This is a genomic window from Arthrobacter sp. MDT1-49-2 (assembly GCF_059090185.1).
The window spans coordinates 1-44,920 of record NZ_JBNHFK010000014.1 but is presented as its reverse complement, the minus strand read 5'-3'; the positions used below and the strand labels follow the sequence as shown (position 1 = coordinate 44,920).

At 66.9% G+C, this 44,920-nt stretch carries 40 protein-coding genes; 27 read left to right on the top strand and 13 right to left on the bottom strand.

Annotated elements, in window-relative coordinates:
- Positions 1–106: 106 nt before the first annotated feature.
- The 4 genes from AC5RTS_RS16070 to AC5RTS_RS16055 all read right to left on the bottom strand — a co-directional run bounded on the left by AC5RTS_RS16070 (position 107) and on the right by AC5RTS_RS16055 (position 3,609).
- Positions 107–1,087: a DUF2332 domain-containing protein gene (locus AC5RTS_RS16070; protein ID WP_493993015.1), complete on the bottom strand. Its 981-nt coding sequence runs from the start codon at positions 1,085–1,087 to the stop codon at positions 107–109.
- Position 1,088: 1 nt separating this feature from the next.
- Positions 1,089–1,574, bottom strand: coding sequence for a type II 3-dehydroquinate dehydratase (gene aroQ / locus AC5RTS_RS16065; protein WP_493993014.1), 486 nt, complete (start codon positions 1,572–1,574; stop codon positions 1,089–1,091).
- 7 nt (positions 1,575–1,581) lie between these two features.
- A complete protein-coding gene (locus AC5RTS_RS16060; RefSeq protein WP_493993013.1) occupies positions 1,582–2,922 on the bottom strand; it encodes an MFS transporter in 1,341 nt (446 codons plus the stop codon).
- A 90-nt stretch (positions 2,923–3,012) separates the two neighbouring features.
- A complete protein-coding gene (locus AC5RTS_RS16055) occupies positions 3,013–3,609 on the bottom strand; it encodes a TetR/AcrR family transcriptional regulator (protein WP_493993012.1) in 597 nt (198 codons plus the stop codon).
- Positions 3,610–3,724: 115 nt separating this feature from the next.
- Between AC5RTS_RS16055 and AC5RTS_RS16050 the strand changes: the two genes are divergently transcribed.
- Positions 3,725–4,147, top strand: coding sequence for an organic hydroperoxide resistance protein (locus tag AC5RTS_RS16050; RefSeq protein WP_493993011.1), 423 nt, complete (start codon positions 3,725–3,727; stop codon positions 4,145–4,147).
- Between the two features lie 78 nt (positions 4,148–4,225).
- On the opposite strand, the gene acs is transcribed toward AC5RTS_RS16050, so the two are convergent.
- A complete protein-coding gene (gene acs, locus AC5RTS_RS16045; RefSeq protein ID WP_493993010.1) occupies positions 4,226–6,211 on the bottom strand; it encodes an acetate--CoA ligase in 1,986 nt (661 codons plus the stop codon).
- 299 nt (positions 6,212–6,510) lie between these two features.
- On the opposite strand from acs, the gene AC5RTS_RS16040 reads away from it, so the two are divergent.
- The 4 genes from AC5RTS_RS16040 to AC5RTS_RS16025 all read left to right on the top strand — a co-directional run bounded on the left by AC5RTS_RS16040 (position 6,511) and on the right by AC5RTS_RS16025 (position 11,624).
- Positions 6,511–7,788, top strand: coding sequence for a hypothetical protein (locus AC5RTS_RS16040; protein WP_493993009.1), 1,278 nt, complete (start codon positions 6,511–6,513; stop codon positions 7,786–7,788).
- 81 nt (positions 7,789–7,869) lie between these two features.
- The gene (gene nth / locus AC5RTS_RS16035; protein WP_493993008.1) at positions 7,870–8,667 is read left to right on the top strand and encodes an endonuclease III; all 798 of its coding nucleotides are present in this window, start codon (positions 7,870–7,872) and stop codon (positions 8,665–8,667) included.
- Positions 8,664–9,347: an NUDIX hydrolase gene (locus AC5RTS_RS16030; RefSeq protein WP_493993007.1), complete on the top strand. Its 684-nt coding sequence runs from the start codon at positions 8,664–8,666 to the stop codon at positions 9,345–9,347. Before nth ends, AC5RTS_RS16030 begins: the two co-directional genes overlap by 4 nt.
- Positions 9,348–9,500: 153 nt before the next feature.
- Positions 9,501–11,624 (top strand): acyltransferase family protein, encoded by a 2,124-nt coding sequence (locus AC5RTS_RS16025; RefSeq protein WP_493993006.1) that lies wholly within the window; start codon positions 9,501–9,503, stop codon positions 11,622–11,624.
- 6 nt (positions 11,625–11,630) lie between these two features.
- Here the strand turns inward: AC5RTS_RS16025 and AC5RTS_RS16020 are convergent, their stop codons facing one another.
- Positions 11,631–13,349 carry a bifunctional 3'-5' exonuclease/DNA polymerase gene (locus AC5RTS_RS16020; RefSeq protein ID WP_493993005.1) on the bottom strand — a complete coding sequence of 573 codons (1,719 nt, stop codon included), beginning with the start codon at positions 13,347–13,349 and terminating at the stop codon, positions 11,631–11,633.
- 119 nt (positions 13,350–13,468) lie between these two features.
- Here AC5RTS_RS16020 and AC5RTS_RS16015 point away from each other — a divergent pair, with 119 nt between their 5' ends.
- Complete coding sequence (locus tag AC5RTS_RS16015) at positions 13,469–13,729, top strand: hypothetical protein (protein WP_493993004.1); 261 nt, start codon at positions 13,469–13,471, stop codon at positions 13,727–13,729.
- Between the two features lie 134 nt (positions 13,730–13,863).
- On the opposite strand, the gene AC5RTS_RS16010 is transcribed toward AC5RTS_RS16015, so the two are convergent.
- Positions 13,864–16,302 (bottom strand): alpha/beta fold hydrolase, encoded by a 2,439-nt coding sequence (locus AC5RTS_RS16010; protein WP_493993003.1) that lies wholly within the window; start codon positions 16,300–16,302, stop codon positions 13,864–13,866.
- Positions 16,303–16,678: 376 nt separating this feature from the next.
- On the opposite strand from AC5RTS_RS16010, the gene ssd reads away from it, so the two are divergent.
- The 7 genes from ssd to AC5RTS_RS15975 all read left to right on the top strand — a co-directional run bounded on the left by ssd (position 16,679) and on the right by AC5RTS_RS15975 (position 21,879).
- Positions 16,679–17,767 (top strand): septum site-determining protein Ssd, encoded by a 1,089-nt coding sequence (gene ssd / locus AC5RTS_RS16005; protein WP_493993002.1) that lies wholly within the window; start codon positions 16,679–16,681, stop codon positions 17,765–17,767.
- Positions 17,764–19,020: a TadA family conjugal transfer-associated ATPase gene (locus tag AC5RTS_RS16000; RefSeq protein WP_493993001.1), complete on the top strand. Its 1,257-nt coding sequence runs from the start codon at positions 17,764–17,766 to the stop codon at positions 19,018–19,020. The genes ssd and AC5RTS_RS16000 overlap by 4 nt, the downstream gene beginning before the upstream one ends.
- Positions 19,008–19,751, top strand: coding sequence for a hypothetical protein (locus AC5RTS_RS15995; RefSeq protein WP_493993000.1), 744 nt, complete (start codon positions 19,008–19,010; stop codon positions 19,749–19,751). Before AC5RTS_RS16000 ends, AC5RTS_RS15995 begins: the two co-directional genes overlap by 13 nt.
- Positions 19,748–20,437 (top strand): hypothetical protein, encoded by a 690-nt coding sequence (locus AC5RTS_RS15990; protein ID WP_493992999.1) that lies wholly within the window; start codon positions 19,748–19,750, stop codon positions 20,435–20,437. The genes AC5RTS_RS15995 and AC5RTS_RS15990 overlap by 4 nt, the downstream gene beginning before the upstream one ends.
- A 145-nt stretch (positions 20,438–20,582) precedes the next feature.
- Positions 20,583–20,924 carry a DUF4244 domain-containing protein gene (locus AC5RTS_RS15985; RefSeq protein ID WP_493992998.1) on the top strand — a complete coding sequence of 114 codons (342 nt, stop codon included), beginning with the start codon at positions 20,583–20,585 and terminating at the stop codon, positions 20,922–20,924.
- 78 nt (positions 20,925–21,002) lie between these two features.
- Positions 21,003–21,347, top strand: coding sequence for a TadE family type IV pilus minor pilin (locus tag AC5RTS_RS15980; protein WP_493992997.1), 345 nt, complete (start codon positions 21,003–21,005; stop codon positions 21,345–21,347).
- 97 nt (positions 21,348–21,444) lie between these two features.
- A complete protein-coding gene (locus tag AC5RTS_RS15975; protein WP_493992996.1) occupies positions 21,445–21,879 on the top strand; it encodes a hypothetical protein in 435 nt (144 codons plus the stop codon).
- Positions 21,880–21,916: 37 nt separating this feature from the next.
- Here the strand turns inward: AC5RTS_RS15975 and AC5RTS_RS15970 are convergent, their stop codons facing one another.
- Positions 21,917–24,265, bottom strand: a complete 2,349-nt coding sequence (locus AC5RTS_RS15970) for a DEAD/DEAH box helicase (protein WP_493992995.1) — start codon at positions 24,263–24,265, stop codon at positions 21,917–21,919.
- 82 nt (positions 24,266–24,347) lie between these two features.
- Positions 24,348–25,001: a GNAT family N-acetyltransferase gene (locus tag AC5RTS_RS15965; RefSeq protein ID WP_493992994.1), complete on the bottom strand. Its 654-nt coding sequence runs from the start codon at positions 24,999–25,001 to the stop codon at positions 24,348–24,350.
- Positions 25,002–25,085: 84 nt separating this feature from the next.
- Between AC5RTS_RS15965 and trhO the strand changes: the two genes are divergently transcribed.
- From trhO to proC, 7 genes are all read left to right on the top strand, one after another.
- Positions 25,086–25,979, top strand: coding sequence for an oxygen-dependent tRNA uridine(34) hydroxylase TrhO (gene trhO, locus AC5RTS_RS15960; RefSeq protein WP_493992993.1), 894 nt, complete (start codon positions 25,086–25,088; stop codon positions 25,977–25,979).
- A 163-nt stretch (positions 25,980–26,142) separates the two neighbouring features.
- A complete protein-coding gene (locus AC5RTS_RS15955) occupies positions 26,143–27,987 on the top strand; it encodes an FAD-binding protein (protein WP_493992992.1) in 1,845 nt (614 codons plus the stop codon).
- 39 nt (positions 27,988–28,026) lie between these two features.
- A complete protein-coding gene (locus AC5RTS_RS15950) occupies positions 28,027–29,649 on the top strand; it encodes a DUF7059 domain-containing protein (RefSeq protein ID WP_493992991.1) in 1,623 nt (540 codons plus the stop codon).
- Positions 29,650–29,827: 178 nt separating this feature from the next.
- Positions 29,828–32,563, top strand: a complete 2,736-nt coding sequence (topA, locus tag AC5RTS_RS15945; RefSeq protein WP_493992990.1) for a type I DNA topoisomerase — start codon at positions 29,828–29,830, stop codon at positions 32,561–32,563.
- A 27-nt stretch (positions 32,564–32,590) separates the two neighbouring features.
- Positions 32,591–33,628, top strand: coding sequence for a Ppx/GppA phosphatase family protein (locus AC5RTS_RS15940; protein WP_493992989.1), 1,038 nt, complete (start codon positions 32,591–32,593; stop codon positions 33,626–33,628).
- Positions 33,629–34,456, top strand: coding sequence for a sugar phosphate isomerase/epimerase family protein (locus tag AC5RTS_RS15935; RefSeq protein WP_493992988.1), 828 nt, complete (start codon positions 33,629–33,631; stop codon positions 34,454–34,456).
- Positions 34,457–34,506: 50 nt separating this feature from the next.
- Positions 34,507–35,352 carry a pyrroline-5-carboxylate reductase gene (proC, locus tag AC5RTS_RS15930; RefSeq protein WP_493992987.1) on the top strand — a complete coding sequence of 282 codons (846 nt, stop codon included), beginning with the start codon at positions 34,507–34,509 and terminating at the stop codon, positions 35,350–35,352.
- Between the two features lie 37 nt (positions 35,353–35,389).
- Here the strand turns inward: proC and AC5RTS_RS15925 are convergent, their stop codons facing one another.
- The gene (locus tag AC5RTS_RS15925; RefSeq protein WP_227902487.1) at positions 35,390–36,058 is read right to left on the bottom strand and encodes a potassium channel family protein; all 669 of its coding nucleotides are present in this window, start codon (positions 36,056–36,058) and stop codon (positions 35,390–35,392) included.
- Positions 36,051–37,460: a TrkH family potassium uptake protein gene (locus tag AC5RTS_RS15920; RefSeq protein ID WP_493992986.1), complete on the bottom strand. Its 1,410-nt coding sequence runs from the start codon at positions 37,458–37,460 to the stop codon at positions 36,051–36,053. The genes AC5RTS_RS15925 and AC5RTS_RS15920 overlap by 8 nt, the downstream gene beginning before the upstream one ends.
- Positions 37,461–37,612: 152 nt before the next feature.
- Here AC5RTS_RS15920 and AC5RTS_RS15915 point away from each other — a divergent pair, with 152 nt between their 5' ends.
- From AC5RTS_RS15915 to AC5RTS_RS15895, 5 genes are all read left to right on the top strand, one after another.
- Positions 37,613–38,821: an acetoin utilization protein AcuC gene (locus AC5RTS_RS15915; RefSeq protein WP_493992985.1), complete on the top strand. Its 1,209-nt coding sequence runs from the start codon at positions 37,613–37,615 to the stop codon at positions 38,819–38,821.
- Positions 38,822–38,874: 53 nt separating this feature from the next.
- Positions 38,875–39,357 (top strand): ArsR/SmtB family transcription factor, encoded by a 483-nt coding sequence (locus tag AC5RTS_RS15910; protein ID WP_493992984.1) that lies wholly within the window; start codon positions 38,875–38,877, stop codon positions 39,355–39,357.
- A 118-nt stretch (positions 39,358–39,475) separates the two neighbouring features.
- Positions 39,476–40,816: an NADP-specific glutamate dehydrogenase gene (gene gdhA, locus AC5RTS_RS15905; RefSeq protein ID WP_493992983.1), complete on the top strand. Its 1,341-nt coding sequence runs from the start codon at positions 39,476–39,478 to the stop codon at positions 40,814–40,816.
- Between the two features lie 207 nt (positions 40,817–41,023).
- On the top strand, positions 41,024–41,236 hold the full coding sequence (locus AC5RTS_RS15900; RefSeq protein ID WP_227902479.1) for a helix-turn-helix domain-containing protein: 213 nt from the start codon (positions 41,024–41,026) through the stop codon (positions 41,234–41,236).
- 181 nt (positions 41,237–41,417) lie between these two features.
- Complete coding sequence (locus AC5RTS_RS15895) at positions 41,418–41,516, top strand: 30S ribosomal protein bS22 (RefSeq protein WP_003792170.1); 99 nt, start codon at positions 41,418–41,420, stop codon at positions 41,514–41,516.
- A gap of 212 nt (positions 41,517–41,728) precedes the next feature.
- On the opposite strand, the gene AC5RTS_RS15890 is transcribed toward AC5RTS_RS15895, so the two are convergent.
- A complete protein-coding gene (locus tag AC5RTS_RS15890; protein ID WP_493992982.1) occupies positions 41,729–42,541 on the bottom strand; it encodes an HAD family hydrolase in 813 nt (270 codons plus the stop codon).
- Positions 42,542–42,607: 66 nt separating this feature from the next.
- On the opposite strand from AC5RTS_RS15890, the gene AC5RTS_RS15885 reads away from it, so the two are divergent.
- Both AC5RTS_RS15885 and AC5RTS_RS15880 read left to right on the top strand, forming a co-directional pair.
- Positions 42,608–42,859, top strand: coding sequence for a glutaredoxin family protein (locus AC5RTS_RS15885; protein ID WP_493992981.1), 252 nt, complete (start codon positions 42,608–42,610; stop codon positions 42,857–42,859).
- On the top strand, positions 42,859–43,647 hold the full coding sequence (locus AC5RTS_RS15880) for a redox-sensing transcriptional repressor Rex (RefSeq protein ID WP_493993016.1): 789 nt from the start codon (positions 42,859–42,861) through the stop codon (positions 43,645–43,647). The genes AC5RTS_RS15885 and AC5RTS_RS15880 overlap by 1 nt, the downstream gene beginning before the upstream one ends.
- Here the strand turns inward: AC5RTS_RS15880 and AC5RTS_RS15875 are convergent.
- Positions 43,644–44,920 (bottom strand): hypothetical protein (locus AC5RTS_RS15875; RefSeq protein ID WP_493992980.1); only part of this gene is annotated, 1,277 nt, incomplete at its 5' end. The two genes, AC5RTS_RS15880 and AC5RTS_RS15875, sit on opposite strands and share 4 nt — an antisense overlap.

Genomic DNA, 44,920 nt, shown 5'->3' with positions numbered 1-44,920 from the left:
GATGCCTGGCTTCATCACTACAATCATCACCGAGCCCATACCGGGATCGGGGGCCTCTCACCTATCGAACGCGTTCACAACGTCCGTAAGAGTTACAGCTAGCCGGCTAGAGCCAGTCCAGGGACTGTCCGTGCGGCCCCGTCAGGCCCACGGCTTTCCCATTATGGTGCAGCGCGAACAACGCCGGATCGGGCGTGCCGGGGACTTCCTCCAAACCCGGCACAACCCCTTGTCCCTCGTTGGAAATCCAGTGCACAGGACGCTCGGGGATACCAATGCGGGCGGTGAGGGTGTCCCGGAACGTTTCCCTCTCCGCCGGCGGCAGATAGGCGAGTACCGCGGTGTGGAACACCACGACGGCGGCGTCAGACGGGGCGGCGTCAATCAGTCCGGGGGTCAGGTCGTTCAGGTCCCCCGGGAACACCGGTGCGGGGGAGCGGGCCGCCGCCCCGGCTGCGGCATGCAGCCGGTCCCGGCGGTCTTCCATGCCGGGCCAGATCAGGGCCTGAAGCCAGGCCAGGTCCCCGGGGTCGGAGGGATCCAGCGGATTCAGGTCCACCCCGGCACGGTGGATGATCTCCGGACAGGCCTGCGGCAGCGGGGGATTGCCGGTGGTCCGGCAGTCCATCACCAGGTCGCTCCGGCCGGGATTGTTGATGACGGTACCGCCGTTGTACCGGTAGCCGTACCGGTCCGGATACAGGCACAGCCCGGCGGACGCTCCGGCTTCGATTAGTGCGAGCGGGCGTTCCTCGGCGGCGGCGATGTGTGCCAGAAGCGGGAGCAGGACGGCGCACCGGCGCGGTTCGTTGGTCTGGGTGCTGCGGTGCAGGACAACGTCCCTGATGCCGTCCCAGTCCCGCAGGAGGAAAGCCCGGAACCGGGCGTATGCTCCCGCTTCGGCCCCGCGGCTGCGGGCGGCGGCCGGAACAAGGTTGGGCTGGCGCTTGTTGTCAGGCAGCCCGTCGAGCAGTTCCAGCACTGCAGGATCCCGGCTGATTTCCGCCGCCCACTGCTCATATACGGCGGAGGAGCCTCGTGCCTCACGCCGGGCGAAGTCCGCATACCGCTTCGCCGTGGAAGCCATGTCAGGCCCCGTCTGCACCGACGGACGGCGGTTCGGCGGGCGAGAGGGTCTCAATCAGGTAGTCCACGCCCATCCGGTACCCGCTGATCCCGGCGCCGCAGATAACCACGCGGGCCACAGCGGAGACGAACGAATGGTGCCGGAACTCCTCGCGCCGGTGGATGTTGCTCAGGTGCACCTCCACCACGGGCAGCTCCACCCCGGACAGGGCATCGGCGATGGCGACCGATGTGTGGCTGTACCCCGCCGGGTTGATGACGATGCCGTCCGCCGTGCCGCGGGCGGCGTGGATGGCGTCGATCAGGTCGCCTTCGTGGTTGGACTGCACGCAGTCCACTGTCCAGCCGTGGGCGGAGGCGGCGGCCAGTGCCGCCGCCTCGACGTCCTCCAGCGAGTCGCTGCCGTAGATGGCCGGCTCACGGGTGCCCAGCAGGTTCAGGTTGGGTCCGTTGATGATGAGGAGGTTGCGGGTCTGTGCTGTAGTCATGGCTTAACTATGCCGGAGCGGATACCTGTGAAGACGGCAGATCGGCCGTGTTACGCGGTGTCATCCGCCGCGAAACGAGGGCGCCGGCAATGGTGACCAGGGACATCAGGGCCAGTACGACGCCGGGATGCCACCACGCTCCGCCGGTTTCCTGCCCGAACCACGCCGTGATGGAGGGGGTGAACCCGGAGAGGATGCCGGCAAAGCTGTAGGCCAGGGACATGGCGGTGAATCCGGTGCGGGCAGGGAACAGATCGGCCATCAGCCCGCCCAGGGCAGCCCACGCCGCCGTCGGGGCAATGCCGCCGATCAGGATGGTGAGGATGTACACCGGTTCGGTGGCTTTGCTGATGATGAAGTACAGCGGGAAGGAAATCAGCAAGGTGGCAACCGCCCCGGCCAGCACCATCCGCGCCGAACCGATCCGGTTGGCAAGGAAGCCGAAGGCCGGGATGGTGGCGAGTTGCAGGACCGAGCCCACCAAAGCCGCGTTCAGGACCGTGGATTGGGACAGTCCAAGCACCGTGATCCCGTAGGACTGGGTGTAGGTGGTCATCAGGAAGTAGGAGCCGATGCCGAGCAGGGCGGCGGAGGCGGCTACCAGTACGGCCAGCCACTGGGTGCGCAGCACTTCCAGGACAGGAACGCGGGTTACCTGGTGTGCCTTGGCGACGCCCTTGAAAACGGGGGTCTCGTCAATGGCCAGGCGCATGTACAGGGCAATGCCCATAAACGGGAATGCCAGCAGGAACGGGATGCGCCAAACGCCCGCCTCCATGGCTTCGTCGGAGACCTGGGCCAGCAGCAGGAAAATGCCGGTGACCATGATGGTGCCTACCGGGGACCCGATCTGCGGGATGGCGGCATACAGCGCACGCTTCCTGGGTGCTGCATGCTCGGTGGCAATCAGGATGGATCCGCCCCATTCACCGCCCACGGCCAGGCCCTGCAGCAGGCGGAGCAGGACCAGCAGCAGCGGGGCCCACACGCCGATGGTGTTGTAGTCCGGGAGCAGGCCGACCGCCCCGGTGGCTACACCCATCAGGACGATGGTGCCGATGAGGGAGGATTTACGGCCCACCCGGTCACCGATATGGCCGAACAGAATTGCCCCCAGCGGACGGGCCACGAAACCCATGCCCAGTGTCAGGAAGGACAGCAGTGTGCCGGTGAGCGGATCCACGTCGGGGAAGAAAATGCGGTTCAGTATCAGTGCTGCGGCAGTGCCGAAAACATAGAAGTCATAGGACTCCAGTGCGGTGCCCAGGAAGGATGCCCCGGCTACCTTGCGGGCCATCTTGGCTGACGAGGGTGATGCCGGTGTGGCCGGCGTGAGTGAAGTAGACACGGAAAGGAATTGTCCTATCCGCCGCCCCTTTCACCAAGCTCCTGAGTCCAAGGTCACATATGCGCCGTCATGCCGGACGGACGCTGCCTGCTACTCCCCGGGGATCGGGGCGTCCGTGGTAGGAACCTTCGGTGCGCTGGCAAGGATCAGGGCGCGGCCTGCAGCCACCAATGCCGGGCCCACGGCCGCTGCGTCCTGCACGTAACCGTGCACCATGGCGCCGTCGCGGAGCATCAGCAGCTGATCTGCCAGCTGCTCCGGGTTTTTGACCTCCAGCTGTGCGAGGCGGCCGGCAACCAGGCCGTGCAGCCAGCGGCGATGCTCGGAAACCACGCCACGGACCGGATGCTCGGGATCCGGATATTCGGCGGCGGCATTGATAAAGGGGCATCCGCGGAAATCCGGGGTGCAGGCTTCTGTGCCCATGGCTTCTGCAAGCTGGCGCAGGCCGGTGCAGGGATCCGGATCCAGCTCCTCGGCACGCCGGCGCATGCCCGCGGACTGCTCCTGCAGGTAGGCGACGACGAGATCATCCTTGGAACGGAAATGGCGGTAGAAGGTGACCTTGGTGGTCCCGGCAGCGGCAATGATTTTGTCCGCGCTGACGGCACGTACACCCTCGGTGTAGAAAAGGCTGGAGGCCCTGCGGAGAATGCGTTCGCGCACCTCCGACGGTTTGGCTGGCATTTCCCGTTCCCCCTGCTTCCGCTGCTGTTCCCACCTGTCGCGTCCCGCCTGTTGCGGTAGACGTACTAGTTAGTCTACCTTGAGGGGAACCGAGTTTTCCAACGAAGGAGTTCCCATGAGCGCTTTGTACACCGCAGCTGCCACCGCCACCGGAGACGGACGCAACGGCGAAGCCCGCACCAGCGACGGCAAGCTTGAGGTCAACCTTTCCACTCCTACCGAAATGGGCGGCTCCGGCGAGGGCACCAACCCCGAGCAGCTTTTCGCCACCGGTTATGCGGCCTGCTTCCTCTCGGCCCTGAAGATGGTTGCCCGGATGGAGAAGGCAGCCATCGCCGACGCCGCGGTGACCGCGGATGTCAGCATCTACAAGCAGGACGAGGGCGGCTTCAAGCTCGGCGTGGCCCTGCATGTGGAGATGTCCGGCGTGGATGAGGCAACGGCGGACAAGCTGGTCCAGGCCGCCCACCAGGTCTGCCCTTACTCCAACGCCACCCGCGGCAACATCGAGGTGGACCTGGACGTCACCGTCGGCTGATCTCCGGAAACCCTCACATACGCCACAGGCGCACTCCCCGGTCCGGGGGAGGGCGCCTGTGCTGTTTTCCGGGCGGTGCTACTTGCGCAGCGATTCCGCGATCTGCTGCATCACCGTGTTGTCGGCCAGGGTGCTCGAGTCCCCGGCTTCGCGTCCTTCCGCCACGTCCTTGAGGAGGCGGCGCATGATCTTTCCGCTGCGGGTCTTGGGCAGTTCGGGAACCACCAGGATGTGCCGCGGCTTGGCGATGGGACCGATCTCCTTGCCCACGTGGTTGCGCAGGGTGGTGACAATATCGTCGTCGTCCTTGGCGCTGCCGCGCAGGATCACGAACGCGACAACGGCCTCGCCGGTGGTGTCGTCCGCAGCGCCGACGACGGCGGCCTCGGCCACCGAGGGGTGGCTCACCAGAGCGGACTCGATCTCCGTGGTGGAGAGGCGGTGCCCGGACACGTTCATCACGTCATCTACGCGTCCCAGCAGCCAGATGTCACCGTCCTCATCCTTCTTGGCGCCGTCGCCGGCGAAGTACATGTTGTCGAACCGGGACCAGTAGGTCTCCTTGAACCGCTCCGGGTCTCCCCAGATGCCGCGCAGCATGGACGGCCAGGGTTCCTTGACCACCAGGAAGCCGCCGGAGCCGTTCGGAACCGGCTCGCCCATTTCGTCGACCACGTCCACCGAGATGCCCGGCACAGCCACCTGTGCGGACCCGGGCTTGGTGGCCGTGACGCCCGGCATGGGGGCGATCATGTGCGCACCGGTTTCGGTCTGCCACCAGGTATCCACTATGGGTGCGGGGTTTTCCTTCTTCCCGCCGTTCGCGCCGATGACGTTCCGGTACCACATCCAGGCCTCCGGGTTGATGGGTTCGCCCACCGTTCCCAGCACCCGGATGGAATCCAGGTTGAACTTCTGTGGAATGTCCCGGCCCCACTTCATGCAGGTGCGGATGGCCGTGGGTGCGGTGTACAGGATGGAGACCTTGTATTTTTCCACCAGCTCCCACCAGCGGCCCTGGTGCGGGGTGTCCGGCGTCCCCTCGTACATGAGCTGGGTGGCTCCGTTGATGAGCGGTGCGTAGGCAACGTAGCTGTGGCCGGTGACCCAGCCAATGTCGGCGGTGCACCAGTACACGTCCGTCTCCGGCTGCAGGTCAAAGGTGTTCCGGTGGGTGAACGCCGTCTGGGTCAGGAAACCGCCGGTGGTGTGCAGGATGCCCTTGGGCTTGCCGGTGGTGCCGGAGGTGTAGAGGATGAACAGCGGATGTTCCGAGTCGTGTCCGACGGCGGTGTGTTCGGTGTCCGCGGTGTCCACGACGTCGTGCCACCAGCGGTCCAGTCCCTCGGTCCACTCCACGGGCTCCCCGTTGCGCCGGACTACCAGCACGTTGTCCACCGTGTGGCCGGGCTCGGCGAGGGCGGCATCAACAGCGGGTTTGAGGGCGCTGGGCTTGCCGCGGCGGTAGGAGCCGTCGGCGGTGACCACAAGCTTAGCCTCCGCGTCATCGATCCGGCTGCGCAGGGCGTCAGCGGAGAAGCCGCCGAACACCACCGAATGGACTGCGCCTATCCGGGCGCAGGCCAGCATGGTGATCACGGCTTCGGGAATCATCGGCAGGTAGACCGCGACCCGGTCGCCCTTGGCCACACCGAGCGATTCGAAGGCGTTGGCTGCCTTCTTCACCTCTTCGGTGAGCGCCGCGTAGGTGTAGGTGCGGGTATCGCCGGGTTCGCCCTCGAAGTAGATGGCCACCCGGTCCCCGCGGCCCTCTTCCACATGGCGGTCCAGGGCGTTGTAGGCGGCGTTGAGTTTCCCGCCCACGAACCACTTGGCAAACGGGGCATCGGACCAGTCCAGGGCCTGGTCGAAATCCCGGTCCCAGGTGAGAATGCTGCGGGCCTGCCCGGCCCAGAACTCCGGGCCGTCCGCCGCGTCCGCGTAGAGGGACGGCTGCGCTACCGCAGCGGCTGCGAACTCGGCACTGGGCGGGAAACTCCGGCTTTCGTGCAGCAGGTTCTCGAAGGCGTCTCCGTGCTTCTTTGCAGGGGACTGATCAGACATAGTTGAACCCTTTCACTTCGCGTCAATCCATCACATGGCGATGGTGCATGGCTGGCAACCACACTAACGCCGGTTTTCCGCCATTGTGGCAGCCGTCACACAAAGAGTTACAAAACGGCCTGATTATGCGGTGAGCGGTATGTCACTGCCACGGGGCGCGCCGTCGCCCGGCTAGTCTGCCTCGCCGTCGTTGATTTAGGCTGTCTGAAGGAAGTAACCGCTTTTGTGCCGTATATGCGCACCTCCCGTTATCCGCAGGCCCGCTGGGTCCGGCGCGGAGGTCGTGAATGGAGATCAGTATGAATAACCCACCTGTTGAGAACGAGGCCAGCAGTACCGCCGGCTCTTCGGAAACCGGCGGCCATCCCTCCGCATCGGCACCCGGATCCGTGGCACAGCCGCAGGACGGGACCGCGGGCCACAGTGCACGCGAAGCCCTCGCCGGACCGTTCGGCCTCCGCGACATTGTGGTGGGCGCCTCCGCGCTCGTGATGCTCGTTGGCAGCGTGCTGCCGTTCATTACCGTTTTCAACCTGGGCATGGTGCGGGACCTGAACCTCTGGAACGGGTTCTCGCTGTTCTTCGTGGGTATCGGCATCCTGCTGCCGCTGCTGGTGGCCGGCCTGTTCGCCGCGCGCCGGCTGGCTCCGGGGACGAAGTTGCGCGTGGGATCCCTTTCCCTCGACCAGTTCGCCTCGGTCTCGGCAGTCCTGGCGCTCGCCTTCTTCTTCATTCAGACGGTAACGGACTTCTCGGTCGGGCCGATGATTGCCCTCATCGGGTCCCTGGGCCTGGTGGTTGCAACCACGCTGGCCCCGCACCTTCCGTTCTTCGCCGGCGAATTCAAGGAACGTCCCGAGGTTCCAGCCGTTCCGGCGGCACGCGAAACGCTGCCGCTGCGCCAGCGCCCGCCCCGGCCCAAGACCGAATCCGCTAATGCCTCGTCCGCGGCGCCGCGCCGCTTCGAGAACCCCATGCGCCGTCTCAGCGGACCGCGCCCTGCGGTACCGGCAACCGACCGTGGCGCTGATGCTTCGGCCGCCGCAGCCTCCGCCGGCGGGGCGGCTGGCTCCGCCGCGGGGACCGCCGTCGTCGGTACCGCAGGCGCCACGAAGGCGCAGGGCAGCCAGCCGCAGCCTACCCAGCCGGGCACTGTCGCGGCGCCGGGCACGTCCCAGCCCGTGGCCGGTCCGGCCACCCAGGCCCAGGACGTCCAGGCACCCGCTGCGTCTTCCGGCGGAGGCAATGCGGAGCCCCTGGCGGCGACAACCGTCAATCCGGTGGTGAGCAGGTCCGAGACCGCGGTCCCGGCAGCCGACGAAAGCGATGCCGAACCCATCACCGCCACCCGGGACGAGTCCGAGGCCGTCGTGGAGGCCTTCTGGTTCGCTGTCGGAACACCGCGGCAGATTGTCGATGAGCGGACCGGGCTGCCGCTGTTTATGTTCCACCCCGGAGACTGGGAACTGGGACTGGAAGACCGCGGTGACGAATTCCTGGTCCAGGACAAGCGCACCGGCCGCATCGGCGTGCTGCGGGACCTCAGCAACATCGAGCGCGTAGACACCGACCAGTAGCAACTGGCGCATGCCGGCACCCGTCATCAGCAACCAACGCGCTGCCAGCAGCGCACGATCGAACGCAGAAGGACAGCAGCATTGGCTAAGGCAACCGGTAATGATCCGTCCCTCCTCGCGCTGAAGCGAAGGGCCCGGCGGATCAACCGGATGCTGGGTGAGGTCTACCCGTATGCCGTGGCGGAACTGGACTTCGGGAACGCGTTTGAACTGCTCGTCGCTACGGTGCTGTCGGCACAGACCACGGACATCCGGGTGAATGCCGTGACGCCGATCCTGTTCGCCCGGTACCCGGATGCCCGGGCACTCTCCGAGGCAGACGACGAGACGCTCCAGGAGATCATCCGGCCCACCGGATTCTTCCGGGCGAAGGCCGCGAGCATCAAGGCGCTGTCCGCCCGGCTGGTGGATGAGTACGACGGCGAGGTGCCGAACCGGCTGGAAGATCTGGTGACCCTGCCAGGCGTCGGCCGGAAAACCGCCAATGTGGTGCTGGGCAACGCCTTTGGCGTCCCGGGGATTACGGTGGACACCCACTTCGGACGTCTGGCACGCCGGTTTGGCTGGACCACATCCAAAGACCCGGTCAAGGTGGAGGAGGATGTGGCGGCGCTGTTCGAACCCAAGGACTGGACGCCGCTGTCCAACCGGATCGTCTTCCACGGACGCCGCGTCTGCCACGCCAAAAAACCAGCCTGCGGTGCCTGCGCCGTCGCCCAGCTGTGCCCCTCCTACGGGGAGGGCGAAACCGACCCCGAGAAGGCACGGAAGCTGCTTAAGTACGAGCTGGCACCGGGCCGCGAAGAACTGCATGCCCGGATGATGGCAGCCGAAACCCGTGCCCAGCTGCGTGCCGCCGGATACGGACTGGAAGCATGAGCGCCGTCACGGATCTGGAAGCACTGGCCGCAGCTGTCGCCGCGGGCACAACGTCCTTCAACGCCAACATCAACCTGCTGCGCCGCAGCGTGGACCCTGCCACCGCGCGTCCGGCCGCCGTCCTGATCCTCTTCGGCGTGCTGGATGACCGGCCGGCGGACTTTTCCGCCGACGCAGTGCCGGCCGACGTCGACGTGCTGCTGATCGAGCGCGCCGCCACCCTGAACGATCACCCCGGCCAGGTGGCGTTCCCCGGCGGCTCCGTGGACGCCGAGGACGCCAGCGTGGTTGACGCCGCCCTCCGTGAGGCACGCGAGGAAACCGGCCTGGACCCGGCCGGCGTCAGGGTCCTCGGTTCCCTGCCCCAAATCGGACTGCCGTTCAGCAACTTCCTGGTGACCCCGGTGCTGGGCTGGTGGGACAAACCCACCCCCGTGGACGTGGTGGACTACGGCGAATCGGCAGCGGTTTTCCGGGTTCCCGTGGCGGACCTGATCAATCCCGAAAACCGCCGGACCGCGGTCCTCCCGGGCCAGGGCCGTTCGATGGGCACCCCGGCCTTCCTGGTCAATGATGTCCTCGTCTGGGGCTTTACCGGCATCATCCTCTCCAGCGTTCTGGATGAGCTTGGCTGGGCGCAGCCCTGGGATGAGGCCCGGGAGATTATCCCGGCCCTGTAGCTTTCCTCCGGTTCCGGCCCTGAGCCCCCGGCTGGGCGGGGCAAAGACTGGGCCCCGGCAGCGCTATTCTTTATATGCCCGAAAAATCGGGCGTCAGAAACGACCCATCCCGTCCAGGGAATGCCGTCCGGCTAGCAGGGGGAATCTATGGCCGTGGCGGCCACTACGCGCGCGCGGCACCGAGCCGCACCGGTACCCGCGGCGGGCACCCGGTTCCGCACCGATATCCAGGCCATGCGGGCCCTTGCCGTGGGCCTGGTGGTACTGAACCACCTCTGGCCCCTGCGGCTCCCCGGCGGCTATGTCGGCGTCGACGTGTTCTTCGTGATCTCCGGGTTCCTGATTTCGTCCCACCTGGTACGCGAGATCGAGGCCACCGGCAGGGTGCGGCTGTCTGCGTTCTACGCCCGGAGGGCCCGGCGGCTCTTCCCTGCCGCGTTCCTGGTGCTGGCAGCGTCCATGGTGCTGGCGCTGCTGGTGCTGCCGTACCCGCGCTGGGCCGCGACTGCACAGGAAGTGCTGGCCAGCGTTTTTTATGCCGAGAACTGGCTGCTCGCAGCCAAGAGTGTGGACTATTCCGCCATGACCGAGTCGGCCTCGGCAGTGCAGCACTATTGGTCGCTTTCGGTGGAGGAACAGTTCTATCTCCTCTGGCCGCTGACGCTGATCCTCTTCGCGGCTCTGGCCCGACGGTACGGGATCCCGGTGCGGCGGCTGCTGACGGCAGTGGTGCCGGCGGTCGCTCTGCTGTTCCTGGCCTACAGCATCTATGTCACGGGAAGCTCTCCCGAACAGGCCTATTTCGTCACCCCGGCACGGGTCTGGGAATTTGCCGTCGGTGCAGCGGTAGGGCTGGCCGCCGTGGAGCTGAAATCACTCGTGCTGCGGAACGTCCTGGCCATTGGCGGCTTTGGCCTGATCATCTTCAGCGCCCTCACCTTTGATGCCTCGACACCTTTCCCCGGTTCGGCCGCCCTGGTTCCGGTGATCGGCTCCGCGCTCGTGATCCTGGCCGGTACCGGTGTCCGCCGGCTGGGTCATGAGGTTCTCACGGGACTGGCCCCGGTGCAGTTCCTGGGCAAAATCTCCTACTCGCTGTATCTCTGGCACTGGCCGCTGATTGTTGCTGCCCCGTATGTCCTGCGCACCGTGCCGACTGCCCCTTACAAACTGGCCATCCTCGCCGTCGCCGTCGTGCTGGCCTGGGCCACTAAACGGTGGGTCGAAGATACCTGGATCAAACCGGGGTCCGGGCGGATGCGCCGGCACGTGGGGCGTCACACTGCAAGAATCCCGGGTTTCCGGGCCCCGGTCGCCGGTATGGCGGCGGTGGCTGCCTTGGCGGTGATACTGGGATCGGCTGGAGTCGTGAAGGAGAACCAGTCAGCGGAACTGGCTGCCGCGGGCGCCGAAGGCCCGTGCTATGGCCCGGCGGCGGTCGGCAACCGCGACTGCGGAGACCCTTTTGCCATCCCGGTTGCCCAGCCGCATATGGATCAGCACAACGCCTACGCCATAACGCCGGAGGAATGCGTTCTGGCGGGGGAAGGTGAGCTCGCGCTATACAACGCCCCGGTGATCTGCGATTACTCAGGCGGCAACCCGCAGGCGGAAACCGTGTGGCTGGTCGGTGATTCACATGGCCAGCACTGGCAGCAGGCCATCCTGAAGCTGGGGCAGGAACGGGGATGGCAGGTCAAGCTCAGCTTCCTTGGCGGCTGCCCCCTGCTGGATGCACCCGTCCGCTCGTTTTACGGGGCTGAAGTTGGGGCAACCGCGGTCGAAAACTGTGCACGGTGGAACCGGCTCGTTGCCGAAGCCATTGAGGCAGACACACCGGAACGGGTGTTCGTCAGCTCGTTTGTCGCCGAAGAGACCATCGATGACGGCACAGGCGCACCCCAGGAGGTTCAATACGCGAATGCACTGAGCCGAACCTGGCAACGCTGGGTGGATGCAGGAATTACCGTGGTGCCCCTAGCCGATCTGCCCTTAAACGGTTCGGTGCGGGATGAAGAATGCCTTGCCTTCAACGCATCCACCCCCGCCGACTGTGCGGTGGATCGCGAACTCGCACTGGGTCCGGATCCCTTTGTCGAGGCAGCCAAGGGATTCACCGAAGACGAGGTGAAACCGGTGGATATGACCGAGTTCTTCTGTGACCTGCACAAGTGTTACTCCGCTGTGGGCGGAGTGGCGGTGTATTACGACGCCAACCACATGAACGGAGTGTATGCCCGGCAGTTGGCCCCGTACCTGGGTGCCCGGCTGGACTGACCCCGATTATTTGGCGTCGGCGTAGGAATCCACGGAAGTGACCAGTACCGGAAACTCCAACGGAATGGGACCGAAGAGCAGCCTGGTGGCTGCGGCAGCGGCATCGGACACCAAGGCGCTGACCTCCTCCACCCGGCCCGCCGGCACGTGAAGCATCACTTCGTCATGCAGGAAAAAGACCAGCTGCCCCGCGGGAGAGCTGGAAGAGGCCAGGCGCAGTCGCCGCCGGATCTCCGCCAGCCAGCACAACGCCCACTCCGCGGCGCTGGCCTGGACCACGAAGTTGCGGGTGAACCGTCCCCGGGAGCGGGCCAGGGACTCCGCCCGGCGCTGTTCCTCGGCACTGGCGCTGCGCTGGGACTGCAGCCACCGGTCCGACGCCGGCGGACAGCTGCGGCCAAGATGGCTGCTGACCACCCGCCCGGCCTCCCCGGCACGGGCGCCGCGCTCCACCACGCCAATTGCCTGCGGATAGGCGCGGGTCAGCACCGGCATCAGGCGTCCGGATTCCCCGCTCGTGGCACCGTACATGGCACCCAGCATCGCCATCTTGGCCTTGGCCCGGTCGCCGTCGAAATTGAGGTCCGCGATGCCCTGATAGAGGTCCTTGCCGCGGGCGGCCGCTGCCAGCGCTGAATCCTGTCCCAGGGCAGCAAGCACCCGGGGTTCCAACTGGGCGGCGTCGGCCACGACAAACCGGTATCCGGGATCGGGACGGACAGCATCGCGAACGGTTTTGGGGATCTGGAGGGCACCGCCGCCGCGGGAGGCCCACCGGCCCGACACCACACCGCCCACCACGTACTCGGTGCGGAAACGGCCGCCTTCCACCCAGGCATCCAGCCAGGTCCATCCATTGGCGGTGAGCAGCCTGGAAAGTTTCTTGTATTCCAGCAGGGGTCCGATGGCCGGATGGTTGTGCTGCTGCAGTTCCCAGGAGCGGGTGCTGCGCACCTCGATACCTGCCCGGTGCAGTGCCCGCAGAAGCTCCTGCGGGGAATCCGGGTTGAATCCGGGGTTGCCCAGAAGTCGGCGCAGCTCATCTGCCAGCTGCTCAAGTTTCTCCGGGCGCCGTCCTTCCGGCGGGCGCGGCCCCAGTGCTTCGGTGAGCATGGCCTCGTGCAGGTCACGCCGCCAGGGGATGCCGGCATGCTCCATTTCCACCGCGATCATGCCGCCGGTGGACTCAGCGACCGTCAGCAGGTTCAGTTTCGCCGGGGCCTCGGACCGGGCTACGGCATCCAGCTGGTCGGCCAGCTCTGCCGTGAGCTCGGCAATGCTGCTCCGGCGCGGACCCGCCGGCACGCCGGCCGGGGCATCCAAGGTATCGAAAATGGATGTCTGATCCGGGGATGTGCTGAGCGGCGGCAGCTGCCGGGGTGCCAGATCCGGCTCGACATCAGGTGCCTCGGCCCGGAGTTTTTCAATGTACGGACTCGGCGGAGCGGACTCGGCGAAGCGGAGGATGCCGCGGACCAGGTCCAGGTCATGGCAGCGCTCGACGGTGATCCCGGTGGCCAGCAGCGGGGCATAGGTGCTGCGGGCCGATTCCCACACCCAGCGGACGGGGCGCTGTTCGTAGTGCCGGACGGCGTCGGACAGGTCCCGTGCCGGCACCGTGACCACCGGTGCGGACGGGGACCCGGCGTCGTCCGTTTCCTGCAACGTCCAGGGATCGTCCGGCAGCCGGGCCGACGCCGGACCGGGAGCGAGGACGATATACATGCCTCTATTCTTACCCGGAACGCGGCAGCGCCGGTTACCGGGGAGAGTGGGAGGGCGGTGCTCCGGCGGGCCTGCAATAGGGGAGACTGGTAACTCACCAACTCTCAGGCGGAAACCACGTGATCACTCTTACGCAGGACAATGACGGCTTCATCCGGATGGAGCGGCACTTTCCCCTGTCTGCGTCCATCCGGATCCGTTTCAACGACGGAAGCACCGGCCTGTTCACAGGTGCCCGGGTGAACCGGGCGTACGACGACGCCGTGGCAGTGTTCCGTGCGAAGAACCACCTGGATGCCAAGGGCTTCTCACGGACGCCCAAGCTACCCCGGAACTCCAAGATCAATGCAGTGCCGGTTTCCCCGGACATGGGTGCTTAGGAGTCCCGGGACCCCGGGACCACCGGGACGGACCTGTGGCCCACTGGGGGGGGCATCCGGGACCTGTGGCCCACTGAGGCATCCGGGACCCCGTGGTTGCCGGGCTAAACGGGCTCAGCCGGGAGGAAACGGGCTCAGCGGGACGGAGCCGCCGAAGCGTCGGCGCCCAGATGCCCGCGGACATGCCGCAGCAGATCGGGCACCACTGCCGGATGGAAGTAATGCCCCATGCCCGGGATCGTCAGTGCGCGTGCACCCGGGATGGCCGCGGCGGTTGCGGCACCCCCGCTTGGATGCACAATCGGGTCCTTGTCGCCGTGGATTACCAGCGTAGGAGCCGTGATCCCGGCGAGATCGGCGGTGCGGTCCGCTGAGGCGTTGATCGCACCAAGCTGCCGCGCGCGGGCCGCTCCGCCGTCCGGGTAGGCGCCGCGGTCCCAGGCCTGGCCTGCCAACTCGGCTTCGGTAACCGGGTCCGCCGGATTGGCCTGCCCGGACAGGTGGCGCATCATTGACACCCGGGACCGGATGAACTCCTCCCGGGTGCGCGGCGGGCGGGCGGCGAACCGGCGTTTGGTGGAGAACGCCGCGGCTCCGACGTTCCTGGCACCGGTTGTGGAAATCAGCGAGGTCAGGGTCAGCACCCGGTCCGGATGGTGGGCGGCAACCGACTGGGCGATCATCCCGCCCAGCGACATTCCCACCACATGGGCCCGTTTCACCTGCAGATGGTCCAGCAGGCCGATGACGTCGTCGGCCATATCCTCGATCCGGTAGGCGCCGGGCATCGGCCGGGCCAGTGCCTGGTGCAGCACGGTGGGGGTGGCGGTGTCCATCCGGTCCGAACGCCCGGCGTCGCGGTTGTCCAGGCGGATGACGAGGTAGCCGGCGGCGGTAAGGCCCTCCACGAACGGAGCGGGCCACGCAGCCAGGTCCAGCCCCAGACCGGACAGCAGAACTACCGGCTGACCACCCTCGGGACCTTCCACGCGGTAGCAGAGGCGCAGCCCCGACTCCAGCGTGACAAAACGGTCGGTGCCGTCAGGCACGGTGCCGGCCACCGTGCCCTGCGGACCGGTGAACTGCAGGTACTTGTCCACCAACGCACCTTTTTGCAGGTCCCGGCGGTCCGCCAGGAAGTTCATCGTCATCAGCCAGGGAGCCGCCATGCCCTGCCGGGGGAGGTTCGCCAGGCTGCGCTGGACGTAGCCGGCACCGAAATCCAGCAGCGGCCTGGTGGGCATGCCCGGAGGCGCCACGGGTACCGCCGCCGTGTGGGCCTGCCGGTCCATCGCCGTGAGCAGGCGGGAGAACCACCTCGTCACCAGGCCGATCTTCAACGTCCACGAGGCGTTGGTATAACCGATGGCAAACGCCATATTCGGAATGCCGCTGAGCATCACTCCACGGTAGGCAACGTGGTCGGTCAGGTCCACCGGAGCCCCGTCCAGGCGAAGTTCCATGCCGCCGAATACCTGGACCGTGAATCCGGTGGCGGTCACGACGACGTCGGCTTCCACTTCCGCTCCGGAGGCCAGACGGAGTCCGTGTTCGGTGAATCCGGTGGTCTGTCCGGTGACCATGGTCGCTTTGCCGCTGCGCAGCGCGGCAAAGAAATCGCCGTCCGGAACGGCACACAGACGCTGGTCCCACGGCTGATACGGGGGATTCAGGTGCAGGTCCCGCTCGAAACCCTCCGGGACGGCACGGGACTGGATACCGCTGATCACCTTACGTGCCAGCTTCGGCCAGCGCCGGCAGAAGGACCAGATGGCCAGCTGGCGGCGGGCGCTGACCTCGGCCATGATCCGGCCGGTGCGTTCAGGGCCGACGATGCCGCGCAGCCGCCGGGCCACCGGGTCCGTCGCGGGGACGGGAAGGATATAAGTGGGGGTGCGCTGGACCATCGTGACCTGAGCATCCAGTTCCGCCAGCGCCGGAACCAGCGTGATGGCGGTGGCTCCGCTGCCGATGACGGCGATCCGCCTGCCGGCGACGTCGAGATCTGCGGGCCAGTGCTGCGGATGCACCACCTGGCCGGCGAACTGTTCCCTGCCCGGCAGCTCTGGGGCGTATCCCTGGTCATAGCGGTAATAGCCGGCGGCGTTGAAGATCCAGTTGGCTGTCAGGTGCAGGATCTCTCCGCTTCCCACGGGCTCGGCGGCGGCACCGTCCGGTCCGGCGTCCGGCGTGCTGGTGCGCTCAACGGTGACGGTCCAGCGCGCGTCCCTGCTGGACCAGTCGGCGGAAAGCACCTTGTGGTGGTAGCGGATCAGTGCGTCCACACCGTACTCTGCAGCAGTGCCTTTCAGGTACTCGAGGATGCTGGCGCCGTCGGCGATGGCCTTCTCCTCCCGCCAGGGCCGGAAGTCGTAGCCGAAGGTATACAGGTCTGAATCGGAACGGACTCCGGGGTAGCGGAAAAGATCCCAGGTGCCGCCGGGGCGGCCCCGGGTTTCCAGAAGAGCAACGGAACGGCCCGGATGATCTTCACGCAGCCGGCAGGCCACCCCAATGCCGCTGAGCCCGGCGCCGATGATCAGCACGTCCAGATGTTCCACGCCCGAATCCATGACTCCCCGTTTCCTCTGCGGGCACGCCTTTATGCCCGGTTACCGCGACCCTATCGGACTCCTCCCACATTCCGGTCCCATGATGCCGGATCGGTTCAACGTTTCACCCGGCTGTTCCAGTTGCTTTTCCATGCCGCCAGGCATTCATGCTGGCGGGCTAGGCCGGGCAGTGCCCGGCTCTTTCCCTCCACACCGCGTCGCCGGCACCGGGTTTTCCGCATTCCCTCCCCGGCCGTGGGCCGCCGCGGATGTGGCCTGACACGGTGGGCCGATGAACCTAAAACATCATGCTGCGGATACGGAGCTGTCGGGAGGCCGTCCTGCGGGCGCTGAACCCGTTTCCGGTTTGTCCGTTGGAAGGCAGGGCCGGCGAACGGTGCAGGGCGACGGCGGCCGGGCAGCAGCGGTCACGGTCCTGGTATCCGCCGACCAGGCGGTTCAGGACGAAGTGGCTCGGGTGGGCGCAGCGGCGGGCGTGGACATCTCGCTGGCGGCGAATGTCGGCGCCGCCATGGCGATGCGGCCTGAGGTGCTGCTGCTGGACAGCGGCGGGCTCCGTCTCCTGACCGGCCGCCCGGGCGGCAGGGTTCATGGCATGGCCGGAAGCGGCGTGAAGCCGCCTGACATCATAGTCGTTGGGCTGGCCGGGGACGCTGATGTCTGGGAGATCGCCGCCTACAGCTCCGCGGCGCGGGTTGCCGTCCTTCCCGCTGCCGCGGGCTGGCTTGCCGGCTATCTTGGCCGCCGCCGCAGCCGTTCGGGAGGGACGGTGCTTGGTGTGCTGGGCAGCGGTGGTTCCGGCACGTCCACCACCGCCTGTTGGCTGGCTGCCGGCGCCGTGGAATCGGGTGCAACGGTCATGCTGCTGGAAGCAGACCCCCGGGGCGCAGGGCTCGAGTGGGCCCTGGATGCTGCTGACCTCCACGGCATTCGCTGGCCGGATCTGGAAGGAATCAGCGGCAGCCTGAACCCCGTGCAGTTGGCCGCCGGCCTGCCGGCCCTGGGCGGTTTCTCACTGCTTGCACGCGGACCCGGATTGCTTTCCGCGGGCGACGCGGTGACCGGGACTGTCCTTGATGCGGCGCGCAGCGGATTCAGCCTGACCATAGTGGACCTCGGGTGCAACGCCGGGACCGAGACGCTGCTGCACCTCTGTGATGAGCTGCTCCTGGTGGTGCCCGGCCGGGTCAGCGGCCTCCTTAGCGCCCGGTCCCTGCTGCCGGGGCTTGGCAGCACAAAACCGTACGCGGTGGTGCGGGGGCCGCTCGGGGATGGATTGGACGAGCTTTTAGTGGCCAATACCCTGGGGCTTCCGTTGGCAGGGTACCTTCCCTTCCTGCGCGGCGCGGACCGTGCGGACAGGTCCGGAAGGGTGCTGTCCGACGCCGGCCGTCCGCGGGTTCGGCGGGCCGCGCAGCGGATCCTGGCACAAGTGCTGCCGGAACCGGCCGGGGCGGTGACATGAGCGCGGGAAGAAGCGGTGGTCCGCCTCGCCGCCGGGCGGAGCAGGTTCCGGGGCCCGACCCCCTCCTGGCCCGGGTCCGGGACCGAATGCTGGCCCACCCAGAGCCGGTGACGGGGGCACGGCTGGCCGCCGCGGTGCAGTCCAGCGGACACCTGCTCGGGTCCGAAGGAACCCTCCAAGCAGTGGACCGGATGCGGGCCGAGCTGCAAGGGCTTGGTCCCCTGCAGCCCCTGGCCCTGCTCCCGGGGGTGAGCGACATCCTCGTCAACGGCCCGGACCGGGTCTGGGTGGACAGCGGCCACGGGCTGGAACTGACCGGCATCCGGTTTGCCGGGGACGCGGAAGTACAGGCACTGGCTACCCGCCTGATCGCCGCCGGGGGCAGGCGCCTGGATGACTCCTGCCCCTGTGTCGATGTTCAGCTGCCCGGATATCGCGTGCATGCCGTGCTGCGTCCCGTGTCCGCCGGCTCCACGCTCCTGTCCATCCGGATTCACCGGACCAGGACCTTCACCCTTGCCGAGCTGACCCGGACTGGAACACTGGATGCTGAGTGCGAACGGGTGCTCCGGGCAATCATCAGGCACCGCCTCAACTTTATGATCAGCGGTGCAACGGGCACCGGTAAAACCACGCTCCTCTCCACCCTGCTGTCGCTGAGCGGACCGCAAGAACGGCTGGTGCTGGTGGAGGACGCCGCGGAACTGGAACCGGACCACCCCCACGTAGTGGGCCTGCAGACCCGGCATGGAAACGTGGAAGGCACCGGAGTGCTGGATCAAACCGAGCTGGTCCGGCAGGCTCTGCGGATGCGCCCTGACCGGCTGGTGGTGGGGGAGTGCCGGGGAACTGAAGTCCGTGAACTGCTGGCGGCCCTGAATACCGGGCACGACGGAGCGGGCGGAACCATCCACGCCAACTCGGCATCAGGTGTCCCGGCAAGGCTTGCAGCGCTGGGAGCGCTCGCGGGAATGAGTGCGGAAGCAGTGGCATTGCAGGCCGCGGCAGCACTGGATGTTGTAATCCATCTGCACCGGGCCGGCGGCGTCCGGGTCATCTCCGAAATTGCCGTCCTGGTGCTTTCCTCCAAGGGTCAGCTGACTGCTGTGCCTGCCCTCCTGCGCAAGGGAACGAACTACCGCCGGGACAACGGCTGGCCGGAACTCGAACGCCGGCTTGAGCTGCGCGGAACGGTGGAAGCCGTCGACGGACCGGCATCGGAGGGACCTCGCGTGACGGCATGGCAGGCCTGACCGTCGCAATGCTGCTCGCCGCGGCGGCAGTACTGATGCTCGGTAGGGGAACGGCCCTGCGTGCCGGCCAGAGGGCAAGCTCAAAGGGGCCCTTCGCGGCTCTGTCCCTGCGGCCCAAGGAGAGGTTGGATGCCGATGCGCCGGCCCTGCTGGTCCGCGAACTGGCGGGGCTGCTGGCGGCCGGCCGTCCGGCTTACCGGATATGGGCCGACGCAGCGACGCTCTATTCCGCCGGGCCGCCGTCGAACGCGTCCAGCCATCCGTTTGCCGGTGTGCTGCGGGCGGCGGCAGCGTCGGCTGCCTTGGGGCTCAGTCCCGTTCCAGTGCTGGCGGCCGCGGGCCGAACGGGTGGCGGTGCGCCCGATCCCTCGTTGCAGGAGCTCTGGGCGGGCCTGTCCGTCTGTGTCCGGGTGTCCGAACGCAGCGGTGCCCCGTTGTCCCGGGTACTCACCCGCTATGCGGGCCAGTTGGAAGCCGCCCGCGACGCAGCATCGGATCGCGTGACAGCATTGGCGGGACCGCGGGCGACCATGCGCCTGCTGTCATGGCTGCCAGGCGGTGGAATTCTCCTCGGGTACCTGCTGGGCGGCAATCCGCTGCACATCCTGACAGCGACGCCGCTGGGCTGGGCTGCCGGCGCGGCCGGAGGCGGGTTCTGGCTGGCAGGCCGCGTCTGGTCAGGGCGGTTGGTCAAGGAGGCAGAGACGCCGTCCGGGGAGGCGCCGGAATGACGGGATTATTGGTGTTCGGGTTGCTCTCCGCTGCTGCCCTGGTACTGGGCGGAGCCGGTAGGAATCCTCCGTGGCGGGATTCCCGTCCGCGGAGCGAACCGCAGGAAGAGGGAACAGTCGGAGATCCGGCACTGATGCTGGATCTGGTTGCCGCAATGCTTGAGGCGGGGCAGCCGCTGGCTTCCGCGCTGGGGATACTCCGTGAGGGGGTGGATCCGGCTACCGCCCGTGGTCTCGAGCGGCTGCTGCGGGCATTGGAACTGGGGATGCCCTGGGACGCTGCCTGGCAATTATCCACCGATGCCGGTCCCGGAGGTGCCTCATCTCGTCGCCGCTCGCGGCGGCTCCGTCAGCCCCGCCCGTATCCTCAGTCCCAGGATTCGCCGGGCGACGAGACACCGGACGGTCCACCGGCGTCGGACGTGGCTGGTCCTGGCGTGCCTGCTGCGGCATTCGGGGCGCTGGGCCCGGCACTGCGGTTCACCGCTCTGACCGGTGCCCCATCGGCTGCGGTGCTGCATTCCCAGGCAGATGCACTCCGCCGGCGCCGGCAGACCGCAGCAAGGCGCCGGGCTGCCGCCCTCGGGGTCCGTCTGGTGGTGCCGCTGGGGCTGTGCTCCCTTCCGGCATTTGTGGCGCTGACCGTCATTCCGCTGTTGATGTCCCTGTCGCCGGGATGGTTCTGAGCAGCCCGTGCCGTGCTTGCACCTGGTCCTCCCTCCACAGGCTCCTGGCCGGCCGGTCCTGTCCCCGGCAGGTGTTCTCGCCGGACCTGCTGCGGGCACGCCGGGACAGGATCATGTTCCGGTCCGATTCTGTAGGAGGAAGTCCATGCACGTTGATACCAAGCTGCACGTAGATACCAAGCTCGACAAGAAGCGCCCCGACTCACGCCGTTCCGAAAACCACCGTTCCGGCGGCTCCTGCCCGAACCCGGAATCGGACGGTACCCACGGCCTGCACGCTCTGACTGCACCTGCCCGCGTGACCCGTCTGCCCCTGCAGGAGCCCTGCCCCGCATTCGACAGGGAAGCAGGCATGGCGACCGCCGAATACGCCATTGCTACTTTGGCCGCCGTTGCGTTTGCGGGATTGCTGGCAGTTATCCTCGGCGGCGACGAAGTCCGCGGCATGTTGCTCTCGCTGATTCGTTCCGCCCTGACCTTGGGATAGGGCGCCAGGGTGGACAGGCAGCGAGCACGGGGTCGCCGAACCGGCCGAGAGCGCGGGGAAAGCCGGGAGAGGGGTGCGGTGACGGCCGAGTTTGCTACGGCGTTACCGGCCATCGCTTTGGTGCTGGTGTTCGGGCTGACCGGTATTTCCGCAGGGGTTACCCAGCTCCGGTTGGAAGAAGCGGCTCGCGCCGCGGCCCGGGAGGTTATGCGGGCCGACAACACGGCGGCGGAGGCCGCTGTACGTCGGCTGGCAGGCGGCTCGGCCCAGTTGGTCCTGACGCCGGAAGGAGACTGGACGGCGGTGGAGGTCCGCAGTTCCCTGTCGCTGCCGGTCCTGAGCTTATTGCCGCTGGAACTGACCGCGAACGCCGTGGCTTTCCCGGGGGACGGAGGTTATCCCGTTGGCACGCCGGCCCGGTGACGTCCCCGCTGAGGCAGGGAAAGGGGAACCTGAGCATGAGGCGTATGCCGGGCCGGACAAGGACGTAAACGAGAGGGGAGCAGGAACAATAGCGGCGATGGGGATCTGCCTGGTGCTGCTGGGTTTCTCCATGGTCGCCCTTGTCCTGGTCCAAGCCTCCGTCGCTGCCGTGCGTGCCGCCACCGCCGCCGATCTGGCAGCGCTCGCAGGTGCGGACGCACTGCGCGGATTGGGGCCGGCCGGTGGCGCGCCGCTCCCGGCACCGAACCTGCTCACGGGAACGCCGCTGCTCGGGATTCCGCCCGGCGGGGATCGGTATACGGACACTGACGCCCTGCCCGGTTCCCGGAACGGCGCTATAGGTGGCGATGCGTGCGGTGTGGCCCGTCAGATAGCCCAGCGGAACGGCGGTGTGGTCAGCGCCTGTGCCGCTGATGCCTCCACCGGCATTCTCAGTATTGAAACGGAGGTGCCCATCCCCGCCCTGCCGGTGCCGGCCACCGGCAAGGCACGGGCCGGCCCGCCCGGTTGAGCCAGGTCCGGGACAGCCTGGCTGCGCGGCCCCGTACCTATCTGGTCAGCACCAGGGCATCCGGCGCGTCCGACGCATGCTCCAGCAGAACGTTGAGCAGCGTGACGGCGCCCTTCTTGTCCAGCGGATTGTTCTTGTTGCCGCATTTGGGGGACTGGACGCAGGAAGGACAGCCGCCGTCGCATTCGCAGGCACGGATGGCGTCCCGGGTCGCGGCCAGCCAGGTCCGGGCGGCCTCGTAGCCTCGCTCGGCGAAACCGGCCCCGCCGGGGTGCCCGTCGTACACAAAAATGGTCGGCTTCTCGGTGTCGGCATGCAGGGCCGTGGATACCCCGCCGATGTCCCAGCGGTCGCTGGTGGCCACCAGGGGCAGCATGCCGATGGAAGCGTGTTCGGCCGCGTGCAGGGAACCGGGGAAATCCGCCGGGGCCAGTCCGGCCGAGACGAGGAACTTCTCGTCGATGACAAACCAGACGGCCTTGGTGAACAGTTCCTTGGCCTCCAGCTCCAGTGGCTCTTCCCCGAGGATTTCGTTGGAGATGAGAGCCTTGCGCTGGTAGGAAACCACCTGGGTGGTGACTTTCACCGTGCCGAAACAGGCCTGGATCCCGTTCCACTCCTCGGTGCGCTCGGTTTCCAGGACCGCCACCTGGGTGATGTCCCTGGCCTGCGTGTAGAACTCCGGGTTGGTGCGGGTCACCATGGCGCAGTGGTCGGCTTCGTTGAGCTCATCCACCAGGTAGGTGGTGCCCTGATGGACGTAGATGGCCCCGGTGTGGGCCTGGTACTGGGCCTGAGGGGAGTCCATGGTGCCCAGCAGGGTGCCCGTTTCGGATTCCACAATGTTGATCGGCCCGCCGCCTGCGGCCCGCAGGTTGACCATGGATGCGGCGCTTTCCGGATGCGTCCAGAACCAGCCGGACGGCCGTTTACGGAGGTAGCCCTGAGCGACCAGCTGGTCCAGCAGCCCGGCCGCAGTGGGGCCGAACAGCTCACGTTCGTCGGGGGTCACCGGCAGCTCAGCGGCGGCGGCACACAGATGCGGACCCAGGACATAGGGATTGGACGGGTCAAATACCGTCGCTTCCACGGAAATGTCGAAGATCGCCTCGGGATGGTGCACGAGGTAGGTGTCCAGCGGGTCGTCACTGGCCACAAACGCCGCCAGCGCATCCTGGCCGGACCGCCCCGCCCGTCCGATCTGCTGGAACAGGGATGCCCGGGTTCCGGGCCAGCCGGCCACCAGCACCGCGTCCAGCCCGGAGATATCAATGCCCAGTTCCAGTGCGGAGGTGCTCGCAATGCCCAGCAGCTCACCGCTGCGCAGCCGGCGCTCCAACTCGCGCCGTTCCTCCGGCAGGTAACCCGACCGGTAGGCGGCCACCCGGCCGGGCAGCGAAGGATGAACCTCGTCCAGCAGCCGGCGGGTAATGGTGGAAATGGTTTCGGCACCGCGGCGGGACTTAATGAAGGCGATGGTGCGCACCTGGGCCGCCACCAGATTCGCCAGCAGGTCCGAGGTCTCGGCCACCACGGTGCGCCGGGACCGGGCTCCGTTCTCGCCCTTGAGATCGGTCAGTTGCGGTTCCCACAGGGCCACGGTGGTGGAACCGTGCGGCGACCTGTCCTCGGTCACGGCCGTCACGGGGGCGCCGATCAGCCGGCTGAAGGACTGTTCCGGATCCGCGGAGGTGGCGGAAGCGCCGATGAACACCGGGTCAGACCCGTAGTACCGGCAGATCCGGCGCAGCCGGCGCATGAGGTTGGCGACGTTCGAGCCGAACACCCCGCGGTAGCTGTGCGCCTCGTCGATGATGACGTACTTCAGCCGGCGGAAGAAGCGGGCCCACCAGGTGTGGTTGGGCAGCACGCCGAAGTGCAGCATGTCCGGGTTGGCCAGCACCAGATTGGCGTGGTCCCGGATCCAGCGCCGCGCCCCGGTGTCCGTGTCGCCGTCGTACGTTTCGGCCCGGACCGTGGGCAGCTTCAGCGACTTGACGGCCGCCAGCTGATCCGCGGCCAGCGCCTTGGTGGGGGCGAGATAAAGCGCCACGGCGCCGCTGGGCTCCAGCGTCGCCCGGTCATCCAGGGACGTCCGGTGGATGGCGTCCAGTACCGGCAGCTGGTAGGCGAGCGACTTTCCGGATGCGGTGCCGGTGGCGATGATCGTGTGCCTGCCGCTGTGCGCGGCTTCGGCTGCCTCCATCTGGTGCGCCCAGGGCTCCTGGATGCCCAGGTTCCGGTAGGCGGCAACGACGTCGGGGTGCGCCCACTGGGGCCACGGCGCCGTCACGGCGCGGCGGGCAGGGATCTGATGGACGTGCATCAGCTGCTCCGGCTCGGCGCCGCCGCCCAGCAGCGGGATCAGGGAATCATGTAGGGCCACGTGCCCATTCTCCCACCGGCAAAACGGCCACAGGCCATGTTCACTGCGGGGGGAAACCCTGCGGAAACGCTCCGGAAAAAGATCACATTCGCGGCTCGAACATCACCACGCTGGCCAGTGATTCCCACCCCAGGTATCGGTACAGCTCCTGGCCGTCCACCGAGGCGATGAGCAGCCCGGCGTCCGCGTCGTCCTCCAAGGCCACCGCGGTCAGGGCACGCATCACGTAACTGCCAAGGCCACGCCGGCGGAAGGCAGGCTCCGTGACAATCCGGTCAAAGACGGCGTAGCCGTTGACCACCGCCACGCTGCCCTGGGCAATCGGCCGGCCCTCGGAGAGAACGGTCACAGACCCGATGCTGTCCGTGTGGGTGGTCTCGGTGGAGAACTCGTCCCACGGCTGGATGGGGGCCTCCACATCCTGGCCGGACATGTCGGCAACCATCAACACCTCGTCGGTGGAACGGATCTGGAGCCCGTAGACAGTGGCGGCGCCGTAAATCTCGTCGGCACGCGTGGTCACAATGGTGAACAGCCGGGTCGGGCTGTGCCGGGCGGAGGAGGCCAGGGCAGCGAACTCGTCGTGCGAGGGTTCGAGGGCGAAATACTCCCAGTCATTCGTCCGGTCATGCAGCAGGGCTGCCGGGAAACGTCCCTCACGCCGCGTCCGGTAGCCACGTGCCTGTGCCCAGCCGGAGACCCAGGTCTCCAGCAGATCATCGTCCAGCGCTGTCATAGATGAACCCTAGCGGTGCCTCCCGGGGTAAAGGTATGGATGCCCGGTGAAATGCACGTCTCCGCGCCGGTCTACCCTAGACATGTGGCACTGAACCGAATTGCACTGTATTACGCTTTCACCCCCCTCTCCGATCCCGACGCCGTCCGGCTCTGGCAGCGCACCCTGTGCGAGAAGCTGGGCCTGCGCGGGCGGATCCTGATCTCCCGGGACGGCATCAACGGGACCGTGGGCGGCACCCTGGACGCGGTGAAGGCCTACGTGAAGGCGACGCGGGAATACCCCGCCTTCAAGAAGATGGATGTGAAGTACTCCGAAGGCTCCGCCGAGGACTTCCCCCGCCTCAGCGTGAAGGTCCGCGAGGAAATCGTGAGCTTCGGTGCGCCCGGGGAATTGAAGGTGGACGAAAACGGCGTGGTGGGCGGCGGCACCCACCTGCGGCCGGAGGAACTCCACGAACTCGTTGAGCAGAAGGAGAAGGCGGGGGAGGAAGTGGTCTTCTTCGACGGCCGCAACGCCTTCGAAGCGCAGATCGGCAAGTTCAAGGGCGCGGTGGTTCCGGACGTGTCCACCACTCATGACTTCATCAGCGAGCTGGAATCCGGGAAGTATGACGATCTCAAGGACAAGCCGGTGGTCACCTACTGCACCGGCGGCATCCGCTGCGAGGTGCTGTCCAGCCTGATGGTGAACCGCGGGTTCAAAGAGGTTTACCAGATGAAGGGCGGCATTGTCCGGTACGGGGAAACCTACGGCGACAAGGGCCTGTGGGAGGGCTCCCTGTACGTCTTCGACAAGCGGATGCACACCGAGTTCACCGACGACGCCGTGACCATCGGCCGCTGCGTGCGCTGCGAGGCGCCTACCAGCAAGTTCGAAAACTGCTCCAATCCGTCCTGCCGCAAGCTCACGCTTTACTGCGCCGCCTGCGCCTCCGATCCGTCCACCCTGCGCTGCCCGGACGGCTGCGAGGACTAGCCGCCGCACTTACTTAGCCGCCGCCTAAGAAAACTGTGTACTTCCGCAGAACCCGCTGCTAGTCTCCCGCACACGGGCTGACGGCCCGCGACAGGCCCGAACGGTCCCGGCTTCCGCCGGGCGAGCCGGGAACGGGCGCGGCACGAGGCGGGGATGTGTAGAAGTGGCAGAAGCAGCGGCAAGCGAAGGCAACGGAAGCAACGGCAACGGGCAGGCGGCAACGAAGCCGTCAGCCCCCGCAAGCCGGACACGGTCAGCGCCGGCACAGCAGGACTGGGACCGGATAGTCGATGTCCTGGTGGTGGGAACCGGCGCCGCAGCCCTGACAGCGGCAATCACGGCCGCCGACGAGGGGCAGGACGTCCTGGTGGTGGAAAGCACCAAACTCTGGGGCGGCACCACGTCCATTTCCGGCGGAGGGCTCTGGATGCCCAACAACCCGCTGATGAAAAAGGCAGGCGTGCAGGACAGCCGGGAGAACGCGCTCACCTATATGGAAGAGGTGATTGACGACGTCGGGCCGGTTTCCTCCCGTGAACGCAAACTGGCGTTCCTGGACACCATCCCCGAGGTGGTGACGTTCCTGGGGGACCTGGGGGTGCAGTGGATGCGGTCCAAGGACTATCCGGATTACTACCCGGACCGGCCCGGCGGCATGGTGGGACGTTCCCTCGAGGTGAAGGCCTTTGACACCAAGCTGCTGGGCCCCTGGTTCAAGCAGTCCCGGCCGGCCGCCTCGGGGATCCCGGCGCCGCTGGCCACCGACGATGTCTGGGAACTCTCCCGGGCCTGGTCCACGCCCAGCGGCTTTATCCGCGGCGCCCGGTTTGTCTTCCGCACCCTCGGCGGGCTGCTTCGCGGCAAGCGGCTCTACGGGCTGGGCGGTGCACTGGCTTCCTCGCTGATGTACATCGTGCGCAACCAGCAGACCCCCGTCTGGCTGTCGGCGCCGCTGGTGGACCTGGTCCAGGACGACGACGGCGCTGTGATCGGGGCGGTGATCCGCCGTCAGGGACGGGAGATCCGCATCCGGACCCGCCGGGGCGTGGTGCTGGGGGCCGGAGGCTTCGCCCGGAACGCCGAATGGCGCGGAAAGTACCAAGGTTTGGAAAAGGAGTACTCGTCAGCGCCGGACGGCGACCTGGGCCAGGCCATCGACATTGTGGCCGCCCGCGGGGGAGCCCTGGCCCTGATGGATGACGCGTGGTGGGGGCCGAGCACGGTGGGACCCAAGGGTGCGGTCACCTTCACCCTGGCCGAACGGTCCATGCCCTTTTCCCTGGTGGTGGATGCTTCGGGCAAACGCTTCCTGAACGAGTCCGAATCCTATGTGGACTTCGGCCACCACATGCTCGAAAACAACCGGAAGGTCCCCGGGGATCCGGCATGGCTGGTTTTCGATGCCCGGCACTCCCGCCGGTACCTCTTTAACGCCCTGCTGCAGGGCCGCAAGGAATGGAAGCGCCAGGGCCTGCTGCTGCAGGATGAATCGCTGGCCGGGCTGGCCGAAAAAATGGGGATCCCGCCGGCCGCCCTGCAGGCCACGGTGGAACGGTTCAACGGCTTCGCGAAGACCGGGATTGATGAGGACTTCCACCGCGGCGACACCGTGTACGACACCTACTACAGCGATCCGCGGGTGAAGCCCAACCCGAACCTCGGTCCGTTGGAAAAGGGGCCGTTCTCGGCTGTCCGTCTCTATCCGGGGGATCTGGGCACCAAGGGCGGGCTGGTCACTGACGCTGACGCACGGGTCCTGCGGGAGGACGGCAGCGCGATCCCCGGGCTTTACGCCGCCGGCAACACTACGGCGTCGGTGATGGGCCGCACCTATCCGGGGGCCGGGGCCACCATCGCCCCCGCCGTCGTCTTCGGCTACCGGGCGGCCCGGCACGCTGCAGGCAGGTCCGATGAGTCCGGGAGCGCCGGGACAGCCGGTGCCGGCGCCACCGCGCCCGCGCCGTCGGCCGCGGGCACGGGGGAGCCGCTGGAGCCCGCCGCGGGCTAGGCGGGCGGGAGGGTCTGCGGCACGTCCTAGACTGGGCTGGTGAGCGATTTCTCTTTTGTGCCCTCCGCGCCCCGCAGCCGGGATACCTGGCTGCTGAAAGCGCTTGCCGCCGATCTCGGGGAGGCCGGCTACACCGTTGACGGCGTAGCCGGTTTCCTTGGCGATGACGCATCGGCTGCGCTGCAGCGGGACCAGCTGGTGCCTGCGCTGCTCGCCTGCCGCGCCGAAGCGGAAGCGGAGCACCCGCGGCGGCTGGCCCTGCCGGTCCTGCTCTGGCTGCTGGGTGAGACCGTGGAGCGTGCGCAGCTGGATGCAGCGCTGCCCCGCACCGGCACGGAAGGACTGCTGGAACTGGGGCTGATTGAACGCGGACGCATCTTCGGCACCTTCCGTGCCGCCGTGGACCTGCGGCCGTACGCTGGCGACGACGGCGGAGCCGGCACGGCGGAGAATCCCGGGGGCGATCTTTGGGTGGCCAGCGATCTGGGCAGCCACCAGCGTCCGGGGGTGCTGCGGCGTGATCACGTGCTGGGCATCGGGCAGGCATCGCTGAGCCTGGCGCAGCTCACGGTGCGGACTCCGGTGGACCGCGCGTTGGACCTGGGCACCGGCTGCGGCATCCAGACCTTCCATCTCCTGCGGCACGCGCGGCACGTCACGGCCACGGATATCTCCGAGCGTGCCCTCGCGTTCGCCCGGTTCAACCTGCTGCTCAACGCATCCCAGCTGGGCATCGATCCGGAACAGCCCGATGAGCGCTTCTCGTTGCGTCTGGGCAGCCTGCTCGAACCCGTCGACGGGGAATCGTTCGACCTGGTGGTTTCCAATCCGCCCTTCGTCATCACTCCGCGCAGCGGAACCGAAACGGACGCGGACCGGTTTACCTACCGCGACGGCGGCCTGGCCGGGGACGGCATTGTGGCTGCCCTGGTCTCGGGCCTCGAAACGGTCCTGACTCCCGGCGGCACCGCGCAGATGCTCGGCAACTGGGAGATCCCAGCGGGCCGCGAGGATCAATGGTCCGAACGGCTGGAGCAGTGGCTGCCGGAGGGGACGGATGCGTGGGTGATCCAGCGGGAGAGCCTCACCCCGCCGGAATACGCCGAAATGTGGCTCCGCGATGCAGCCCAGGGCCGGGACCGGGAGGACTACGTGAACGCCTATGCCGGCTACCTCGCGGACTTCGCCTCCCGGAACGTGGGTTCCGTGGGCTTCGGTTCAGTGTGGCTACGCCGTCGGCAGAACCCCGGCGCCGAAGCGCTGCGGCGTTTCGAGGAGATCACCCACCCCATTGAACAGCCGGTGGGCCCCCACCTGCAGGCCGCCGTCGAACGCTTCGAATGGCTTGCCGGCAGCCCCGATCTGGCACCGGCCCACCTTCTGGTGGCCGAGGACGTGACGGAGGAACGCCACCAGCGGCCCGGCGCCGAGCACCCCGGCGTGATCCTGCTCCGGCAAGGCGCAGGGCTGCGGCGGACCAATCTGATGAGCACGGAACTCACCGGGTTTGTCTCGGCCTGTGACGGCGAACTCTCGGCCGGCCAGATAGCATCGGCGCTTGCAGCGCTCCTGGACCGGACGGATGCCGACTTTGCGTCAGACCTGATGCAGGAAGTGCGTAACCTTGTCTTGGACGGCTTCCTCATTCCCGTACCCGGATAAGCGGTGCACCGGATAGCGCCGGGACGTACCTTCCGTGCTTTCCGGTTACCCTAGTGCTGGGGCATCGCGCATACTGTCTGTGGATGAGCCGGACTCGATGCCCGAATCGGAGATGCGCCGGACACCCGGGAACGAAGCAGCCCCGCCCATTTGAACCACCCCGTTACGTAGGAGAACAGTGCCAGTTAAGGCTACGGACAAGAAGACCGGCAAGAAGAAGCTTGTAATTGTCGAGTCTCCGGCCAAGGGCAAGACCATCGCCGGGTACCTCGGTGAAGGTTTCGAGGTGACGGCGTCCATGGGACATATCCGTGACCTTCCCCAGCCCTCCGACCTGCCTGCCGAGCTGAAAAAGACGGCTGTGGGCAAGTTCGCCGTGGACCTGGATAAGGACTTTGAGCCGTATTACGTGGTGTCCGCGGACAAAAAGAAGAAGGTGGCCGAGCTCAAGGCAGCCCTCAAGGACGCCGACGAACTTTACCTCGCAACTGACGGTGACCGTGAAGGCGAGGCCATTGCCTGGCACCTCCTGCAGGTCCTCAAGCCCAAGGTTCCGGTCCACCGCCTGACGTTCCCCGAAATCACCCGCGAGGCAATCCAGCGCGCGCTGCTGGAGATGCGCGACGTCGACGTCGCAATGGTGGATGCCCAGGAAACCCGCCGCATCCTGGACCGTCTCTACGGTTACGAGATTTCCCCCGTGCTCTGGCGCAAGGTTGCCCGCGGACTGTCCGCCGGCCGTGTGCAGTCCGTTGCCACCCGGCTGGTGGTTGAGCGTGAGCGCGAACGCATGGCGTTCCGCGCGGCGTCGTACTGGGACCTGATCGGCACCTTCGCCACCGAGGCGGCGGAGAAGTTCAAGGCCCGCCTGGTGTCCGTTGACGGTGCCCGCGTGGCCACCGGCAAGGATTTCACCGACCGTGGCGAGCTGAAGTCCAAGACCGCTGTCCACCTGGACGAGGCCTCGGCCGTCTCGCTGGCCGCCGGACTGGAATCGGCGGCGTTCACTGTCCGCTCGGTGGACACCAAGCCCTACACCCGCCGTCCCGCGGCGCCGTTCACCACCTCCACCCTGCAGCAGGAGGCCGGCCGCAAGCTGCGCTTCTCCTCACGGGTAACCATGCAGGTGGCGCAGCGGCTGTATGAAAACGGCTACATCACCTATATGCGTACCGATTCCCCGGCCCTGTCGGACCAGGCCATCAACGCGGCCCGCCGGCAGGCCTCGGAACTGTACGGACCCGAATACGTTCCCGATGCCAAGCGCATCTACAAGGGCAAGTCCAAGAACGCGCAGGAAGCCCACGAGGCCATCCGCCCCGCCGGTGACTCCTTCCGGACCCCGGCCCAGGTGGCGTCCTCGCTGCGCGGTGACGAGTTCCGGCTCTACGAGCTGATCTGGAAGCGCACCGTCGCTTCGCAGATGGCCGATGCCAAGGGATCCACCGCTTCCGTGCGCCTCGGCGCCGTGTCCACGGACGGCCGCGACGCCGAGTTCTCGGCCTCCGGCACGGTCATCACCTTCCGCGGCTTTATGGCCGCCTATGAAGAGGGCCGCGACGCGGTCCGCGAGGACGACGACGCCGAGGGCACCGAGGGCGCACGCCTTCCGGTCCTGAAGGCCGAAGACCGGCTGACCGGCACCGATATTGCCGCCAACGGCCACGAAACCTCGCCGCCCCCGCGGTTCACTGAAGCGTCGCTGGTGAAGATGCTGGAAGAGCTCGGCATCGGCCGTCCGTCCACCTATGCCGCCACCATTTCCACCATCATGGACCGCGGCTACGTCACCAGCCGCGGCCAGGCACTGGTGCCGAGCTGGATTGCGTTCTCCGTGGTCCGCCTCCTGGAAGAGCACTTCACGGACTACGTGGACTATGACTTCACCGCCGAGCTCGAAGAGGACCTTGACCGCATTGCCCGCGGCGAAGCCGGGCGCGTGGAATGGCTGAACCAGTTCTACTACGGCGACCGGGTTGAAACCGGCCTGCACACCATCGTGAACGACCTCGGCGAAATCGACGCCAAGGCCATCAACTCCATCGAGATTGCCGACGGCATCATGCTGCGTGTGGGCAAGTTCGGCCCCTACCTGGAGCGGCCGCTGCCCGCGGATGCCCCGGAGGGCACCGAGCCGGAGCGGGCGAACGTGCCCGAGGACCTGGCACCGGACGAACTCACCGCCGAAAAGGCCATCGAACTGATGGAAACCGCGGCCCCCGAGGAACGCGTGCTCGGCACCGATCCGGAGACCGGACGCACCATCGTGGCGCGCAACGGCCGCTACGGCCCGTACGTCATTGAGCTCATCCCGGAACCCACCGAAGAGGAACTGGCCAACCAGCCGGTCGAGTACTACAAGAACGGCAAGCCCAAGCCACCGAAGAAGCCGGTGAAGGTCAAGCCGCGCACCGGCTCGCTGTTCAAGTCCATGAGCGTGGAAACGGTCACCCTTGAGGAGGCGCTGAAGCTGATGAAGCTGCCGCGCGTCCTGGGCACCGATGCCGAGGGCAACGAGATCACCGTGCAGAACGGGCGCTTCGGCCCGTACCTGAAGAAGGGCTCGGATTCCCGCTCCATCGGCACCGAAGAGGAAATCTTCACCATCACGCTGGAGCAGGCGCTGGAAATCTACTCCCAGCCCAAGCAGCGCGGCGGCCGCCAGGCCGCGGCGCCGTTGGCCGAGTTCGGTACCGATCCCGTGTCCGAGAAGCCCATTGTGGTCAAGGACGGCCGCTTCGGCCCCTACATCACCGACGGCATTACGAACATCACGGTGCCCCGGTCCACCGCCATCGAGGAGCTGACCCGCGAACAGGCCATTGAGCTGCTGGCTGAGAAGCGGGAGAAGGGACCGGCCAAGAAGCCGGCCCGGAAGCGTGCAGCCCCCAAGAAGGCAGCGGCGAAGAAGTAGCGTGCGGGACAGAGCGATAATGGGAACATGCGCCTAGGCGTCCTCGACATAGGGTCCAACACCGTCCACCTGCTGCTGGTGGACGCGCATCCCGGTGCCCGCCCGGTTCCGTTTGCCTCGCACAAGCGTCCGCTGCAGCTGGTCTCCTATCTGGATGCGGACGGCGCCGTCAGCGAGGCCGGCCAGCAGGAACTGATCGGTTTCGTCAATGAAGCCTGGGATTTCGCCCGCCGGCACGGTGCGCAGGACCTGCTGGCGTTTTCCACCTCCGCCATCCGCGAGGCGGCCAACGGCGCCCAGGTGCTTGCCCGGGTGCACCGGGAAACCCCGGTGCGGCTGGAGGAACTCTCCGGCGCGGATGAAGCGGCCATGACGTTCCTGGCAACCCGGCGCTGGTACGGCTGGGGCGCCGGGACCATCCTGGACCTGGACATCGGCGGAGGCTCCTTTGAGATGGCCCTCGGCGCGGATGAACTGCCGGAGATTGCCCGGTCCCTTCCACTCGGTGCCGGACGGCTGACACGGGACTGGCTCCCCGAGGACCCGCCCACTCCGAAAAGCATCAAGAAGCTGCGCAAATACATCAGGGAGCAGGTGCGGGAGGCGGCTGAGGAATTCTCGCCCTTTGGCCGCCCGGATCTGGTGACCGGAACGTCCAAAACCTTCCGTTCGCTGGCCCGCATTGCCGGCGCTGCCCCGTCCGCCGCGGGCCCGTTTGTCCGCCGCAGGCTCAGCCTCGATGACCTGTCCGTCTGGACCAAGCAGCTCGGTGCCATGAGTGCCCGGGACCGGTCCCGGCTCGACGGTGTCTCCGCGCTGCGTGCCCCGCAGATGCTCGCCGGCGCCCTCGTGGCGCAGGCGGCCATGGAGGCCTTCGACGTCCCCGTCCTGCGGATCTGTCCCTGGGCCCTGCGCGAAGGCCTGATTCTGCGGCGCTTCGACACCCTGCGCTTCGAAACCCCCGGCGAGCTGCCCCGCGGTCCGGCCGAAGGCGAGGAGTTCCTCGTGGCCGCCGCTGCATCACCCGCCGTCCCCGGAATTTCCCCCAACGGAAAGACCCACTAAATGCCCACGTCACCGCTCCCAGCGACCGAACCCGCCTCCATCCCGGTGGCGCTCTCCAGTGCCTCGGTCTATCCGCTCTCCGTGCATGATGCCTTCGCGGTAGCCAGCGACCTCGGATACGACGGCGTGGAAGTCATGGTCACCAACAGCCAAATCAGCCAGAACCCGGATACCCTCCGCGGGCTGAGTGAGCGGTACCAGCAGCCGATCATGGCAATCCATGCCCCGACGCTCCTGCTGACCCAGCAGGTGTGGGGGAAGGCCTGGACCAAGATTGAGCTCTCCGCCGCCATGGCCGCAGAGCTGGGTGCCTCCACCGTGGTGACCCACCCGCCGTTCCGCTGGCAGACCGGCTACGCCGAGAATTTCGCCGAGGGGGTGCGGACCATCGCGGAGCAGTACGGCGTCACCATCGCGGTGGAAAACATGTACCCCTGGCGCGTCCGGGGGCGGGAAGCCAAGGCCTACCTGCCGCACTGGAACCCGGTGCCCGAGCCGTATGACCACGTGACGTGGGACTTCTCCCACGCCGCCATCGCCGGAATGGACTCCTTCGAGGAAATCCGCAAGCTGGGGGACCGACTCAGCCACGTCCACCTCACCGACGGCACGCCCAACGGCAAGGACGAGCATCTGCTGCCCGGAGAGGGAACGCAGCGCTGCGCCGAGGCGCTCTCCTACCTGGCGGAAAACCGGTTCCAGGGCGTGGTGGCCATTGAGGTCAGCACCCGGAAGACCAAGGGCGCCGGCGACCGCGAGGAACAGCTCAAGCAGACCCTGGAGTTCGCGCGCGAGCACTTGCGTCCCAAGGCGCGGCTCTCCCGCTAGGGGAGCACCCGGGAATGGTCCCGGGAGCGCCGCATGACAGAATCGAAGCCATGGACAGTGCACAGAACCCCCGACTGACATTCCTGGGCTGCGGCTCGATGAACGAAGCAATTCTTGGCGGCATCCTTGCCGGCGGGCTGGCGCCGGAGCAGGTCACGGCCACGGTCCGCCGTGCCGAACGTGCCAAGGAGCTCAGGACGGCGCATGGCGTCACCGTGCTGGCCGGGAGCGAGGATCCCGCCGCCAACGCCAAGGCGGTAGCCGGTGCCGACCTGGTGATTGTGGGCGTCAAGCCTGTCGGTGTTGCCGATCTGCTGCGTGAGATTTCCGCTGCTCTCCCCGGGGACGCCGTCGTCCTCAGTGTGGCGGCTGCCGTGCCGCTGGCGCTGATGGAGGAGCTGCTTCCGGCGGGCCAGCCGGTAATCCGGGCCATGCCGAACACGCCGTCGCGGCTGGGCCGCGGCGTGGTATCGATTTCCGCGGGCAGTGCCGCCAACCCCGAAGCCATGGAGCTGGCCCGGCAGGTCCTCTCAGCGACCGGCACGGTGGTGGAGGTGCCCGAAGAGCAGGTCGATGCAGTGTCTGCCGTCAGCGGCTCCGGCCCCGCCTACGCGTTCTACCTTGCCGAAGCCATGGCACGGGCCGGCGTCGAGCTCGGTCTGGACTCGGACCTTTCGGCGCTCCTGGCCCGCGAAACGGTGGCCGGGGCCGGGTACATGCTCGCCGAGCCCGACGCGGACGCCCCGGCACTGCGCCGCGGTGTCACCAGCCCCAACGGCACCACCGAAGCGGCCATCAGGACCTTCGACGAGCAGGACCTGCCGGGCATTATCGAGGCAGGTGCCCGCGCGGCGGCGGCCCGCGCCGAGGAAATCACGGCCCAGCTCACCGCCTAGGTTCTACACCCAGGGCGGCGTCCGGCCCGGCTGGCCCTTACGGCCGCGCGGCGAAGCGTTCCAGCAGATCCACGTGGCCGGCCACGATCAGGGTGTCCCGGCTGGAGACCTTGGTGTCCGGCTGCGCATAGGTGAAGTCCTCTCCCGGGGATTTCACGCCGACCACCGTCACGCCGTATTTGGCCCGGACGTTCGCCTCGCCCAGGGTGAAGCCCTGGGTTTCCTTGGGCGGATGCATTTTGACGATGGCGAAGCCGTCGTCGAATTCGATGAAGTCCAGCATCCGGCCGCCCACCAGGTGTGCGGCACGGCGTCCGGCGTCGGCCTCGGGGTAAATGACGTGGTTGGCACCGATCCGGGTGAGGATCTTGCCGTGCGCCGGGGTGATGGCCTTGACCCACAGGTGTTCAATGCCCAGGTCCACCAGGTTCACCGTGATCAGCACGCTGGACTCGATCGAGGTGCCTACACCCACCACGGCCGCGGAAAAGTCCTCGGCACCCAGCTGCTTGAGGGCCTCAATGTTGGTGGCGTCTGCCTGCACCACGTGGGTGAGGATGCCGGAGGCCTTCTGCACCAGTTCCGGGTCGCGTTCCACGGCCAGGACTTCGCGGCCCTGCCGGACCAGCTGCTCGGCGGTGGCGGCGCCGAAGCGGCCCAGTCCAATGACCAGTACCGGGGCGTTGTGGGCGGGTCTGTCAGCCAATGATCGGCCTTTCTTCGGGGAAATGGTAAAGCGTGGTGCGGTGGCGTACGGCCAGCGCCGCGGCGAGGGTGATGGTGCCGACGCGGCCGGCGAACATCAGCAGGGCAAGCACGTATTTGCCCGACGGCGGCAGGATTTCACTCAGCCCGGTGCTCAGGCCCACCGTAGCGAACGCGGAAATGACCTCGAACAGCACCGGCTGCAGGGTCTCATCGGTGATCACCAGCAACGCCAGGGTGGCCACGGACACCAGGGTGGCGCCCAGGATGGTTACCGAAATGGCCACGCGCATTGCGCTTTGCGGAATGGTCCGGCCGAAGGCCCGCACATCGGCATCACCGCGTGCTTCTGCCACGATCGCCAGGAACAGGACCGCGATGGTGGTGACCTTGATGCCGCCGGCCGTGGACGCCGAGCCGCCGCCGGCAAACATCAGCATGTCCGTGACCAGCAGGGTGCTCGAATCAAGATCGGACATGGAGACCAGGTTGAAACCGCCGGAGCGGGTCATCACCGAAGCGAAGATGGCATGGATGATCTTGTCCCCCACGGAAAGGTCACCGATGGTGCGGGTGTTGAACCATTCGAAGGCGGCCCAGACCAGCGCTCCTACCACCAGCAGAATCAGGGAGACCAGCACGGTCAGCTTGGTGTGCAGGTTCCATTTGCTGATGCGGTGCCGGGTGCTGATGAGGACCATGATCACCGGGAAGCCGAGGGAGCCGATGAAGACCCCCAGCATCAGCGGGATGAGGATCCACAGGTCCTCGTCATAGGGCACCAGACCGTCGGAGTGCGGGGTGAATCCGGCGTTGTTGAACGCCGAAACGGAGTAGAACACGGCGTGCCACACGGCCTGGCCGAAGGACTCGCCCAAGATCATGAACCGGGGCGCCAGGACCAGCGCCAGTGCGAGTTCAATAATGACGGCGGTGCTGAAGACAATGCGGAGCAGATGGCCCACCTCGCCCAGCCGCCCGGTGTTCATGCCTTCCTGGGCAAGGAGCTTTCCGCGCACGCCGAGGCGTTTGTTCACGGCCAGGGCCAGCAGGGACGCCAGGGTGAGGATGCCCAGCCCGCCCACCTGGATGGCGATCAGGATCATTACCTGCCCGAAGGCGGACCAGTAGGTGGCGGTGGAAACAACGGTGAGTCCGGTGACGCAGACGGCGGAGACCGCAGTGAAGAACGCGTCGTGCAGCGGTGAGGGCTGGCCGCTGCTCGTGGCAGCCGGCAGGCTCAGCAGTGCGGTGAACAAGAGGATAACGAGCGTAAAGACGAACAGGGCCAGCCGTGCCGGCCGGCCGCTGAACAGACCTGCGGCGAAGTCCCGGACCGCGGTGATCACCGCGGGGCCGGTGCGTTGCTCCGTGCGCAGCTGACGCTGCGGAGGCAATGGCATATTCAAGTCGTTCCAGTTCCAGTTTCTTGTCCGCAGGGGTTCAGCACGGTTGAGAATTCAGCACAGCAGTTGGGGCTCGTAAGACACCTGATCCGGCGGATACGCGCGGACACCAATATCAGGGTAACCCCCACATCGCGTAGCCTGTCTGCATGATCAGTTCCGGGCTCAGCCTTCCCGTTATGCCAACGTGCATTGTCTGGGATGAATCCCTGCTGGCCTACAACTTCGGGCCGGGACATCCGATGGCCCCGGCACGCCTTGAACTCACCGCCCGGCTGGCCCGGGAACTGGGACTGTTCGACGTCGAGGGGGTGCGGCTGGAGCAGCCCTACGTCGCCGCCGCTGCGGACCTGCTGACCGTGCACAGTTATGAATATGTCAGTGCCGTACAGGCTGCCAGCGCGGATCCGGCCGGGAGCAACCAGAGTATGGGCTTGGGCACCGAAGACACCCCGGCGTTCGCCGGAATGCATGAGGCGAGTGCACGGCTGGTGGGCGGGTCCCTCGCCGCAGCCGATGCCGTGTTGTCCGGCAGTGTGCTGCACGCAGTGAACTTCTCCGGCGGCATGCACCATGCCGGGCGGGAGAAGGCGTCCGGTTTCTGCATTTACAACGACGCCGCGGCCGCCGTCGCCCGCCTGCTGGCCAAGGGCGTACAACGGGTGGTCTATATCGACGTCGATGCCCACCACGGCGACGGCACACAGAACATTTTCTGGGACGACCCGCGGGTAATGACCATTTCGCTGCACGAGACCGGACTGACGCTTTTCCCCGGCACCGGTTTCGCCAATGAGACCGGCGGCAAGGGAGTCGAAGGCACCGCGGTGAACATTGCCCTGCCAGCCCGCACCTCCGATGCCGGCTGGCTGCGTGCCTTCCACGCCGTCGTTCCGCAGCTGACGGAGGCGTTCGCTCCGGAAGTGATAGTCAGCCAGCACGGCTGTGACAGCCACACCGATGACCCGCTGACCAGCCTGCGGATCAGCGTCGAGGCGCAGCGCCAGGCTGCGCTGACCATCAGCGACCTGGCCGGCCGGCTGTGTGAAGGGCGTTGGATCGCCACCGGCGGGGGCGGATACAACGTGGCCTCGGTGGTACCCCGCTCCTGGGCGCTCCTGATGTCCGTGGCCGTCAACGGCAAGGTGCGCCCGGCCACCCCGCTGCCCTCCTCCTGGCGCGATTACGTGCTGGAGAAGCACGGGGTCACCTGCGGGGAGACGATGGGTGACGGAGTGGACCTCTGGTGGCGGTCCTGGGAAGTCGGTTACGACCCCAATGACGAGATCGACCGGACGGTCATGTCCACGCGTAAGGAGCTGTTCCCGCTGCACGGGCTGGATCCCTGGTTTGATTAGACCCGCGTCACACCGGTATGCCCCGCCAGGCATATGCGGTTAGGGTAAATCCCATGGTCTTTGACGATGTATTTGCAGTGATCGCGGAAGGAACGCGCCGGGAGATCCTGGGTGCGCTGCGGACGGGCGACAAATCCGTGGGAACACTGGTGGAGGAACTCGAGGTCAGCCAGCCGACCGTCTCCAAGCACCTGAAGGTGCTGCGCGAAGCCGGACTCGTCACCATGCGGGCCGAAGGCCAGCGCCGATACTATTCGCTGCAGGCAGCGCCGCTGGAAGAGCTGGCACTGTGGCTGCGTGCCTTCAGCCTGCCGTCCATGATGGAGCAGGCTCCCCGCCTGGCTGCGGTATCCGCCGGACCCGCCCAGAGCGCCGCTGCCGCCGCCTCCGGTGCGCTGGTATCCGGTGCAGCCGAAGCACGGCCGCTGCCCGTGGACGCGGGCGTCCAGCACCTGGGCCGGACCGTGGGCCGTGCCGCCGAACGGGCTGCGGATCTTCTGGGCCAGCTGCCCAAGTTCCGCCGCCGCCGCCCCTAGCCGCTTTCCTTAGCCCGGCCTTTTGCTCGCGTTCGTTACGCCCCGCATCGCGCCACGGCGGACGCGGTATTAGCGTAGTGCGTACCGGGGGAACCAGACGCATAAGGAGCAACAGCATATGGAACGTGTACTTACACGCGTGCGGGACGACGTATTCCGCCGGAATCCGGGCGAAACGGAATTCCACCAGGCGGTGGTGGAAGTCTTTGACTCCCTCGCCCCCGTGCTCCGCAAGCATCCGGAGTTCGCCGAAGCGGCCATTTTGCAGCGGATCTGCGAGCCGGAACGGCAGATCATCTTCCGGGTGCCCTGGGTCGATGACAAGGGGCAGGTCCAGATCAACCGCGGGTTCCGGGTGGAGTTCAACTCCGCGCTGGGTCCCTACAAAGGCGGACTGCGCTTCCATCCCTCCGTCTACCTGGGCATCGTCAAGTTCCTCGGATTCGAGCAGATTTTCAAGAATGCCCTGACCGGCATGCCTATCGGCGGAGGCAAAGGCGGCTCGGACTTTGATCCGCGCGGCAAGTCCGATGCCGAGGTGATGCGTTTCTGCCAGTCCTTTATGACGGAGCTGTACCGGCACATCGGCGAATACACGGACGTGCCAGCCGGTGATATCGGCGTGGGCGGACGGGAGATCGGGTACCTGTTTGGCCAGTACAAACGCATCACCAACCGGTACGAGTCCGGGGTGCTCACCGGCAAGGGGGTGAGCTGGGGAGGGTCCCTGGTGCGCCCGGAGGCCACCGGCTACGGTGCGGTGATGTTTGTGCAGGAGATGCTCAAGACCAAAGGCATGAGCCTGGACGGTCAGCGGGTCATTGTCTCCGGCTCGGGCAACGTGGCCGTCAACGCCATCGATAAGGCACAAAGCCTCGGTGCCACGGTGGTGGCATGTTCGGATTCCTCGGGTTACGTGGTGGATGAAAAGGGCATTGATGTGCCGCTGCTGCGCCAGATCAAGGAAACCGAGCGCGGGCGGATTTCCGAATATGCGGAGCGTCGCGGCGCGCATGTGCGGTACGTCTCCGGCGGGTCCATCTGGGACGCAGGGGCCGGCGTCGCCCTGCCCTGCGCTACGCAGAACGAACTGAACGAAGACGACGCGACGGCACTGATCAAATCCGGTGTCCGCGCGGTGGCCGAAGGCGCGAACATGCCCTGCACCCCCGCGGCCATCAGTGCCTTCCAAAACGCCGGTGTGCTGTTCGGACCGGGCAAGGCGGCCAACGCCGGGGGCGTCGCCACCTCTGCGCTGGAAATGCAGCAGAACGCCAGCCGGGACTCCTGGTCCTTCGAGCACACCGAACGCCGGCTCAGCGAAATCATGGTCAACATCCATGAGCGGTGCGCCAGGACCGCCGAGGAATACGGTTCCCCGGGAGACTATGTGGTGGGTGCCAACATCAGCGGGTTCGTAAAGGTTGCGGACGCCATGCTGGCTCAGGGCGTCATCTAGGCGCCTCTTCCGCCAGTGTGCGGCGGACCCGGTGGAAGGAACTTCCACTATGGTTACTTCAGCCACTACAGTAGGGACAATACGGGGACATCTGTGACGTACGTCGCCGGAAGTCCGGTGAAGTGTTTTCCCAAAAGATGTCCCGCAGGCGTTCCGCGAATGCCGCTGCTGCGGGCAGCAGCTTATTGAGCAAAGGAACAGGAATAGATGGCAGACGAGGGGAACTTCTCGGATGTGCGGTTTCTGACGGTGTCGGAAGTCGCCGACGTCATGCGCGTGTCAAAGATGACGGTGTATCGGCTGGTCCACTCCGGTGACCTGCCGGCCGTCCGCTTCGGACGCTCCTACCGGGTGCCGGAATCGGCAGTTCAGAAGGTGCTGCGTGATGCCGTCATAGACCGGCGGTCAGACACGGCTTAGCCGTGGCGCCGCACGTAACCGCCGTTCCGGTGCTCAGGCTCCCGCTGTCAATTTCTGCAGCAACGACGCTGTACCCTGTTAAGGAACGTTTTTAATCGCAAGTAACTGCCGGTGTTCAACCCCTGCGCCCACGGCTTCAGGGGAAGGATGCCGGTGACTCCTAATAGTTTGTGAGGACTCTGTGGGTTCAGTAATCAAGAAGCGCCGCAAGCGTATGGCCAAGAAGAAGCACCGTAAACTGCTTCGCAAGACCCGTCACCAGCGTCGCAATAAGAAGTAACCACTTCTTTCAGCGACCGCAGTCAGTTGCCGGCCCTGTTTCGTGCAGGATACGCGCAACTGCGGCAGAGCCCGCCAGTCCCCTGTGGATAGGCGGGCTCCGGTTTTTTAAGCTCCGGCCAAGTGGAACGCCCCGGACAAAGTGGCACCTGTGCTGAAAAGCGCCTGGCAGGGCGGGCGCGGGCGCGGGGGCGGGCGCGGGCTCTAACGGGGCTAGCGCGAACGCACCCAGCCCAGGCCGCGCCACAGGCCATAGGCCGCTCCGGCCACCGTGGCGGATTTCAGGCCCAGGGTGGCGGCGCGCCGGCCGGAACGGAAGTCGTAGATCGGCCAGTTCCTGTCTCGGGCATGGCGGCGGAGGCGTGCGTCCGGATTGATGGCCACTGGATGGCCCACCAGGCTCAGGAGCGGCACGTCGTTGTAGGAGTCGCTGTAGGCCCAGCAGTTCTGCAGGTCGAGCCCTTCCTTCTCTGCCAGGGCGCGGACGCCGGCAGCCTTCGCCGGCCCGTGCAGGAACTCGCCGACGAGGCGGCCGGTATAGAGGCCGTCGGTGACTTCGCTGACCGTGCCCAGCGCGCCCGTAAGGTTCAGCCGGGAAGCGATGACGGAAGCCACCTCCACGGGCGTTCCGGTGACCAGCCAGACCGGGCGGCCGGACTTCATGTGCTGTTCGGTGAGGGCACGGGTGCCTGGCCAGATCTTCGAGACGATCATCTCGTCGTAGACCTCTTCGCCGAGTGTCCGGACATCTTCCGAAGACAGGCCGACGGCGAACGCCAGCGCAGCGTCCCGAACGGAATGTACGTCCTTCAGGTTCTCGCCCTGCAGGATGAAGCGCAGTTGTTTCCGAGCGAAACCCGCAGCTTCACGGAGGGTAAAGACCCTGCGCTGGTACATTTTGCGTCCAACATGGAAAAGACTTGCGCCACGCATCAGCGTGTTGTCCACGTCGAAGAAGGCAGCCTCGCCCGGTTTGCCCGCCGCAGCCGTGGTTCCGTTGGCTCGGACAGCAGTGGATCGGGGCATAATCCGAGTCTACGCAAAACGGGGCCCGAGCGCGGACAATCGGGAATTTGAGGCTATTTTGGACTTATGAGTGAATCTGCAGGACCGGAAGTTGTTCTCCTGACCCGCCCCGGATGCCACCTGTGTGAGGATGCCCGCAAGGTGCTTCAGCGCGTAGGCCAGGAGCTGGGAGTCCCTTGGCAGGAACGCAGCGCGGACGATGAGCCGGAGCTTGCAGCCCGTTTCGGTGAAGAGATTCCGGTGCTGTTTATTGACGGCGTCCAGCGCGATTTCTGGACGATAGACGAAACGCGGCTTCGGCACCTTCTGGAGACATGATGGAACCCGACGAGGTCCGATCCGGCGAAGCCGGGGCATGGAAGCCGGCCGCGGCCCCCAGCGGCCGGACCGTGACCGGCCCGACTGTGACGGGTGCGCCTGTGACCGGTGCGTCAACGGCAGGCGTGAAGCGGCACATTCCGCCGGCTTCCCTGGCCCGTCTCACCATCTACCTCCGTGCCCTGTCCGTGATGCTGGCCGACGGCGTCGAGCGGGTTTCCTCGGAGGAGCTGGCCGAAGCAGCAGGCGTGAATTCCCCGATGCTGCGCAAGGACCTCTCCTATTTGGGCTCCTACGGAACCAGGGGAGTGGGATATGACGTGTCCTACCTCAGCGGGCAGATTGCCGCCGCCCTGGGGCTGACCCAAAACTGGCGTGTTGCCATTGTGGGTGCCGGCAACCTGGGCCGGGCACTTGCGGGATACCCAGGTTTCGGCACGCGTGGTTTCGAAGTTGTGGCGTTGTTTGACGCGGACCGGACGGTGATAGGCGAGGACGTAGGTGGGCTGAAGATCCGGCCCGTCTCCGTTCTGGAGGAGGAACTGGAGAAAACCGAGGCAAATATGGCGGTTCTGTCGGTACCCGCCGAGGTCGCACAGGACCTCTGCGACCGACTGATTGCCGCGGGCATCACCAGTATCCTCAGCTTTGCGCCGGTGGTCCTCCAAGCACCCAAGAACGTTCAGATCCGCAAGGTGGATATGGCCACGGAACTACAGATTCTTGCCTACCACGCCCAGCGTGCCCGGGTCTCGGAAATAGCCGCCCGCGCCCGGCTGGAACGCTAGCTGCTGCGGGGCACTGTCCCGGCCTGCAAACGGCGGGGGCGGAACCACGGTGCGGCCCCTTTGGTGAAACTCAGGGCTGCCCCGGCTGCGGCGAGTATCGCTGAGGTGAGCTGCCACCCGGTGCCCAGGTTGATGCCGTAGAAAAGCGCTGCGGCGGCCAGCACGGCGGTGGCCACCCGGGCCCACCGGCGCCTTTCCCGAAGCAGCGTGGCGAACAACAGCGCGATCCCGAAAATTACCACGGCGTAGGCGACATCCACGGCCGCAATGATCTTGGCATACAGGGATCCGTTGAAACCGTATCGCTCCAGCAGGGCAAGATACGGCGGCAGATCGTCATTGAAAGGCATCCTCGCAATCGCCGTCAGCGTGACCGCCAGGTTCATGACGCCCGCGCCGGCAATCAGCAGGTAAGCGGTAACGATGACCGGAACCGGATTGCCTGTGCGGGAGGGCAACCTGCGTTCCACGCTGCGCGCCACGGTACCGACCCGGCGGGCGGCGGACCGGGCACCTGCCTGTACCTTGACCGAAGCGGCGTGGGCGCCGGCTTGGACTTTGACGGCTCCGGCACGGGCGGTCTTTTGGGTTCGGACGGAGGCCGCGTGGGCGCCGGCCTGGACCCTGGCCGCTCCGGCGCGGACGGTGTTTTGGGTTCGGACGGCTCCGGCGTGGATGTGGTTGGCGGTGGTGCGTGCTCCGGCCTGGACCCTGGCCGCTCCGGCGCGGGCGGTGTTTTGGGTATGGACGGAGGCCGCGTGGGCTCCGGTGCGGACTCGGAGGGCCCCGGCGCGGATGGTGTTTTGGGTTCGGACAGCTCCGGCGTGGATGTGGTTGGCGGTGGTGCGTGCTCCGGCCTGGACCCTAGCCGCTCCGGCGCGGGCGGTGTTTTGGGTATGGACGGAGGCTGCGTGTGCGCCGGTGCGGACTCGGAGGGCGCCGGCGCGGATGGTGTTTTGGGTTCGGACGGCTCCGGCGTGGATGTGGTTGGCGGTGGTGCGTGCTCCGGCCTGGACCCTGGCCGCTCCGGCGCGGGCGGTGTTTTGGGTACGGACGGAGGCCGCGTGGGCTCCGGTGCGGACTCGGACGGCTCCGGCGCGGGCCGTGTTCTGAGTGCGGATGGCTCCGGCGTGGATGTGGTTGGCGGTGACACGTGCCCCGGACTGGACCCGGAGGGCTCCGGCGCGGGCGGTGTTTTGGGTACGGACGGAGGCCGCGTGGGCTCCGGTGCGGACTCGGACGGCTCCGGCGCGGGCCGTGTTCTGAGTGCGGA

Excerpts from the sequence above, each read along its gene's own strand:
- AC5RTS_RS16070 (WP_493993015.1), bottom strand. The coding sequence starts at position 1,087 with ATGGCTTCCACGGCGAAGCGGTATGCGGACTTCGCCCGGCGTGAGGCA.
- aroQ (WP_493993014.1), bottom strand. The coding sequence starts at position 1,574 with ATGACTACAGCACAGACCCGCAACCTCCTCATCATCAACGGACCCAAC.
- AC5RTS_RS16055 (WP_493993012.1), bottom strand. The coding sequence starts at position 3,609 with ATGCCAGCCAAACCGTCGGAGGTGCGCGAACGCATTCTCCGCAGGGCC.
- AC5RTS_RS16050 (WP_493993011.1), top strand. The coding sequence starts at position 3,725 with ATGAGCGCTTTGTACACCGCAGCTGCCACCGCCACCGGAGACGGACGC.
- acs (WP_493993010.1), bottom strand. The coding sequence starts at position 6,211 with ATGTCTGATCAGTCCCCTGCAAAGAAGCACGGAGACGCCTTCGAGAAC.
- AC5RTS_RS16040 (WP_493993009.1), top strand. The coding sequence starts at position 6,511 with ATGAATAACCCACCTGTTGAGAACGAGGCCAGCAGTACCGCCGGCTCT.
- AC5RTS_RS16030 (WP_493993007.1), top strand. The coding sequence starts at position 8,664 with ATGAGCGCCGTCACGGATCTGGAAGCACTGGCCGCAGCTGTCGCCGCG.
- AC5RTS_RS16020 (WP_493993005.1), bottom strand. The coding sequence starts at position 13,349 with ATGTATATCGTCCTCGCTCCCGGTCCGGCGTCGGCCCGGCTGCCGGAC.
- AC5RTS_RS16010 (WP_493993003.1), bottom strand. The coding sequence starts at position 16,302 with ATGGATTCGGGCGTGGAACATCTGGACGTGCTGATCATCGGCGCCGGG.
- AC5RTS_RS16000 (WP_493993001.1), top strand. The coding sequence starts at position 17,764 with ATGAGCGCGGGAAGAAGCGGTGGTCCGCCTCGCCGCCGGGCGGAGCAG.
- AC5RTS_RS15995 (WP_493993000.1), top strand. The coding sequence starts at position 19,008 with ATGGCAGGCCTGACCGTCGCAATGCTGCTCGCCGCGGCGGCAGTACTG.
- AC5RTS_RS15990 (WP_493992999.1), top strand. The coding sequence starts at position 19,748 with ATGACGGGATTATTGGTGTTCGGGTTGCTCTCCGCTGCTGCCCTGGTA.
- AC5RTS_RS15985 (WP_493992998.1), top strand. The coding sequence starts at position 20,583 with ATGCACGTTGATACCAAGCTGCACGTAGATACCAAGCTCGACAAGAAG.
- AC5RTS_RS15975 (WP_493992996.1), top strand. The coding sequence starts at position 21,445 with ATGGGGATCTGCCTGGTGCTGCTGGGTTTCTCCATGGTCGCCCTTGTC.
- AC5RTS_RS15965 (WP_493992994.1), bottom strand. The coding sequence starts at position 25,001 with ATGACAGCGCTGGACGATGATCTGCTGGAGACCTGGGTCTCCGGCTGG.
- AC5RTS_RS15940 (WP_493992989.1), top strand. The coding sequence starts at position 32,591 with ATGCGCCTAGGCGTCCTCGACATAGGGTCCAACACCGTCCACCTGCTG.
- AC5RTS_RS15935 (WP_493992988.1), top strand. The coding sequence starts at position 33,629 with ATGCCCACGTCACCGCTCCCAGCGACCGAACCCGCCTCCATCCCGGTG.
- proC (WP_493992987.1), top strand. The coding sequence starts at position 34,507 with ATGGACAGTGCACAGAACCCCCGACTGACATTCCTGGGCTGCGGCTCG.
- AC5RTS_RS15920 (WP_493992986.1), bottom strand. The coding sequence starts at position 37,460 with ATGCCATTGCCTCCGCAGCGTCAGCTGCGCACGGAGCAACGCACCGGC.
- AC5RTS_RS15915 (WP_493992985.1), top strand. The coding sequence starts at position 37,613 with ATGATCAGTTCCGGGCTCAGCCTTCCCGTTATGCCAACGTGCATTGTC.
- AC5RTS_RS15910 (WP_493992984.1), top strand. The coding sequence starts at position 38,875 with ATGGTCTTTGACGATGTATTTGCAGTGATCGCGGAAGGAACGCGCCGG.
- gdhA (WP_493992983.1), top strand. The coding sequence starts at position 39,476 with ATGGAACGTGTACTTACACGCGTGCGGGACGACGTATTCCGCCGGAAT.
- AC5RTS_RS15900 (WP_227902479.1), top strand. The coding sequence starts at position 41,024 with ATGGCAGACGAGGGGAACTTCTCGGATGTGCGGTTTCTGACGGTGTCG.
- AC5RTS_RS15890 (WP_493992982.1), bottom strand. The coding sequence starts at position 42,541 with ATGCCCCGATCCACTGCTGTCCGAGCCAACGGAACCACGGCTGCGGCG.
- AC5RTS_RS15885 (WP_493992981.1), top strand. The coding sequence starts at position 42,608 with ATGAGTGAATCTGCAGGACCGGAAGTTGTTCTCCTGACCCGCCCCGGA.
- AC5RTS_RS15880 (WP_493993016.1), top strand. The coding sequence starts at position 42,859 with ATGGAACCCGACGAGGTCCGATCCGGCGAAGCCGGGGCATGGAAGCCG.